We start from the raw sequence: 57,671 nt of genomic DNA, 5'->3' as shown, positions 1-57,671 counted from the left end.
GCCAGCGAGATGAGCACATATCCTTTATAGGTAACTGTCATATTTGACATATGTGTCCTCGACTTGATGAGTCCCTGTCGGATCTGGTCTGTGCCCGCGTGGATTGCATTCTGACCCGAAAGGCATGCCGACGCACCAACTTTATGCATCGATCCACCGCAGTTCGTCCTTTTGTTCGCCGTTACAATATTCCGGCATCCCCGCCTCAGTGCAACGATCAACAAACAATCGTTTCGACTCGCAGCGCCGGGCGTCCGAGAAAAGAGCTGACTCTTTTTCCTCACGAATTACTTCGAAAATGACCGCACTTTCGGAGACTTTATGAAACAGCGATTGATAAAGCCCCTAGAGTTGACCAGCCTGTTCTGCTTAGCTTTCACGGTGAGCGCAAGGTGCAAGCGAAGTTGAGAGCGATCGGCTCATTTGAAAGGTCCTTGGTGTTTGCGGGAGTCCAGGGATAGCGAAGACGCCGGCCAACGCGAAAGGAGCGACGCCCCGTCGCTTCGCTACGTCAGCAGCAGCAAACCCACCAGGCTCGAAGCTGTATTCATTATAGATCACGCTGTGATATATAATGAATACTGTTGAGACGTTGCAGTTTTCGATCCATCCTACAACGGAATGCAGGACTTACCAATTGGCGGCATTGGCCGGTAGTCGTTGGCACAAACGTGGGTCTTTCACGACACATTTTGGTATTGGTCGACACCAACGCTCTTGTCCACGCGGTTCATGCGGGTAACATAGGAGTCGCTCATGTTCTGGCAAGATAAACTTGAGTCGTGGCTTGCTGACGTAAGCAAACTCGTTCCGGTTCCAGCGCGACTTGTTTTGTGGAATGGGCGAGCATTCAATGTAGGTCATTCCGGCGAGCCCCAGGTCACCCTGAACATCAGGCAAGCGTCCGCACTGCGGCGCTTGCGCCGCCCGACGCTAGACGGGCTTGCGCAAGCCTACGTGAACAACGAGATAGACATCGATGGACGTTTGCCGGATGTCATTGCAGTTGCCTATGCCTTGGCACGAAAGCAAGCCGCGCCTGCGAGTCGCCTCGCGAACTTCAAGCAGTTCAACCGTACGAGGAAATCCGATAAGCAGGCGATTCAGTTTCACTATGACGTGTCGGATGCCTTCTATCGCCTGTGGCTTGGTCGCACGATGGTGTATTCATGCGCGTATTTCGAAAACGGCGCCGAAGATCTCGACACGGCTCAAGAGAAGAAGATAGATCACATTCTCAGAAAGATCGCATTGCAACCCGGACAAACGCTGCTCGATATCGGATGCGGTTGGGGGACACTAGTAATACGTGCTGCGGAAAAGTTTGGCGCGCGATGCGTCGGCATTACGCTGTCCGAGAAGCAGTACGCTTTCGCCACTGAGCAGGTAAAACAAGCAGGCCTTGCCACTCAGGTGGAAATTCGACTCCAGGATTATCGCGATATTGACGGCCAGTTTGATCGCGTCACGAGCGTAGGAATGTTCGAACACGTGGGCCGTGCCAATCTTCCCGTGTACTTTGCACGAATCGCCGCGTTGCTGACAGTAGAGGGAATCGCCATGAATCACGGCATTACGTCGACCGACCCTGATATCGCCTGGTCACCGGCCGTCGATGGCAGTGGGTTTATGGACAAGTACGTCTTTCCAAACGGAGAACTATCGCATATCGGCCAAGTACTCGAAGCAATGCAGCGAGGCGGCCTGGAAACGCTCGACGTGGAAAACCTGCGACGACACTATGCACGCACTTTAGGCGCATGGACGGATGCGTTTGAACGAAGCACGCCATCGATTAAGGATCTCGCAGGAGAAGCAACGTTCCGAGTCTGGCGCATCTACCTCGCCGGATGCGCACACGCTTTTCAGCAGGATCGACTCTCGATCTATCAGGTCGTATGTCAGAAAGCCGGACGGCGGGACGATTCGCTCGCATGGTCGCGAAGGTACATGTATCGCTAGGCACAAAGATCGCCGACGACATCCCGGTTCTGGCTCGTTGGCCAAGTGAGATAGAGGCAGGTACCGGCAATTCCTGTTCGGCTTTGCCGATGGCTGGGGCACCTATGTCCAGACGGCACACCTTGATGCGTCCTGTTGCACGTCGCGACCAGTGCAGAGATATTTGTACGGCATGGCGTCGAGGCGCTTGGGCGAATCCTTAGTACACGCGGCCGCATCGCACTGCTGCCCAGCTCGGTGCGTAAATCCCGCACGTCGCGGTCGACAACAACCCATTGAACGGCCAGCGTGTTAGTGAACGTTGCATACGGCTCAGCAGGGACGTTTCTACAGACCCCAGATAATGTCTGCGTCCTGCTTTTGAGCTTCACGAAGCATGTCCAAAAAAGGATAAGCGCGTTGTGCCAGTCCTGCGCTGCGCTCGTGTACACCCGCTTGTGTTCCATAGTGCATCTCATCGTGTGCATCAGAAGTTCTCTGGTCTTCCGCGATGGCATCTTCCATCCGGCCAATGACATCTGGTAGCTCATCGCGCGCGATAACCCCACGCGGACCAAGTCGTTTCCCAACGATACCAAGAAGGTAATTTGCAAGATCGGCAAGCATCAAAACATCGGGTGATGCGCGCGATTTGAATGTGATCAACATGGCAGGCCACCTCCTGAAGTGAAGTCATTCGTGTGAAATAACGCGATGCGGATATTATATCACTATGTGATATAGAATGAACCAAGCCAGGAGATAGTGGTGAGGCATTGGTCAAGCATTCAGCAGCCGGGAAATCGGCAACGCACACAGCATGGCGTCGTCCACGAACGGCCGAGTTCCTACGCGGGAAATAATCCCGTCGACAAATAGCGGTCACCGCGATCGCACACGACGAAAACGATCGTCGCATCGTCAACCTGACGGGCGATCCGCAAAGCAACTTCGCATGCACCCGCTGCCGAGACGCCGCAAAAGATGCCTTCTTCGGCAGCCAGGCGTTGCACCATCGCTTCTGAGGCCGCCTGGCTCACGGTCTCGATCCGATCTAGGCGGCTTCGCTCGAAAATCCTTGGCGTATGCGATTCCGGCCACCTACGGATGCCGGGAATGCGGGAACCATCCTCCGGCTGCACGCCGACAATTTCCACGCTCCTGCTCTGTTCCTTCAGAAATCGCGATACACCCATGATCGTGCCGGTGGTCCCCATCGCGGAGACGAAATGGGTGATGCGTCCCGCCGTGTCCCGCCAGATCTCGGGTCCGGTGGTCTCGTAGTGAGCCAACGGATTGTCGGGATTGGCGAACTGGTCGAGGATCACGCCCTGGCCCTCCCGTTGCTTTTTTTCGGCCAGATCGCGAGCGTATTCCATTCCGCCGGTTGCCGGCGTCAGGATTATTTGCGCGCCGAAGGCCGCCATGCTTTGGCGGCGTTCCACCGAGATATCTTCCGGCGTGATCAGGACCATCTTGTAGCCGCGGATTGCCGCCACCATGGCGAGCGCGATACCCGTATTGCCGCTCGTGGATTCGATCAATGTGTCGCCCGGCTTGATGTGCCCACGGGCTTCCGCGTGCTTGATCATCGACAGTGCGGGTCGGTCCTTCACCGAGCCGGCGGGGTTGTGTCCCTCGAGCTTGCCGAGGATCACGGTGCCCCGCCTGGCTATGTCGTCATCAGGGATGCGCTGGAGTTGGACCAGCGGCGTGTTGCCGATGGTGTCTTCGATGGTTTTGTAAGACATGACGTTTTCCAATCGGTCGACGCGATGAGCCGCCAGGCGTCGGATGGTACAGCCTTGGGAGCGGCCTACGGGCGCTCGCGGGTTGCTTCATCTTGATGCCTGGGCACCGGTGCAAACCGTTTTTTCAGATGGTGCAGGGGAGAGCGCCGGAACATCTCGCGATGTTCCTCTTCTTCGAAGAAAGCGAGCGACGGTTTCACCAGATCGCTACGGCTTATCAAGCCCACGAGATGACGCGACTGCGGATCCGACACCACGGGCAAGCGCTCGAGTCCATGCACGGCCAGTCGGTTGGACGCGATCCTGCAGGTTTCCCCGGGCAACGCCATGATGGGTGTGTTTGCGCCGAACAGGTCGCTCATGACATGGATGGCTGGATTGCCGGTTCGCGCGATAAATCCGTCACGCTCGATCATTCCTACCAACGCGCCGTCTCGTGTCACCGGAAACGCGCGATGGATTTGCTTCTCACCAAAGTATTTTGCGAGCACCTCGGCGACCGGCATATCCGCATCAATCGTCTCGACTTTGCGCGTCATCACCTCTTCAACGAAATGGCGTTCAAGAGGATCGATGCCGTATTCCCGATAGATGTGATAACCGCGGCGCGCGATCTTCTCGGTCAGGATGGAGCGCCGCATCAGCAGCACGGTGAACCCGTATGCGACAGCCGACGCCATGAGCAGGGGCAACAGTACGTTGGCGTCATGGGTAAGTTCGAACGCGAACACGGTTGCCATGATCGGGGCGCGCATCATCCCGCCGAGCGTCGCCGCCATGAATACCAGCGGCCATACTGCGGGTTCCCCGCCAGGCAAGAACGGTCCAAAGATGGTTCCCATGGCCGCGCCCATCATCAGCAGCGGAGCGAGTACGCCTCCCGATGTGCCGGAACCGAGGGCGATGACCCACATGATCGCCTTCACCAGTATCAAACCGACCACGACGCTTACTGCAAGATGGTTATGCAGCAGATCGCCGATGACGTCATAGCCTACGCCGAGCGCACGCGGCTCAAAATATCCGCCTATGCCGACAGCAATGCCGCCCAGCGCCGGCCACCACATCCAGTGAATCGGCAATTTGCCGAAGAGGTCCTCGACCTTGTATAGCGCCGACGACAAACCCCAGGACATGGCCCCGGCCACGAGCCCTGCGACCACGCATGAAATCAGGCCGAGCGGACCCAGTGGGAGGGTTTGCAACGGGAAGAGGGCGCCGCTGCCGATCAGCAGGGGGCGCGTGAACCCAGCCACCGCGCATGCCACCGCAACGGGCAACAGGCTACGCGGGCGCAGTTCGAACAGCAGCAGTTCGACCGCGAGCAGGACCGCCGCGACAGGCGTACCGAACACCGCCGTCATTCCGGCTACGGCGCCGGCGACGAGCAGCGTCTTGCGTTCACCGGCGGTCAGGTGGAAATACTGTGCGAGCAGCGAGCCGATTGCGCCGCCCGTCATGATGATCGGCCCTTCCGCACCGAACGGGCCGCCGCTGCCGATGGCGATCGCGGAGGAAAGCGGTTTGAGCACCGCGACCTTCGGCGACATCTTGCTCTTGCCGAACAGGATGGCTTCGATCGCTTCAGGAATGCCGTGTCCGCGGATGGCTTCGCTGCCATAGCGCGCGATCAGTCCGATCACCAGGCCACCGATCACGGGAATCACGATCACCCAAAGACCGAGGGTATTTTCCGCGGGCGAGTGATTCTCGAACGACAGGGACTGGAAGAAGAAAAGGTTGGTGAAGAAATTGATCAGGTGGAGCAGGACATAGGCCGTCACCGTGCTCAACGCGCCGATTACTACCGCAATGGCCGTGATGCGCGGCAGATGAGCATTCGCTGCAAAATCACCTCGTGAAGCGTTTTCGTGCACATTAACTCCTGATCAATTCAGATTTGTTTGTTGCATCGGCACGCACCGATTTAAAGATCGACCTGCGGAACGCGGAAGGTCCCTGCGAGCGACTTCAGTTCTGCCCGATGCAATTCGGCTAGCCGCGAGAGGATGTTCTCTCCGGGTTTCAGCAGATGAACCTCGACCTGGCGGCGATCAATTTCACTAGGCTTTCTCTTAACCAGATCCAGCGCTTCACACCGCGACACGAGCGCAACGACGCCGTGGTGATGTGCCTGAAGGCGCTCAGCCAGTTCGCCTACCGTTGCCCAATCGCGGTCCGGATAACCCTTGATATGCAACAACAGCAAATACTGCAGCGGAGTAATGCCTTCGTCCTGAGCAGCTTGCTCGGAGAACCGCTCGAATCGCCGCATCTGGTAGCGAAACTCGGACAGTTGGGCAAAGTCTTCCTTGCTCAGCGAGCGAATAGCTTCTTTCACGGGCGATAGTCCAGTCAGGAAGTTGGGTCGAGATTGTATCATGGAGTGATATATCAGGAAAAATCTTGAACGCGCAGAATCGATAGCCGGTACCTTGATGGGCATTGCGATATGGGAGACAGCTTACGTAGGGCAGAGGGCCGCGCCCCGCAGTGATGGCATCTACGTGCACTGCGGTTCGCTTGTTCAAAATGAAAAATGAAGAACGGGAAAGAGCGGTTTGATAGGACGCTGACGAACCACTAATAATGTTCTCTGGCAACGTCCGCAGACGTCCGCGGAGAAAGTATTTCGTGATCCTGTTCAGGATCAGCGCTTTTGAACAGGACATCACACGACACCTGTTCAAGCAGCCGCGCCTGATTCTCTCCACCCCACCAGCGGGCGAGAAAATTTTCGTGGTGGTGACCAATGACGATCAAATCCACCTTAAGGTTATTCGCCAGGCGGGGAATTTCATCGGAAGGGTTTCCCGTCACCAGATGCTGAGTCGCGGTAATGTCCCATTCCCGAAGTCTATCGACTCCTTTTTGCAGAATGGCGCGGGCCGATTTTTCGTCGACGTCGAAACCGACCGAAGACAAAACGTCGAATCCGCGTGTCCAACGTGCGCAATTGAAAATTGCGACCAGGTGCGTGTCCGCTCGCAGTTGCTTCGCGAGCGTCGCACCGCACCGCAAGGCGGCTTGCCCCTCAGGTGTAGCGTCATAGCAAAGCAGGATTCGGTCAAATGAAGGCATCGGTAACCCCTAGTCGCAATAGCTCACGTGCCGAAGCGCACCCTGCGACGTGGGTTGTGCGTCGTTACAGGCGCAGACGGCCTCAGGCTAGACGAAGAGCGGAACTGCTTCGAATAACGCGAAACCAAGCGAGACGCCAATCGCCGCACCCACCAATTTCGGATGCCATCGATTCAGATGCGCCGCGGTGAGAAGGCTACCGATCAGAATGGCTCCGAGCATCGCAAAGACAGCCAGGAAGTACCCAATTTCGAAGTCGCTGCTAATGATCATGACTCTTCCTCCCGCCGCGTGATCTCGCTCCAATGCAGCCCAAACCCGCCAAAATAAATGCACGATTAAATCATACATCATGTTGTGATATAACAAAAGTGCGGATCACACTTTGGTGAAACAGCGGGATGACAGGCGAATTAAGGTATTCAATGCTCCGTTGCTGGTTCGTGCGAGAACGGGCTACGTGCTGGTGCCGCCGACTGAGATACTGGCTGCGAGCGTGGAACCGGCTTTGGCTGCAGATGAGGTGCATCTCGCGATGCCAATCCCTCTTGGCGTTCGTATGCAACTGTGCGACCGGGAACAGGACTCAGGCACGTGACATCTAAGTACATAAGCACGTTCGATACAAACCGACGCGCAATGGCCAGCCGGCCCTGTCAATGTCACTGTCACTGTCAAGAGAGATCATATGAAAGCCATTCATGCAGCATTGTTCAGCGCACTGGCGCTCGCCAGTTTCCCGGGCTGGGCGCAGAGCACTGGACCCACGGATCCGCAAATCGCGGCAATTGTCGTAACCGCCAATCAGGTCGATATCGATGCCGGCAAGCTTGCGGAATCGAAGACGAAGTCGGCCGACGTCAAGGCGTTCGCGCAGCGAATGGTCACCGACCATAGCGGCGTCAACCGGGCGGCTGTCGACCTGGTGCACAAGCTAGGTGTGACGCCACAGGAAAATCCGACCAGCCAGAGCCTCAAACAAGGCGGCGATGACAATCTGACCAAGCTCAAGGGACTTGGCGGCAAGAACTTCGATCGGGCGTACGTTGACCATGAGGTGACCTACCACGAAAACGTTCTGGACGCGCTCGACAAGACGCTGATCCCAAGCGCCCAGAACGAAGAGCTAAAAGCGCTTCTCGTCAAGGTACGGCCGGCTTTTGTCGCGCACCTCGAGCACGCAAAGCACTTGCAAGCGGAACTGGGGAAAAGCGGTGCATGATTTCTTGCTGGATGCCGCCGGCCGCCGCCGTGTCCACTTCGGCGGCAACCCCCGGCGGGGCACATCTGCGCTTAACCTGGGTGTGGTGGCTTCGCTCGTTCTGGCATTCTCCGGCGGGGCGGACGCTTCACCGACGACATACACGGTCGTGATCGAACAGATGCGTTTCAATCCTCCGGCGCTGACGGTACGGCGCGGCGATCACGTGACATGGGTTAACAAGGATCTGTTTCCCCACACCGCGAGCGCAAGCTCGAAGGCATTCGATTCGCGCAGCATCGCGCCGGATGCTGCGTGGACTTATGTTGCCGGCCAGCCAGGCACTTATCCGTACCGCTGCGACCTTCACCCCGCGATGGCCGGAATATTGACCGTCCGATGAACCAGGATAACGAGAGTTCCATGACGCAAACAGCTGAAACTTATCCGGTCGCGATTGCAAGCGGCGAACTGACTCTTGCACTCCGTATTGCCGTAGGGGACCGCGCCGCGTTCGAATTGCTGATGCGCACGCACAACCGGCGCCTGTATCGGCTCGCGCGTGCCACGTTGGGCAACGACGCCGAGGCGGAGGACGCGCTGCAAGAGGCCTATCTGTCGGCCTACAAAAGGATTGGTCAGTTCCGCGGCGACTCCGCTCTCCTGACGTGGTTGTCGCGGCTGGTCCTCAATGAATGCTTCGGCCGCTTGCGAAAGGAGGTCCGCCGCCAGAACGTGATCCCGATGGTCAACGCAAACACTCTCGCTGAAGCTGACATCGATGCCATGAGCACAATCGAGTCCGACCCACCAGATAAGGCCGCGGCGCGCACCGAGATGCGTGCGCTGATCGAGCGCAAACTGGACGAACTACCCGAAGTCTTTCGCACTGTATTCGTGATGCGTTCAGTCGAGGAACTCAGCATCGAGGAAACAGCGCAGTGCCTGAATATTTCCGAAGCAACCGTTCGCACTCGACATTTCCGCGCCAGGAGTTTGCTGCGTGAATCGTTGGCACAAGCGATCGATCTTGCCGAACGCGATGTATTCGAGTTCGGCGGCACTCACTGTAACCGCGTCGTTGCAAATGTACTGGCGCGTTTGTCCGATGAAGATCGCTCGGTCGGCAACGAGTATGAATCGCCTTGATTGGATGTTGCCTTCACGGGAAATCGAGCGTTATTGCGTTGCACCGCAAGCCTGTGAACAGACTACCCTGGGTCCGACTGGAAAGCGGGCGATCGTAATCCACCTCATCTGGATAATCTTCGGGATCGCGGCGCTGCTGGCGAGTTCAAGTGCGCAGGCAATCGCGATCAAGGTGGTATCCGGTACCTACGGGCAGAACTGCGGAGCGCAACGCGGCAACGCAACATCCGATCTCGCGACTCGGTGCGACGGGAAAGCCACGTGCGAATATCGCATTGACCAGAGAAGGATTCTTGACCCCGTCGCGGGATGCCCAAAGGATTTTCTCGCGGAGTGGCGCTGCGGCAAAACCGAGTTTCATACCGCCACGCTCAGCCCGAAGGCCGGGGCAGGCAGCACGCTGGTGCTGAGCTGCGTCCGACAAACGGGCGCTGGAAAATAGAGGTAGATGTTATAGTCGGCCCGCCGGTGCGCATTCGGTCGCACACGCCGAACTCTTCACGCACACTGACTGATTAACGCATATCGACCCGGCCAAATAAGAAAGTCTCGACCTGAACTCTGCTGTTCAAGAGGCACTTATCTACGGTACGAGCGTCGCGTTTACTACCAGCCCGTGGGTATGCGTAGGGAATCCAGCGCCTGCGACAAAATGCGCGTCGACGGCGTATCGGAACCATCTATCCTCTATACATCAGTGACGCGAAAGGAACACGCTTTAGCGATCTCCGTCACAGGGTGCACGATCGCCCCCAAACCAATTGCGACGATTAGGCTGTTGACTACTTGTCGGATGGGTGAGAACGCTCAATCGTCGAGGAGACGAAAATGCTCAGTCCGCATGAATTCGCGACCTTAATGCTTGTGAGGGAGATGCCGGATCGAGACGATCTGAATCCCGCCGATCTGGATGCGCTATTGGAGTATCAGCTCGTTGCGCCCGAGAAGCTGACGTCGGGGTGCAGGTACCTTAATCTCACAGATCAGGGATATCTTTTCCTAAGCGCGGCGGCCGGTAGTACTAAATCCACCGTCGCCTTGGTCGTCACGCATTCAACTGAACTTCAAGCGGCTAGCCGAGGTTCCTGCGCATCAGGTTTTCATGAATCGAACGTAGATCGTGATTAACAACTGAAGTTAAAAACCATCTGCAGAGAGTGCTCGGATGCCCATCTCCACTCGAATGAAATTTTGCCGTCACAATCTGGCGGGGGACGTGTGACGTTGGAACTTGATGAACGCAATGCCGCGACCAACATATGATTGGCCAAGGGGAGTTCGGGCATATTCGCCCAAGAACGCGGGCGACGCACCGCATCGTCTCCGTGTTCAGGGTGCGCGCTGCACCATCTTTGCATACCGGCCGGTATCGACCGGGCTGATTTTGACAAGCTCGGCCCCGCGATCCGGCGCTTCCGCTCAGTCAGGCGCGGCCAGCCCTTGTATCGTATGGGTGACATCTTCAGGAGCCTCTATTCAGTTCGGGCCGGCTCGTTCAAGTCTATGGTTGCGCATCGGGATGGTCGGGATCACGTCACCGCCTTCCATCTCGTCGGCGAGACACTCGGAGCTGACGGAATATGTGCGGACCAGTATGCTTGTGACGTAATCGCACTGGAAGACAGCCTCGTCTGTATCATGCCGTTCGAGTTGATCGAACTGCTGTGCAGGGAAGTCGCTTCCGTACAGCGTCACGTGCATAGAATCATGAGTGCGGAGATCGTTCGGGAGGCGGGTCTGCTGATGATGCTTGCCACCATGAATGCCGACGAACGGCTCGCGGCATTTCTGCTGAACATCTCTGCGCGGCTGCAGCGCGCCGGCTATTCGCCGGCGGAATTCCACCTTCGTATGACACGTGACGAAATGGGCAGCTACCTAGGCTTACAGCTTGAAACGGTTAGCCGCTCCTTTTCAAATTTCCAGAAGGCCAGCTTGATCGAGGTGCGCGGCAAGCAGATAAACATTGTCGACCGGGGCGGACTCGAGCACATCTGAACCTGTCAAAACGGACGTGCGCGGTAACGTAACATGTGACTGGGGGGCGCCAAAATTGGCAAATATCGCGGCTTCTTGAGAATGCTCATAAAGGGTCGGCTACCGCTTGATATAGCGACCGCATCCGAAGTGACCGGCGCGATGAAGTCATGCCGTACTACATTACGCCGTTGTTGCTAGAGACAGATTTTTCATGTTCAACACGCGCGGTGACGTCCCGGGCGATTGCAACCGAGCCAAGCACTTCACCCTCCTGATTGTTCACCATCGCGAACGTCATTTCGACGTAAAGCTTCTGACCTGTCTTGCTGATCGCACGGGTCAACGTCGCGCGACCATGCAGCCTTGTATGGCCACTTGTCATCGCCGCTTCGAAGCCGCGCCAGTGTGCGGCCCGCAGATGTTCCGGGATGATCAGATTGAGGTTCTGGCCAAGCGCCTCCGCGGCACTGTAGCCGAACAGCGCCGTGGCAGCACGGTTCCAGCGCACGATGGTACCGGCACGGTCGGCATAGATAACGGCGTCAGCCGTCTGTTCGATTATCCATTCAGCAAGCGCGGGCGTTTCTTCCATGATGTCACTCCTGATCGTTTCAAGGGGGCGATGGGACTTTGAGTGCGCGCGTGGTCGAGCAATAGCGTACTCACTCGATGCGCAATGGCAATGCAGAAAAACCAGCAGCCGGATACACGGCTTTCGTGAGGGGGCTGCCCGGCGCGAGCGCAATCCAGTTGGTGCGCTCAAGGAGTTCTTCCATGGCAACACGCAGTTCTAGCCGCGCGAGCAGCGCACCCGGGCAAACATGAATGCCGGACCCGTATAGGAGGTTACTGGCCGGATCGCGGTCAAGCCGGAACTCGTCGGGGTTACCAAAAACCGTCTCGTCCCGGTTCGCTGATGCCCAGATGAGCGTGATTCGCTGGCCGACGGGTACTTCGCGACCGCCGATTTTCACCGACTTGGTACTGATGCGGCGGTTGGCGATGAGCGGTGCCCGGATCCGGAGTATTTCGTCGATGGCCTTTGGCAATACCGATGGCTGCTCCCGCAACCGCTGCTGGACATCGGGACGTTCGGCAAGGTAATGAGCGAGAATTCCGATGCACGCCGCAATTGTCCCAAGTTCACCGACGGTCCAGTTGCGCAGGATACTGACAATTTCGTCGTCGTGCAGCAGCCGGTCCCCGATCCGCTCACGTAGCAGGCTGGTCGTGATGTCGTCAGGTGCTTCCGCGCCCGATTGCCGCCGTTGCGCAAGCAAACCCTTGATGTAGGTGTCAAATTCGACGGCCACCCGGTCGAGGGCGATTCTGTCACCCGTTAGTGTGGCCCCGTGATTTTTGCGAATCCAGCGAAGGAGTGGCGCGCGCAATTCCAGTGGCCAGCCCAGAAAAGCGCACTGGATGTTCATCGCAAAGTCTTGTGCAAACTGAGCATTAAATTCGACCTCGCCGCCTCTCGAAAGTCCATTTACCAGAGTGGCGGCAATCTCCCGGCACAGCGGCTCAAAGACCGCCATCCGCTGCGGGCTGAAATAAGGCTCGATAATGGTTCTGTACTGGGTGTGCTCAGGAGGATCCATGCCATTGGGCACGGAGAGATAGCTCGAGACCGCACTACTGAACGTTTCATGATCGTTGAGCACGCGCATGACATCGTCATGGCGGAACAGGGATAAGTTCAGATAGTCACTGTGCGCGACGGGACAACGGTGCCGCATTTCATCATACGCCGCAACCTGATCGTGCGTGACGGCCTCGGACCTCGGGTCCCAATCGTTAGTCGGCTTCTCGTTCATGCTTATTCCTTACCTTGCTCCTGGCATCGAATGCCGGTTGTTTCGTGACTTCTCGGGCACGGCTTGATGCCTGTCAGCTTGCGGGGTGTCGCGCGATTCCGTCACCGCGTAGCTCAAGCAATCGTTTCGTTGCGCTCTGATCCTCTTCATGGGGAACGTGTCATCGTCGAGCCCATTGCAGTCAATGAGAGATCTGTTCAGGGTGGAGCAAGTAGCACTGCCTGACCATGTGTATCGAATGGAATAAACATGCCGACAGTTCCCGCTTTGATAGATTCCACCATCCTGTTCAACGGCGCTTCGGCGTCCTCAGCCAGCGGCACACGCCCGTTTTTACCCGAGAGAGCGGCGACGAAGACGATTGCCCATTCCTGGAGAACCTGTCGCGATTCTTCGACCAGATCGCTAAACGTGCCGAGTTCTTCGAGCGTTTTGTCCACGCACATCAGTGGCGTCAACGCGCCCCCCTCACCAGCTTCGAAGCGGGCCCGCTGTTCGGGCGTGGAGTCCCCAGGTAACTCAGCTGTGGTAAATACGAATAGCAAACGCTGAGGTTCAGGTTGTTGCCGCGCGACGCGAATCAGCTCATCAAAACTTGAAATACTCATCATCAATGATCCATGTGGTGTCGTGTCGGTAGGGCGCAGTACGTTGGGTCTTTTGCCGTCACTGCGGAACTGTTCCGTCGATGCGGACCTGTCGGACGCTGGATTGATACAGCAGAATCAGCGACACCCAGACGATGCCGTACAGAAACATGAAGCAACTCGAGCGTACGCCGAGCCAATCAAGAATCACACCGAAAAGGATCGGCAGCCGGAAGCCACCCAATCCACCAGCCAGTCCAACGATGCCGGTGACGACGCCCATTTGCTCCGGAAAGTCGTCGGCGACGTACTTGAACGTCGAGGCCATACCGAACGCGAAGACCGCGCCAAGAATGAAAAGAAGTCCGATGAAGACCGGGACACCCAGATGGATATGAAAGCTGCGCGTGCCGCCGATCGTGCTCACCACGAAAGAGGTATCCGGGTATGACAACAGGAATAGACATACCCACGCGACCCACAAGCCCCACCACGTCACCTTATGCGCACCGAAGCGGTCGGACAAGGTGCCACCGAGCGCGCGCAATACCGATCCCGGCAGCGAAAAGCCGGCGGCTAACGCCGCGGCGGTGACGACCGAAAAGCCGAATTCACCCTTCAGATATTGCGGGACCCACAGTGACAGCGCGGTGAACCCACCGAAGCAGATCGAGTAGTACTGGCAGTACTTCCATATCTTTGGATTCTTCAGAACCTCGAACTGCTTGTACCATGGCCCGGACGATTTCCCTGCGCCCGGGTCGGTCGCGGAGCCCAACCAGAAGATCAGCGCCGTGACGAGCAGCGCGAGCGCATAGATCTTCGGGACAGCGCGCCAGCCGTAGGCCGCCTGCAGCGAAGGCGTGATGAATAAATTTACCGCGGCGCCGGCTGTGCCGGCGCCAAAGAATCCCATCGCAAAGCCTCGTTTTTCGGGCGGGAAGAACCGCGCGACATAGGGCGTCCCTACCGCAAACGATGCGCCGACCGCGCCAAGACACAGGCCGATTGCAAGGAATTGCCAGAACGCGGTCGCGTATGCGATCAGGAACACAGGGACGGCGCAGAGGACCAGCAATAGCGTCATCACCACGCGACCGCCAAAACGATCCGTCCAAATCCCCAACGGCACGCGCAATAGTGCGCCGGTCAGAACCGGCGTGGCCGTGAGCAATCCAAACTCCGTGCTGTTCAGTTCAAGCTCGGTTCGTAGCTCGATGCCGAGCACGCCGAACATCATCCAGACGACGAAGCAGACCAAAAATGCCAAAGTCGTGACACTTAACACCAACATTGGACTTTTTCGTGAACTCATAACTGCTCCAGAGCAGGACGATAGCGATGATGGCGACAAGTGGACGTCATCGATCAAGTTAGGGGCGATGGGCGCGTTTCAAATGCGAATGCTGATTCGCTGTAAACCCCACTGCAAATCACTATTGCAACAACAAACCGGGGCGTACATCCAATGTGATGCCACGCAGATCGGCGTTTGCGGCCAGCAGCGTCAAATATTGTTGAATCGACTTATGCCGAACATGCTCAAGAAGATAGCGTCCGATGGTTTCTCGTACTGCTTCGTACGGCAGCGCGAGCCCCTCGATCCGGCGCTCCACCAACACGATATGAAAGCCATAGCGCGTGTTGACGAGCCCCGTCAGCAGGCCGACCTGTTTGCTGTCGAAAATTGCCCTCTCGAATTCGGGTACGCTTTCGCCGCGGGTCAACTGGCCGAGATTTCCGCCGACCTGACCGGATGGGCAGTTTGACAGGGTGTTGGCGAGCGCCTCGAACCGATCTGGGTGCTGAACGAGTTCTCGATGCGCCTCTTCCGCCCGGGCGCGAACCTGGGTCATGGCGGCCTTGTCTGTCAGCGCAAAGAGGATGTGGCGCGCAAAGACCAGGTCCGGACTGCGAAACTTCTGCGAATTTGCCGCGTAGTAGCGCTGACATTCCCCATCGGATGGCACGGGAGTCGCACATTCCAGTTCCAGCAGGCGGTCAGTGACCTGATCATCGAGTTCGGCGTGTGCCACAAGCAAACCCATCGTCACGGCTCGCTGTGTGAGCAACTCACGCACCACCAATGCCAGACGTGCGGCCCTGTCTGGATCGGCTTCATTCAGGTGGGACGCAGATTCGGTATCAATTGCGGCTGCATCGATCAGGACGCCGTTGACACTGAGCTCAACCAGGTCTGATACCGCCGATGTGTCAATCGTGTTTGAAGACATGTGATTTTCCTCGCGTTAGCGCTTACGCACGATCTGGTGCGGCCGAAACAAATAGGCTACGGTTGCCATGCCACTCCAGATATGAACAAGACGCGTGAAGGGAGAAATGAGGAAGATCGTAAAGCCCAGCACGATATGGATTTTGTAGACGAGCGGCACCGGAGCAATGAGATTGGCGACGGATTGGAACGTGACGATTCCCTTGACATAGGTGCTCAGCGTTTCGAACATGAGCCCATCCATGTGAGCCAATGAAAGCGGGACGGTGGACAGTCCGAGCGCAAGCTGCAACCACAATATGACCAGGACCAGAATATCCGCATGCGCGCTGTTGATGCGAATTCGCGGGTCCGACAGCCGTCGATACAGCAGAATGGATAACCCGATAATTGCAACGATGCCAGCACTCCCGCCTGCAGCCATCGCAATGAATTGATGCTGCGAGGCGTTCAGAAACGGCGACACCATCCAATGCGGCGCCAGAAAACCAGCAAAATGGCCACCAATGACGATCAGTACACCGATGTGAAACAGATTGCTCCCCAGGCGTAGTTGCCGCCGTCTGAGCAGTTGCGAGGAATCGCTCTTCCAGGTGTACTGTTCCCGATCGAAACGGATCAGGCTGCCAAGCAGCCAGATCGCGAGGCAGATATAGGGATAAATGCCAAACAAAAGCGAATTGATGAAGTGCTGACTCATGAGGCATCTCCAACGAGAATCATGCTTTTGAACACGGTGTCCCGCTTTGCGGGACTATCGCGGTGGTCGTTTTTCATGAAACTGGATAGGCTGAGGCTGCGTTGAAACAGGGGCTTGCGCGCCCAGGAAACTGACGGGTGTGTCCTGCCACTCGCGATCGAGCGCTTCGCCATCGATCTCCGAGTCCGCTACGTGCGCGGGCGCCGTGACGTCCAGCGGCGCCTCGCCTGCGAGCGGCAGCAAGGCGGCCACCACCGCGAAGTAAGCGCTACCGCGCTCGGCGAGCTTCGTCGCAATTTGCCGGTTGATGTCGGCGATTTCAGCCAGCAGCGACCGCGCCTTTGCGGGTGTTTCGTGTGCGAGAAATTCCAGGAAGACGGGCAGATAGTCAGGCAACTCGCCTCCGCCGAGAAACAGCTCTTTTGCTTCGTACATCGCAAGTAAATCGACCATGGCTTGTCCCCGCTCGCGTGACTCGCCATGGACGTGTTCGAACAGGTAAAGGGACATTGCCCGGCCTCGATCAAACGTTTCAACATAGTCTTCCTGCAGGTCCAGCAGGGGTCGCGACGCCAACTGGTCCACCAGCGCGATCAACGCGTCACGTGTGGCGGGTGTAAAGGCTCGATGCCGTGCCATTGACGTACGAATCTCGGCCAGTCCCTCAACGAGAGATTCATCCGGATAGTCGAGCAGCGCGCTCAACATGCTGAAAATCGGTCCGTTGTTGTCCATTACTCACCCGCCGCACGAATTGGAATTGTCTTTCGATCCTTGCCGATGCCCTTGCGGCCGCCAAACAAGCTGGTTTCAGTCGTACCATCTGAACATCCATTGCCGAACGAGAAGCCACACGATGCGCGCAGGTCGAAAGCATCCTCGGCATATTCGCGATGCGCCGTCGGGATGACAAAGCGGTCCTCGTAATTGGCGATCGCAAGATAGCGATACATCTCGTCAACTTGCGCGGTGCTCAGATCGACCTCAGCGAGCAGTTCCGGACTTTCACGACGCTCTACGTGGCGCTCGCGCATGAATGCGCGCATGGCGAGCATTCGCTTGAGTGCGAGGCGCACGGGCGCTTCGCGTCCCGCCGTCAGCAAGTTGGCCAGGTAACGCAGGGGGATGCGCAACGAATCGACATCGGGGAGCAGTCCCTTCATGCCGAGGCGGCCGTCGTTGGTCGCTGAGTTGATGGGCGACAGGGGAGGGACATACCAGACCATCGGCAAGGTCCGGTATTCGGGGTGCAGCGGGAAGGCGATCTTCCACTCCATCGCCATTTTGTACACCGGTGAATGACGCGCTGCTTCAAGCCAGTTGTCCGGCACGCCATCGCGAGTGGCCTGCTCACGCACGGCCGGATCGTTTGGATCGAGGAAGATGGAAAGCTGTGCTTCGTACAGATCCTGTGGATCTTCAACCGACGCAGCTTCCTGGATGCGGTCGGCGTCATACAGCAGGACGCCGAGGTAGCGGATTCGCCCGACGCAGGTTTCCGAGCATACCGTTGGCTGGCCCGCCTCAATGCGCGGATAGCAGAAGATGCACTTCTCTGACTTGCCGCTTTGCCAGTTGTAGTAGATTTTCTTGTATGGACATCCCGACACGCACATGCGCCAGCCTCGGCACTTGTCCTGATCGATCAGGACGATGCCGTCTTCCTCGCGCTTGTAAATCGCGCCGGAAGGACAGGACGCGACGCAGGCAGGGTTAAGGCAATGTTCGCAGAGTCGCGGCAGATACATCATGAAGGTGTTCTCGAACTCCCCATAGATGTCCGTTTGCACCTGGTCAAAGTTGTAGTCCTGCTTACGCTTTTCGAATTCGCCGCCGAGAATTTCCTCCCAGTTCGGGCCCCACTCGATTTTCTCCATCCGCTCGCCGGTGATCAGCGATCGGGGCCGGGCAACCGGTCCAACCTTGACGTCCGGCGCGTCGTGCAAATGCGCGTAGTCGAAGGTGAACGGCTCATAGTAGTCGTCGATTTCCGGCAGGTTCGGGTTGCCGAAAATAGTCGCGAGCACACGCCACTTGCTACCGGCGCGAAGCTCGATCTTGCCGTTTGTCTTGCGCTTCCACCCACCGTTCCAGCGATCCTGGTTTTCCCAGTCCTTCGGATAACCAATGCCGGGCTTGGTCTCGACATTGTTGAACCACGCGTATTCCATCCCTTCGCGCGAGGTCCAGACGTTTTTGCAAGTGACCGAACACGTATGGCAGCCGATGCATTTATCCAGATTCATGACCATGCCGATCTGAGCGCGGATTTTCATTTTTTATCTCCTGACTCATCGTCGACCGTCGCGTTGGCCATCGCAAGCGTGGGGGCGCCATGGGCGAGGGTGTGTTGGTGACGGGCGGCCTCTGCTGACGACAGCACCGACGACGGCGTCGACTCATCCTTCCAATCGACTGTGTTCATTTTGCGTACGATCACAAATTCGTCGCGATTGGAGCCGACCGTGCCGTAATAATTGAAGCCGTAGGAGAGCTGCGCGTAGCCGCCGATCATATGGGTCGGCTTCGGCATGATGCGCGTGACCGAATTGTGAATTCCGCGTACGCCGGTGACTTCGGACCCGGGCGTGTTAATGATCTTTTCCTGCGCGTGATACATCATGACGGCGCCCACGGGAATACGCTGGCTCACGACTGCGCGGGCTGTCAGCGCTCCGTTCACATTGAAGGCTTCGATCCAGTCGTTATCAACCACGCCAATTTTTCTCGCATCGATCTCGGAGATCCAGACGATGGGGCCGCCGCGCGAGAGCGTCAGCATCAGCAGATTGTCGGTGTAGGTGCTATGAATGCCCCATTTCTGATGCGGCGTCAGAAAATTCAATGCTATTTCGAGGTTGCCATTCGAGCGGCTACCTTCCATGCCCACCGTACTGCGTGTATCAATCGGTGGTTTGTAGACGCAGAGCGACTCGCCAAAATCACGCATCCACGCGTGATCCTGATAGAGCTGTTGACGTCCCGAAAGGGTGCGCCATGGAATCAGTTCATGCACGTTCGTATAGCTTGCGCTGTATGAGACATGCTCGGATTCAATCCCACTCCATGTTGGCGACGAAATAATCTTGCGCGGCTGCGCCTGAATATCGCGAAAGCGGATTTTCTCGTCTTCACGTGCGCGCGCGAGATGAGTGTGGTCGGTGCCGGTGAGTGCCGACAGAGCTTGCCAGGCCTTGACCGCGACCGCGCCGTTGGTTTCGGGAGCCAGCGACAGAATCACTTCGGCAGCATTGATTGCCGAAAGAATCTGGGGACGTCCGTGCGACACGCCTTCATCAGTGACGGCATAATTCAGTGCGCGAAGTTGATCGATTTCTTCGCCGGTTTGCCATGTGATGCCCTTGCCGCCGTTGCCGAGTGAATCCAGAAGCGGCCCCACAGACGTAAATTTTCGATAGGTATTGGGATAATCCCGCTCGACGGTCACGACGCTCGCCATGGTCTTGCCTGGAATGGGCTCGCATTCATTGTGGCCCCAGTCGGCGACCCCATCGGTTTGTGCGATTTCCCCGGGGCTGTCATGCTGAAGCGGCGAGAGCACCACATCGTGTTCTATGCCCAGATGACCAACGGTTAATTCAGAGAATTTCTGCGCGATGCCCTTGTAGATTTCCCAATCGCTCTTGGACTGCCACGCAGGATCGACGGCGGCCGACAGCGGATGGATGAACGGATGCATGTCGGACGTGTTCATGTCGTCCTTTTCGTACCAGGTCGCAGTCGGCAGAACGATGTCCGAATAGAGGCACGTGGTCGACATTCTGAAGTCGAGTGTCACGACCAGGTCGAGCTTGCCCTGCGGCGCTTGATCGTGCCATTTTACTTCTTTGGGCAAGATCCCGGCGCTTGCGCCCAGGTCTTTTCCCTGCACGCCGTGCTCGGCACCGAGCAAATGCTTAAGGAAATACTCGTGTCCTTTGCCCGACGAGCCGAGCAGGTTCGAGCGCCAGACAAACAGGTTCCTCGGGAAGTTTTCCGGTGCGTCGGGGTCCACGCATGACATTTCAAGCGAGCCGTCCTTGAGTCCCTTCGCGACGTAGGCGGCGGCATCCGACCCGGCTGCCGCCCGGCCGAGCTCAAGCGGATTGGTCTTGAACTGCGGTGCGGAGGGCAACCAGCCCATGCGCTCGGCCCGGACGTTGTAATCGATCGGGCTCTCGGGAAACTGGCTGCCATCGACCAGCGGCGACAGCAACTCGGTAACCTTCATGGTTTCATAGCGCCACTGATCCGTATGCGCGTAGAAAAATGAGGTCCCGTTCATGAAGCGCGGCGGCCTGTGCCAGTCGGTTGCGAACGCAAGCGGCAACCATCCCGTTTGCGGACGAAGCTTTTCCTGGCCAACATAGTGAGACCAGCCGCCACCCGATTTGCCGACGCACCCGCACATGACAAGCAGGTTGATGATCGAACGATAGCTCATGTCCATGTTGAACCAGTGGTTCAAGCCAGCGCCGAGGATCACCATCGATTTGCCCTCGGTCTTGTGGGCGTTGTCGGCGAATTCGCGCGCAACGGCGATGACCTCATTGCGCTTGACGCCCGTAATTTTCTCCTGCCAGGCTGGGGTATAGGGTACGTCGTCGTCGAAGCTGGCCGCCACATTGGCGCCGCCCAGGCCCTGGTCCACACCATAGTTGGCGATGAACAGGTCATATACCGTGGCGACGAGCACGTCGCCGTCGCGGGTCGCAACCTTACGTACACCGACGCGGCGCGGCAATACGCTGGCATGGCCTGTATGCGTAAAGTGCGTATGTTCTACATTGCCGAAATACGGGAAGGTGACCTCGATCACCGCATGGTGATCCTCGACAAACGACATCACCGGGCGAATTGGTGCGCCTTGTGCGTCCTCTTCTTTCAGATTCCATTTGCCGGCATCGCCACCTTCCTTTTGGCCCCAGCGAAACCCGATCGATCCCACTGGTGTCACGAGCTTTCCGCTCAATTCGTCGATGGCCACTGTTTTCCATGCGGCGTTGCTATCTTGACCCAATGCGTCTTCGAACTCGTCCGATCTCAGCAGGCGCTCCGGCACAAAGTGCTCGCCCTGTTTGACGATGCGCACGAGGAGCGGCATGTCGGTAAAGCGTCGGCAGTAGTCCGCGAAATACGCGCTCTTGCCGGCAACGTGGAACTCCGTGAGCACGACATGGCCCATGGCAAGACCAAGCGCAGCATCGGTGCCTTGCTTCGGGTGCAGCCAGATGTCGCCGAACTTGGCGCCTTCGGCATAGTCCGGGAAGATCGACACGACTTTGGTGCCGCGATACCGAACTTCGGTCATGAAGTGCGCGTCGGGGGTACGCGTTTGCGGTACGTTGGACCCCCACATCATGATGAAGGTCGAGTTGTACCAGTCGGCCGATTCGGGAACGTCGGTCTGCTCGCCCCAGGTTTGCGGCGAGGCGGGCGGCAAGTCGCAGTACCAATCGTAGAAGCTCAGGTTTACGCCCCCGATCAATGAGAGATAGCGGCTGCCGGCGGCGTAGGACACCATCGACATGGCCGGTATCGGCGAAAAGCCAACTATCCGGTCCGGACCATGCCGTTTAATCGTGTGGATGTTCGCCGCCGCGATGATCTCGTTGACTTCGTCCCAGTTTGAGCGAACGAAGCCACCCAGGCCACGGCGACGCGTGTACGAGGCACGGGCCTCCTGGTCATCGACGATAGCGCTCCATGCTTGCACCGGTTCTAGCGTCAGTCGTTTTTCGCGCCACTGCCTAAGCAGTGCGCTGCGTATCAGCGGATATTTAAGGCGGTTCGCGCTGTAGAGGTACCACGAATACGACGCACCCCGCGCACAGCCACGCGGTTCGTGATTCGGCATATCAGGGCGGGTGCGCGGATAATCGGTTTGCTGGGTTTCCCAGGTGACGATCCCGCTTTTGACGTAGATCTTCCAGGAACACGAACCGGTGCAATTAACGCCGTGAGTGGAGCGCACGATCTTGTCATGCTGCCAGCGCTGCCGGTAGGCATCTTCCCACCCGCGATCTTCATCGGTCGTCATTCCATGACCTTCCGAGAAGGTCGGCCTCGACGTGGAGAAGTATTTCAGGCGATCAACAAAATGGCTCATCCGATCTACTCCTAACGTTCGATTTGCGTGACGTTTATGCAGAAAATATGCATTTATTGTGAATCTTTATGGTGCCAATAGCCCCGTTTGAAGGGACTACGGAAAAACGTGCCTAAAAAGGAGGGTGACGTTTTGTCCTTCTTCAGTAATGCATTTTTGGTTCGTATTGCGAAAAGGATCCTGCTTCAGTTCACGCACGCTCCAGATTCGGGCGCTTTGCCAGGCAGGTCACCTGCGCATATTTCGACAAGTTCGCTGTAACCAAAACCTCGCGCGTAGTCGATCACACTGACGACGATTGGCACGAGCTTGACGAAGACAACTTGGCCTGGCTCGGCGGGAGGTGACATGTCCCATGCTGTTGGGAAACGCGCGAGGAGCCGGTCCGTCGCACGCGCACGTTCTGGCGAATCATCTGCCAGTATGTGCGCAGTCGCAGCCATGGAAAGACCTCTGATCTGTTCCCAATCGTTGTATTCCATGTTGATGGTCAGCGATACTTTGCTGCATCGCAGAATATTTTTGATTTTTTGACTGGTGCGCGCCGTGCCGAAGAAGAGAGTCAGGCTATCGTTGGCGTAACCGATCGCATTGGCTTGAGGATAGCCGTCCTCGCGCAGCGTTGCCAGAGACAGATCACGTCCTGTTTCGATGATCTCCAATATGAGCTGTTTCAGCTTCGCATCCGTGGATGTGTCTCCTTGCCGCGCGAAGCCGGTTGTGTCTCATCAATGGTCGTAGCTTCGCTCCGTACCGGGTACCTTCGTTTGACCTATGTCAAGTCGGTATCGATCCGTTATCAACAGCGTCTCACTACTGCAGGCGCGTCTATGTATCACAACGTGATTTAATATGAAGTATTGTTTCGGTGGGTGTTAGCCAGGCTTTCCGTCAGCTCGTGGCGCAGTCAGATAGGGCACGTATTTCAGCAAATAAATAACCAATGCCGCGAACCAGCATAGCCCCGCTGCGTCGATCCAGAGTTGTGCCGTGCCGCCTCCTAGCCACGGTCCGAAGACGCGCAGAAGCCCTGCCGCGATGATCAATGCGTAGCTCGCGATCTCCACCCAGCCCGCAACAAGCGGGCGGCCGGTATGTCCGAGCGCGGTGCGGGTGATCATCGCGATGATGGCGCAGCCAATCGCACCGACGCTGAACGCGTGGAGCGCAAGCGTGTGCGGCACGGCGCCAAAGGCTGCCAGCTCGAGCATGACGAATCCTGTGGGGATCCACACATAGGCGACATGCAGGATCAAGAGAATGGGCCGCATTCCGAGTCTCCACGAGCGCCATCCCACGACCCTGACGCCATGAACTATTGCCGCCGCGCACGCGCATGCCGCGATCAGCAAGGGCGGTGTTGGGAGCGCATCGGCGAGAAAGGTGAGTATGACGACCGGCGCGGCGAGGCTCTCGATCAGTTTCCAGCGTTTTATTGAAAAACCAGGAATGGCATTCGCCGTGAACATCGGTACCACTCGCCCCGCGATTACAGTGACAAACATAACTACGAGTCCAACCGCGGCGTATGCGTCGCGCAATGCGAGGTCGCCACGGCCTTGCCACGCCCACCAATGGAAAAGTGCGTTTAATACCCCGAAGAGCGCCAACGCAACAGGCAGGAATAAGTTGCGACGATTATTTGCGGCGATCAACACCCGCAACAACACGACGGCAACGATCGGCAGGAAGGCGCAATCCACGACTGCTGCGACGGGCTCCGGGCCGGTCCAGACCAGTACACGCCCAGCCGCCCAAAGGAGCCAGAGCCACGCGAGCGATGAGCCTCGTGGAGTGTCGAGCGAGGTCCACGCGCGCACGGCTGTCAGCAGAAAGCCCACCACGATTGCGGCAACAAAGCCGAAGATCATTTCGTGAGCATGCCAGAGGAGGCCACTCAGCGCTTCAGGGCGACCTGCGACGGGATAGCCGTGAAGGGCGAACACCCAGAACGCGATGGCAAGCGCGCCGAAGAAGGTCCCGCCAAGGTAGAACGGTCGAAATCCGAGCCGAAGGACTGCCAAGTCTGATGCTTCTTGGTGTGGTGGGTCGGCGACTCTCATTCCAGCTCCTACAAAGCATGCATTCGAAATATATCTTAATGTGTATTTGACTGCGAAGGGGAAAGATCTTCGCGCTTCAAGTTCGATTGCTGGCAGATGGTTCGGCGGCACTTGGCAACGGTCGTCAATGGTGTTCGCTTGTCGAGCGACAAAGCAAGCGGAAACCGAGGACAAAATATTGAAGGTTGTTCACTCGTTAGCCGTTGCATCAAATCAAGCGTTTCAGCAGTCTGGGATCGGAAGCAATCTGTCTGATGGAGAGGTCGCAGCAGCCCGCTTTCACGGCCGACGGCCGGGCCATCATCGACAACTCCATGCAGCAACTCAATCACGCGACCAAGTTCATTCCGACGTGGGTCAAGGTCGCGGTTGCCATTGCGCTGGGACTTGGCACAATGGTCGGCTGGGAGCGGATTGTCGTGACGGTCGGGGAAAAAAGTCGGCAGGCAGCACCTGACCTACGGCCAGGGTGCGTCGGCGGAGGTGGTCGAGATGCTGACCATTGGGGCCGCGGATGCATATGGGCTCCCGATGTCGACCATGCACGTGCTGACCTCAGGCGTTGCCGGCACGATGGCGGCAAATGGATCGGAGCTTCAATGGAGCACCGTGCGAAACCTAGTGCTTGCCTGGGTGCTCACACTGCGGGCGTCGATTGCATTGTGCGCAGCGCTCTACTGGCTGTTTCAAATGATCTCCTGAAGGTTACTTGCCAGTCGATATGCCTCGGATACAACGATGTCTGCTGCCTGTCCCTGACGCATGGGCACTCGCGGTTGAGATAGATCCGTCCAGTCGTTAGAAACGGAGCGTTAGATATCCGAATCAACGCGTTCGATTGACCGAAGTGGGTCGACTACGGCTGATTGCCGGCTTGCAGAAACCGGCCCAACAAGAGCTGGTGACGAACTGGCGTCGAGCGTCGGAAATCAGTTTGATACCGGCCGCTCGGCGATGAGTGCCGAGGAAGCCGTGCGCAGCCGCTTCCGCATGCGGGAGGCCGTCGAAGGACACAGCGCTGCGAATTGCCTGCATAACCGCACTTCGCCGGGGACGCCTTCGCGGCTCAACCGCTCGTAACCGGCTCGCTCGAAGAATCGCTCTGCTGTCGTTGTCCGGATCTGCCAATGAGGAGCACGCGATAAAGGTCGGCGCCGATGCGTAGATCTCGAAGTTCGTTGCGCAGGAGCTAGCCACGGTGTTGCGCGAAACTCTGGGGCAAGCCATGGCGGCCTGATTCGCTGGACGGTTGCGACCTATGAGGAGGTGCGGAGATCATCGGCTCCGTAGCTTTAACTACACGTGCGTGTTTGGCCTGTACCGGGCAAGGGTTTGTTCCTCTAAAGGGGAAGACTCCGCTGCCGTAAAGCAGGGGCAGACGTACCGCCTACCGTTTGCCGCAAAGAGCGCTGTCATGTCAGATGTACCACGCATTCTGACACGACAAAAGTGCGTTCCCGGCCATTGGGGCGTTCTCATTTTATGTAGACGGGAGCAAAAGCAAATGAATCTTAATCAGATGACCGTTAAGGCGAAGTTGAGCGCGGGCTTTGGCGTGCTTGCCACGATCGTGCTGGTTGTATCGGGCCTGTCGGTGAAGGCATTGAACGACTCGAATGAGCGATTTTCCAGCTACGTCGCGGGCATCAGCGCACGCGCTGACATAGCGGAGCGTGTTCGGACCGCCGTCGATCGGCGCGTCATCGCCACTAATAATCTCGTATTGTTGACCAAACCCGCCGACCTCGAAACCGAGAAGGCCGCGGTCATCCAGGCGCGGGATGACGTCCAGTCTCGCCTTCGAAAGCTGAATGAAATGATAGCCAGCGCGACTGACACGAGCGAGAAAGCCCGCAGTCTCGTGGCTGAGATCAACCGTATCGAAACGGCCTATGGGCCGGTAGCGCAGGCCATTGTCGATCTCGCTCTCGACAACAAGCGTGACGAAGCCGTGACGAAGATAAACGAGGAAGGAAGACCACTGCTTGCGGCATTGATCAAGGCGACCAACGACTATTCGACGTTCACCGCCGGCCGTGCGGCGCAGATGGTGGAAGAGGCAGCTCAGCACGGCGCGAGCCAGCGCAATCTGCTGATCTCGATCTGCCTGGCCGCGCTTGGGGTGGCTGCGTTGGCTGGCGTGCTGATCACTCGCGGTTTGACGCGTGCCTTGGGTGCTGAGCCTACTGCCTTGGGCGAGGTCGCTGAACGCATCGCCGGTGGCGACTTGAGTCCCGTGGCTGGCGCGCAGCACGCACCTGCCGGTAGCGTGCTCGCTTCCATGGGCGAGATGCAAGGCAGCCTGGTCAAGCTGATCGGTCAGGTTCGAAGTGCGGCGGAGAGCATCGCTAGCGGGTCGAGCCAGATCGCGGCGGGCAACGTGGACTTGTCTTCGCGCACCGAAGAACAAGCAGCATCGCTGGAAGAAACGGCAGCCAGCATGGAAGAGCTGACATCGACGGTGAAGCAGAACGCCGAGAGCGCGCAGCAAGCGAGCTCACTTTCCGCCAACGCATCCGAAGTAGCGCAAAAGGGCAATGTGGTGGTGAGCCGGGTCGTCGACACGATGGGTGAAATCAGCCAAAGCTCGACGAAGATCGCGGATATCACAGGGATCATCGAAGGGATTGCCTTCCAGACCAATATCCTCGCACTGAACGCGGCGGTCGAAGCCGCCCGTGCCGGCGAGCAGGGGCGTGGCTTCGCGGTTGTCGCCAGCGAAGTGCGCAGCCTCGCGCAACGTTCGTCGAGCGCGGCGAAGGAGATCAAGGATTTGATCGCGACCTCGGTGCAAAAGGTTCAGGATGGTTCGGCGCTGGCCGCAGACGCGGGCAAGACAATGTCGGACGTCACGCAGGCAATCTCGCGCGTAACCGACATCATGGGCGAGATCGCTGCTGCCTCCGGGGAGCAGAGCCGCGGAATTGAGCAGGTCAATCAGGCGGTCACGCAGATGGACGAAGTCACGCAGCAAAACGCCGCGTTGGTGGAAGAAGCAGCGGCGGCCTCTCAATCGCTGGAAGAACAGGGACGGCATTTGACGGAGGCAGTGGCTTTTTTCCGCCTTGGTGCGGCGACTCCCGAACACGCAGCCGATCGAGCAACGGTGGCACCGCACCGCCTGGCGCCGGCTAAACGCCAAGCGGCGCCGACCACCAGGACAGCGGCGCCGCTCGCCAAGCGGTCGACCGCGCGAGCCGTACTCGCCCCCGCAGGTGCCACTACCTCCGCCAGCGCGGCGTGGGAAACGTTTTGAACTCGGCGTACATTGCGCACACGGGGGGTTTGATCATGGAAGCGAATCAAGAGGGCGCTCGCGCCGCAACGGTCTTGGCAGCGTCCTCCGCGCAAGCGGGGGATCCACCCCAGGTGGCTGCGTCCCAAGCCGGTGGCGAGTTCCTGACTTTTAACCTGGGGGCCGAAGAGTACGGCATTGATATCCAGCACGTTCAGGAAATTCGCTCGTATGATCCCCCGACGAACATCGCAAACGCCCCTGCGTTCATCAAAGGGGTAATCAATCTACGGGGCACCATTACACCGATCCTGGATCTGAGGATCAAATTTAGGCTCAAGTCGGTGAAATACGATGAACTAACCGTCGTCATTGTGGTGAATGTCGGCAAGCGTGTCGTTGGCGTCGTGGTGGATTCGGTCAGCGACGTACTGGCTCTGGATAGCGCTCAGATCAGCCCCGTACCGGAACTTAGCTCCGCAGCCGATGTTAGCTTCATCACGCGTATCGGTTCGGTACCCGGTGACGGGCATGAACGGATGCTCATTCTCGTGGACATCGACAACTTGATTTCCTCGGTAGAGGTTGGCTTACCCAAGATGGAATTGCATTGAGCGTTTAGGTCTGGACTCGCTTGGGGACGAAGCGTCCCTGTAGGGCCAGGAGCGCGAGCCGTCCGGGATCACATCGAGCAAGAGACGCTGATAAGCTTCCATCCGGTCCTGCTTGAAGAATTGATCGAAGGCCAGATCGAGGTGCACGCCTTGCAGGGTCATCCCCATGCCCGGCGGCTTGGCGAGCGCACTGAGCCGGATCGACTCGTTCGGCTGCAAACGGATCGTCAGCCGGTTCGAACCCGGACGCAAGGCCATCGCTTCCAACGCGGAGTGCTGCACCGGCCAGAAGTTGACGACAATCTCGGCGATGCGGCCCGCGAGCCGCTTGCCGGTGCGCAGAAAAAGCGGCACACCCTCCCAACGCCAGATTTCCACCTCGACTTTCAACGCGACGAAAGTCTCGGTCGCACTACCTTGCCTGACACCGGGCTCCGTGTGATACGCAGATACTGTCGTGTCCTTAATGGCACGCCGTCTCCCTGGAGGGGCGGATCTCGCGTGGTCCAATCACCATTGTTGATTCCCTCGCTTACGAGGCACCTCAAACGAACGCTCGTGGAGCACTCTTGGCTGCTGAAAATGCTAACGTGAGCATATTAGGATTTCTATCCCATTTGACGTCTTAGAACGGGGCTGGTATTGTTGTGCTAACGTTAGCTTAGATATGTATGGGTCGGATTGTATTTTGCGGTTGCGGTGAGGGGGTGATGACCAAAGCAGCTTATGTAGGGTGCCTAAGGACCTCGTGCGGCAGGCCAGAATTCGAGCGGGCTAGCATGGGGAAACGCAAGAACGGAAACCCCTCGCGAAGACGCCATCGCGCAATCACGCTAAAAGTCCGGCGGCGGGACAAGGTACGTGTCTCAAAAACCAAAAAACACGCAGGAGATAAGAGTGTGCACAACAGGAATCAAAATGGCGGCTGTCATTCCACCAGACAATTTCGACCGACGCATTTGACCGAAATTGCGTGTGCGGTGAAAGAATAACGTATTCGGTCAAATATCACTCCCCCGCGAGTACGGCGTTCTTGCCAGTTAAGACACTTCCGACTTCCTGTGTTGTCCGGCGGAGGGGACGCCGTGTCCAGTACTGGGAGGACTCCCTTGCTTACGTGTGACCAGCGGTGTTATTCCATTAAAAACGGGAGTTCTCCATGTCGACGTCGTCAGTGCGTCTCAAGACGCGGCTCGGTTTAGGCTTCGCCGCACTTGCTTTGCTATGTGTGATAGTCGCTGTGTTCGGACTAAAGAGCATCGCCGACGCGAATGCCCGGGCCAAGGTTTTCTATCAGCAGGGAGTTCTGCCCGCACAATATCTCCAGAATGCTTTCCGTCTGCAATGCGTCCGGGCAATCCAGCTTCTTGAGGCGATGTCCATCGACGACGCTCAAGCGAGAAAGGAACGCTTTGATCTTATTGAAATCCTGAAACAGCCGGCGGATCGACAGTTCGAACTGTTTCGGCTCAGCGACAAGCCTGCCTCAACGCAGGCGCTTGCTAGGAAATTCATTGAAAACAGGGTACGGCTCGAGGAAGGCTTTACTGAAGCGGTGAGATTAGGACGCAATGGCGATATGGCATCCGCGGCTGCCGTGATGGCACAAAAGGTACGTCCATATGCAATATCGATGGGACGAGAAATCGATCAACTCTCTGACGCTCTAAGTGAGGAGGCCGATGATTCGCACCGTCGCGACGACGTCGCCTACAGGCGGATCCTGGCGATCATGGCCGTTTTGATCACGCTTGGCGGTTCGATGGCTTGTGCCTACGTATGGCATCAGATGAGACTGCTAGGGCGCAGTCTCGACAGGATTCAGGCTGCACTCAACAAAACGAGCCGCACGCTCGATCTGACATGTCGGGCTCCTGTGGAACGGATGGATGAAATTGGCTCTACCGCCGCCGCTTTCAACGAGCTGATCGGGCGCTTTTCGGAGGCAATCGGCGCTGTCTTGGTGGCAGCTGCAACCGTTGAGACTGCAACAAGACAGATCGCAGCAGGCAATGCGGACCTTTCCTGGCGAACCGATGAGCAGGCTGCGTCTCTGGAAAAGGCTGCGGCCAGCATGACGCAACTGACGGAGACGGTCAAACAGGGTGCTGACAATGCCCAGCACGCAAAGCTCCTGGCGGCCAACGCTGCCATCATGGCTGAAACAGGAGACGAGGCAGTTCAAAGTATGGTTGAAACGATCACGGCAATAAGCCACAGCTCAATCAGAATTTCCGAGATCACTGGCCTGATTGAAGGCATTGCCTTTCAAACCAATATTCTCGCGCTTAACGCTGCAGTCGAAGCGGCGCGGGCCGGCGAACAAGGCCGAGGTTTCGCTGTGGTCGCCAGTGAGGTCCGGGCACTTGCACATCGTTCCTCTTCAGCGGCTAAGGAAATCAAAGACCTCATCGAGTCATCTACCATCCTTGTGCAAGGAGGGACGCAGCAGGCCTCAGAAGTCGGCGGCACTATCGCGCAGGTCAAACATGCCATTAGTCAGGTTTCGCAAATCGTCGGTGAAATTGCTGATGCCTCGGCCGAACAGAGTCTCGGGATCGAGCAGATCAATCAGGCGGTCGAACATATGGATATTCTGACGCAGCGCAATGGAGCGCTCGTCGAGGAGGCCGCCGCAGCAGCGCAGTCGCTCGAGGAGCAGACTGGGAAGTTAAATCTGGCAGTTTGTGTGTTTGCAGTAGCGGACCAGAGCACCCCGCTGGAGGGGCGAGTTTCACGGGAGTGACGTCTGTGCGTGACACCGGACGAGCGGTTCAACAAGCCCGACCAACCCAGGTTCAAGATGGTTGAAATCGGCGTCCGCCTATTTGCAAACGATGACCTTGAAGCGGACAAGCCAGCCTCGTGGAAGGTTGTTCGTGCCCCCGTGCCCGGCGCTGACACTGCCCTCTTCGTCACACGGGAATATAACCGATCGGTGCCCGCAGTATTGAGGAACGCTGTAGACGTGCTATCACGTCCTTACGACAACGGCGCTCTGACCCGAAAGCCTGCTCCCGTTTGCCACCGTTTTGCCGGGACGCCTATGGGGTTTTGGCGCTAGTTATCACGTGCGTCAAACCCCCGCCTGTTTCGGTGTGAATCTTATGCGCACCCCGGACATTTACCTTGCGGCATCACCTCCGTCTTCGTCGACCATGGAGCGGTCATAAGTCCGAAAACGGTCGAGTTCATCAACAGGTTTCTGGACGAATCTTGCCATTGGACGGTGCTTTTTCGAAGGCATAGAAATTGTCCGCCACGGCGGTGATCTGTTCCCTGCTATTCCAGCTGGCACCGGCATGTCCGCATGCGCCGGCGTGCGAACGAACGCGCCGCGAGATGATGCGGTGAACGCTCAAACTTGATCGTTGCAGCCGCGTACAAGCTGTAAGTGAGCCTTAGAAGTGACCCCTTAGTGCAGGTCTAATTGACATGAATACGCTCCAATGCATGCGAATCTTCTCGCAGATTGCGGTCTCAGGCGGGTATGCCGCCGCGTCCCGTAAGCTCAATCTCAACACAGCGCTTCTGTCTCGGTCTGTCGTCCAGCTTGAGGAGCATATGGGCGTCCGGTTGCTCAATCGGACGACAAGAAATGTGTCATTGACTGAGGCGGGAGAAAGGTATTTGCGCCGATGCCTGAAAATACTTGCCTCCATTGAGGAAGCCGAAGCTGAAGCGAGTGCCGCGACTCGGGAGATATCGGGGTGTCTGCGGGTCCATGCGATGTCGAGCTTTGGTCACGATCTCGTGCTGCCAGCATCACTGCGGTATCAACGGCAATTCCCGAAGGTACGCGTTGAGCTCACACTCTCTGGCGATGTGCCCGACATGATTGAGGGCGGGTACGACACTTCGATCGTTTTGGCACCGGAGCTCCCCAGTTCGGGACTGGTGAGCGTGAGGCTCGGAACCATAAACGGGGTTATCTGCGCATCTCCCTCCTACATCCGTGAGAATGGCCAGCCGAAAAGTCCAGAAGACCTGGTTTCACATTCATGCCTGTTGCTCACTACGCCCGTATTTCCCACTGATCGGTGGGTCTTTGAAGGTCCGGACAGCTCTTATGCCGTTGACATTGGAGAACTACGCTTCACGGCGAACACTCCGGAAGCGCTCGCGCCCGCAGTCGCCAGTGGTCTCGGTATTGGTCTGCTGCCGGTGAGCGCCGCGCTGCCGAAGCTGATATCGGGTGAGCTCGTCAGAGTTCTACCCGAGCACGCTGTGCAACCGGTCAACGTTTATGTCCTGTATCAGTCCCGTCGCTTCCTCGACGCGAAGATTCGGGCATGGGTCGATCTTCTGCGGGAGGAACTGCCGACGGTCCTTGCCGGCTACGATGAGGCGATGCTGAAGTTGAACGTGGGAGCGACAAGCTAGTTCGGGCTGGCTGCCATAGATCTCAGCCGACTATGTAAGTGCCCATGCCGCGCCTTTGGCGCCCGCGCGGGGTTGTGAGGGCGCCGTCACACATGCAGCGCGCGCCTCAATCGCCACAGTATCGGCAGTCTAAAATTTCCTTCTTTCTTTGCGCACGCCTCTGAGCGAGGTGGTGGTGCGCTCGACGTACGAAGTTGATCGTGTCCATTTGACTCTTCGCCCCCTCGGGTTTCAACGGCCACGGCCACCGGTAGCGAAGATCCCAGCAACTCGGCGATTGGCACCCATTGTTCACGTTGCATCATTGTCTCCGCGTCGCCGTTCCGGCCGTCACACAGCAGCGTGCGCGCCTATCGTTGCGGCGAATTTTCAATTGAAGTAAAGTTGGAGCCACGCAACCGTAGATCCGGGCCGCCGGGTCCCGGCGTTCGTCAAATGAGTCGCGGGCGAATCAGTCCACGGGGTCTTCACTGATGACGTTATTACGAAGCGTGCCGATTCCTTCGATCTCGACTTCGATTGAGTCACCCGGTTTAATTGGACCGACGCCGGCAGGCGTTCCGGTCATGATGTGATCGCCGGGCAGCAGGGTCATATATTTGCTGAGATAAGCGATGAGCGTGGGAACGTCGAAGACTAGGTCAGCGGTGGTGCCGTCCTGACGGATTTCGCCGTTGACCCTTGTCACCAGATGAAGATTGGACGGATCCAGTTCGGTTTCGACCACTGGGCCTAGCGGCGCGAACGTATCATATCCTTTACCGACAAGCAGGCAGCCGAACTCGCTTTCCTTGCGTTGCAATACGCGATCGCTGACGTCGTTCCCGCATGTATAGCCAAACACATAGTCCAAAGCGTCGGCTTGACTAACGTGTCGCGCCTCTTTGCCAATGATGACGGTCAGTTCTCCTTCGAAGTGCACGTTCTCACAGTGAGACGGATACACGATCGACTCGTCCGGCCCGATTACAGTCGTGCTCGGCTTCATGAAAAGGCAAGGCACGGTAGGGCTTTGCTTGCCGACTTCTTTTGAGTGCGCGCGATAGTTATAGCCAAGTCCAAAAATGCGTGGGTAATTGAACGGGCTGAGCAGCCGGGCCGCGTCGAGACTATCGACGATATCCGTACGCTTTATCTCGACGAGAGGGGATCTGGTGAGTCTCGAGATGGATTGGTCTTCGAGGACGCCGTAATGCGAATTTCCATCAATTATGTAACGAACGATCTTCATGCTTTCTCGCGCGGTTGAGTGTCATGCTAACGTTAGCGCATCTCTTCGTGACGTGTCAAGCTGGGTCTTCGATCGGGCGTGGGGCTTCTTTGCTTGTCGCCCGACTATGGGCTGCCGGGTACGAGGGTTGGTCGTGACCTTTTCGACATCCGCGACAGCTCAATCGCAGGAAGCAAAGCATATGTTATGCAAACGTTTGAGCGCAAAAAGCTGAGGACTGCTGCGACAGCGACTATCGCAACGGGCCGAGGAATACAGGATTTGAACGGTGACTGGCCGGTGTGGACCGGCCAACCAGAGATGCTCTTGGAAAATCGTGTCAGCGGACGAGTGTCTGCTAGGCGAGTGCCGGTAGGGCGTTAGTGACCACCAACGGCAGACGTACCGTTCGCTTCGCCGCCGTACGCTGATGCGGTGGAGTCGGCACGCTCAGCGGCGACGCGGGCTTCAGCTGCCTTCAGACTGTCCGGGTAATCCAGATCACTTCCGTAGGTCGAGTAGCCGGCTTTTTCAAGTTGCGCAAGTTGAGATTTCACTTCCGCGCGGGTCAGCGGCGCCTGTGCCTGAGCGAAGGAAACAAGCGGCAGAGCCGCAATGGCGGTACCGAGAATAATCTTATTGAAGCGCTTCATAGGTAGAAACCTCGAATTCTTTGGACGTTGAAGACGTAATTTCGGTGTGACAGTGCCTAGAAAGAATTATAAGAAGGAACCCTTCTAGGGGAAACCCCTTGTATGTACAACGCACTATTGTTCCTTAGTCAACACTGGACTCGCGGAGCACCTGGGAAAGCATCGGCCTCCGGTCAGTTTTAACCGGTGTGAACGGAACGAGTCGCGAAAACGGGACGCGCTGAGGATGGGCGAAAAGGTAGGGACGGAAGCTTGCGCAATGAAGGCGTGTGAATGCTGGCTACCTGAGGTGCCGGGTGCATTCGTGCGCCGCAAGACGGGCGCGGCGACGCTCGACTACAGCGTCATATCGGGGCCTACGGTGGAATGAAGAGTCGCCGGATGAGGCGTGAGGGATGCTCGCAACGGCGCACCGTTCAGATGCGCCGTTGCGGCTTACTGCATATCAGGGCAGCACGACATAATTGCTAAATCCGCCGTCGCGATCCTTAAGGCCCGAGATCGCTTCGTTCACCCGTTCGAGCGGGAATTTACGATGTTCAAGGTAGGACAGATCGAGCGTGCCGGTCGCTACCATATCAGCCATTTCCTGACCTTGGGCTGTCGTGAACCAGTTCGAGCCGATGATCTGGATCTGTTCGTCCATGAGCCATTTGACATCGACGGGCAGGTCTTCCGCGACGCCGCCGACGTTCACAACCTTGCCGCCGCGCCGGACACCCTTCATGGAATCAACCATGGTTGCCACCGGTGCCTTGGCGCCGAGCGCGCTGATCACGAAGTCGGCACCGTCGCCGTCGGTGAGCGTTTTGGCCCACTGCCCGGTAGAGCCCTCACCGAGTGCCATCACTTCGACGCGCTTTGGATCAAGTGCCTTGACACGCTGGAGCAACGCTTCGTCCCGGCCGGTACCTAGCACACGAGACACGCCCATCGCCAGCGCGAGGACCGTTGCTGCGACGCCCAGAGTTCCAGTAATGCCGTCGATCAGTGCAACCTGGCCGGGCCCGGCGCCCGCGTTCTTGAGCGCGCCATACGAGGTGCCCATGTACCCGAAACGACCGGCCTGTTCGAACGTCATGTTGTCCGGAAGGTTAACCAGTGCGTATTCGGGGGCTGTCATGTACTCGCTGAAGCCGCCGTACGGATAAAGGTCGAAAATGCGCTGGCCTTCGAGGCTCGTACTAAAGTACCCGTTCAGCGTATAGAGCCGGCACTCGCTGCGTCGGCCAGCGCGGCAGGCCTTGCAGGAACCACACGAGCGCAGGGGACTGACGTAGACTCGGTCGCCGGGTTTGACGTTGAGCACGGCTTCGCCAACCTCTTCCACGACGCCTGCGGGATCAAGTCCGAAGATTGCAGGAAATTTTGCCAGCGGCTGGTGCGGGAACCAGGTTGGCCAGTTGTTGATGACATTCGCCATATTGGGCACGATACCGCATGCCTTTACACGAACGAGGACATCTGTCGGCCGGGGCTTCGGCACGGGGACGGTGTCAAGTGTCATTGGCGTGTGCAGGGCGTGCAGCCGTGCTGCAACCATCGTACGTTCCATAAGTTCCTCTTCAACGGTGAATCTTTCGTCCAGCCCGGCATGCGAAAACGAAAGTGAATAATTTCAGGTTAGTGTGTCTTAGGGATGCATCAATCCCGCCCGGCGGCCGAGAGGTAGCTGGTTGACGCAGCAGTGCGCGCGCTTTGAGCCCCGAATGTAGGCAAGCGTTTTGCGCCAGCCCGTCGGGCTCAGCGATAGCCTTCCTCCAGTTCGATATTGAGCGCACCCATAATTCGTACACCGGAGTTATACCAAGCGACGTTAAGCGCGAGCTCGACCTGCTGCTGTTCATTCAGAAATTGAGCGGCTGCCTGCCATGTTTTGTCGCTCACATTTACCTTCAGGGTGGACTCCTTTGCCACAGTCATGACAGCCCGTTCGAGCTCGTCGAAAAGCGGCGAGGTCTCGAAGTCGGGGATGGCCTGGAGCTGTTGTTCGCTGATTCCCGCCTTCAATCCATGGGACTGGTGGTGCGCAATTTCATATTCCGACGCGGTGCAGTGGCCGACGGTGAGAATGGCCAGTTCGCGAAGCTTTGGGCTGAGTGTCGACGCCCGAATCGCGTTTGCATAGGTCAGAAACGCGTCGAGGATCCCGGGCGCATTCGCAAGCGCACGAAAGATGTTGGCGGTGGGGACTTTGCGTTCACGCTCAAGCCTGTCGAACAGAGCGTCGTTGACGCCGGTGACATCAGAGCGCTGGAGATATTTAACACGTGCCATTTGACTTTCCTTCTGCGGATTTAGTTTTTTGCGGGACGATTCTGGATGTAGGTTTCCAGTGTTGTGGGATTGGGCTTGTTCGGCGTTTCGATCATCCCGGCGCCTTCGAAGCGAGATGCTTCGAAGTACCAGCGGTGTTCCGCAGGCAGACCCCAGCGAACACTTGTGTTCAGCGACGCAGCGTCCCAGCGCACGGGCTCGACTTCAATGTCGATCGTCTGATAGTGGCCGTCGCACAACTCGACACGGTGACCATCGGGATCGCGAAGATAGACGAAGAGCATGCCACCGGGGCCATGTCGACCGGGGCCGCGTTCTACCTCGTGGGCATACCCGTAGATGCCAGCCAGATCGCATGCGGTGAAGATGTTGTGCGATTCAGGAACAATATAGGCGAAGTGGTGCATGCAGGGCCCATCATTTTGAACGATGGCGAGATCGAGACACGTTCCTTTGCGGTACATGAATGCGCCAAGGATCGTGTCGCCGTGGGCCAAATACTCCGAGTTACGGAAGCCAAGTCTGCTGTAGAAAGCACAGGAATCGTGGGTGTTCGGCGAGAATAACTGGAAGTGATCGATCCGCTGAGCGTGTGCGCCTTTGAACTTCTCGATATCCAGATAAAGGCGGGCACGGGTTTCCATCTGTGCGCACAGTTCGATCTTGGTGCCAAACGGATCTTCCACATGCAATGTTCTGCCCTGGTGAGCGACTTCTACCCACTGCGCCGGCAGTTCTTCTTTCTTGAAAAATTCATATGCGGCGTCCAGATCTTCCTCGAGAAAAACCCGGAATCCGATACGCTTGCACGTGTGCTTTTCATTTGACTGCACGAGAACCAGACTATGATGGCAAGCTTCCGAAAGACCGCGCAGATAGCACGTGCTGGCGTCTTCCTCGGTCACGACGAGACCGAGGATGTTCACGTAGAAATCCCGGCTTCGTGCCAGATCGGCTACGTTGAGAATGATATGGCTCGCACGCGTGATGTTGAACGGCGGCTTAAGATTGACAGCGGGCAGCATGATGACCTCTCAATCGATGGTGGTAAGAAAGCGGACCGGAAAACTATCCGATGCGTGTGCCGCTAACTCACAGTTATGGTTCAGAAAGCGAACGGTCGACGCAACCAGGGCTCCAGGCACCGTAAAACGAAGGCCTATTTCGACGCGGGCGTGAATGGCAACGCCGACCATCCGCTGAATTGCGCTCGCGCTCCAAGGCTTTCCTCGATGCGCAGGACTTCGTTCCACTTCGCCATGCGCTCCGAGCGGGAAAACGATCCCACTTTGAGCTGTCCAGCATCCCAGCCAATTGAAAGATGGGCGATGCTCACGTCTTCCGACTCTCCCGATCGGGCCGATACAATTGTGCCGAATCCTGCAGCCTTGCCGGCCTTCAGCGCATTGAGCGTTTCGGTCACGGTTCCCGCCTGGTTGGGTTTGATTAGAACCGCGTTGAGCGAACCGTTTGCAGCCGCCGCCTGCACTCGAGCAGCATCGGTGACCAGGAAATCGTCGCCGATGATCTGGCAGCGCGATCCGTAGGCCTGCGTGAAGTTCCTGAAACCCTCCGGGTCGTCTTCGGCGACAGGATCCTCAATGGAGTAAATCGGATAGGTCTCAAGCCAGCGCCCGAGCATGCTGATCATCTGGTCGGTGTCGAGGGTGCGGCTATCCAGTGCGAGTGTGTACTGTCCGTCGCGCCCGAACTCGGAGGCCGCGATGTCGAGCGAGATTCCTACGTGCTTTCCAGGCTGAAGACCCGTTTCCGCAATGGCCTCCATCAGCGTGTCCAGTGCGTCTTCGTTGCAATCGAAGGCAGGCCAGTAACCGCCTTCGTCGGCGACACCTTGCAGCTTGCCCGCTCTCTTCATCAACGCTCCAGCAGCGCGATAGACCTCGGCGGTCCACTCTAGAGCCTCGGTGAAACTGGATGCGGCCGGGCACATCACCATAAAGTCCTGGACATCGACACGGCGCGCGGCATGTGCGCCGCCGCCGAAAATCTGGATTTCTGGAAGCGGCAGGCGGACCGGACGACCTTCGGACAGATAGCTCCACAGCGGCTGACGGCTGGCGGCCGCTGCGGCATGCAAAACGGCCAGCGAGGTCGCGACAATGGCGTTGCCTCCGAGGCGGCCGCGGTTAGGTGTGCCATCGAGTTCCACCAACGTCGCATCAATCGCTGTCTGATCAGACGCGTCAAGCCCTTCCAGCGCTTTGGCGATTTCGCCATTGACCTTTGCGAGGGAATTCTTGACGTCGAGACCGCCAAATGCCGTGCCACCGTCGCGCAGATCCAGGGCTTCGCCGCTTCCTGTGGAAGCTCCCGCAGGTGCAATGGCTCGGCCGCCGGCACCATTGCTCAGTTTCACTTCCACCTCGACAGTCGGTCGGCCGCGAGAATCCCAGACGCGGCGTCCATGTACCTCGATTATTGATGCATCACTCATGTGTTATCTACCAGATAGAAGTTGGAAGGGGTCGGCGCCGTTCACACCGCACTCACAAAGGATGGCGTGCGCAGCCAGATAAAACCTGTACCCGACTACGTGAGATTCGCCCCGATCAGTACGAACGCGAGCGTCGCCGGCTGATCGCTTTTGTTTCTCCATGCGTGACGCGTGCCGTTCTGTACGACAACATCGTGTTTGCGCATGAGTCGGGAGCGTCCCTCATCGAGTTCGAGCCAGATCTCGCCTTCAAGGACGATGCCGTAATCAATCGTCGGGGTGGTATGCATCCCGTCGGGCTCGAAGAGTTCCGCGAGCCCCGGGCTGATCGCGAGGTTTTCCGCCGCAGCGGCTTGGGGATCGAAACCTTGGGAGGCGAATACGCTGTCGGGCGGGAATGTCACAACGAGGAAGCGTGTGCCGCCGATAGGCGGCACGATGCTTCGTACATCCGGAGTCGGGTCAGCACCATCGAAAGGCAGATGTTGTGCGGGTTCGGTCGACCAGATGAGCCGCGACGCCATACCGGGTATTTGCTGATATGCGTCTGAGCGCGGCGTCGCACAATCCATAGCGACCATCGAAGCGCCGCGCGCGTCGTGACCGGTCACGACGCGGCTAAGGGCCAAGGGGATATGACCCGTGAGAGGTTCGGTTGACACGGTTTGTCTCCTAATATCGTGTTCGAAGCAGAGGCCGACTGACGGGGCCATGCAACCACGCCTGTGACACGGACTTGCCGCTACAGCCGCAATTGCCAGGAAGCCGTGAGTCGTTCCCCTGGGTGATCCCTGGCGCAGTAGATGGTGGCGCCTTTCTGATCGCAATTCTTTGCTAACGTTTGCATAGATTCTGGCAGGCTCAATTCCACCGTGTCAAGAGTTTTCAGGGGAAAGGGTGCGTCCTGGCTGGCGATTTTCACTGATGTGCAAATGAGTATTGCGAACGTTAGCATTAATGTCTCACATTTCGAGACGTGAGCGGTGTCTGCGCTTCAGTCTGTGTTCCACAACCGCTTCTCCAATCGGCTCGGTCGTGCACGGCGCTCGTTCGACGCGGCAACTTTGCGAGATGGCGCTTTGTCCACCGCCGGGGAACGGTGCCCGGCAGTGCAGCATGGGCGGTTCCGGGCTAGGCGACGTAAGCCGAGTAGGGGACGGCAGTTCAACGTTTCCGGGCGTCACGCTGTCGAGCCGATCCACGGCCGGATGCGGCCCAATAGCTCCCCTCCGGAAAGACGTGAAACAAGCAACCGTGTTGAAGGCGTTACAGCGCGGGCTGGTGTCGGCCGATGCGATCCTGCCAGGCGTCCGCAACCTGATAGAGAAATTCGACAGGCTGCCGTATCAGCGGGATGGCGGTTGCGCGAACGTGCTCGCGCTGACTGTCCTGGGTCAGGTATTCCACGGGCGACTTGCCGTCGACGCGGGCCAGCATCAACGCGGGCAACAGTTCTGCCGACCGCGCTTCGAGTGAAGCCCGCAGTTCCCAGTCCGCTTCGTCGAAATACGCTTCCGTGAGTGCCTTAAAGGAGGCGATCAGCGCGTCCCGCGCTTCGGGGCGCACCAGGCACTTGAGCAGCAGGTGGTTCAGACAGAATGCGAGATCGAAGGCAGGGTCGCCGAACCAGGCGCATTCCGCATCGAGGAGTACAGGTCCCTTCGGACCAACCAGGATATTCTTTGGACTCACATCGCCATGAACGAGCGCTGTCCGTATGCTCGCGGTGCGCTTTGCCAGATACTCAAGTCGCGATGCGATCTGCGGATGCCGCTCTGCTGTGGCGATCAGATACGGGTCGAGCCGAATGGCCTGGAAGGTCTCGGACGTATCGAATCTCGCCAGAAGGTCCGTGCGGCCGGCGCTGACGGAGTGAAGGTGGCCGACCAGACGCCCGACGTCCCTGGCGGTGTGCGAATCGACCTGTCCAGACATGAGCTGGGCTTTCCACACAGGATGCCGCAACGGCTCAAGAAAAGACATTGCGAACACGCCGAGTGTCGGGTCATGCGCGAGAGGCGCGGGAACGTTGTCCGGGCAATGCTGTGCTGCAAACTGCATCCAGGACCATTCGTCCGCGTTCCGTGAGATAGGGGCTTCCCAGTTTGCTGCAACCTTCAAGGTTGGAAGCGCCCGTTTGACGCATAGCGATCGGTCTGACAAATCGACGCGCCAGATATCGGACGACACGCCGCCGGTCAGCGGATGCCACCAGGCTTTCTCTTCCGGGCCCACGAGCTTGCTTGAGACGAGAAACGCATCGAGCTGCGGATCGGGACTGTTGGGTTGGATCATCATGATTCTGCAATCTTAAGGGTTGGCACGGGGCGGGTTGCAGGCGTTGCGGGGGGCGTCGCCCCGCAGCACCCGGACAACTTCCTCGGCGGCTCGGCGGCGCAGCTCGACCAGAGACGCGTCGGATGAAAACGCAACGTGAGGCGTCAACATGGCGTTTGGGTGAGAAAGAAGTTCTGCCGGGACCGACGGTTCGGACTCGAGCACGTCCAGAGCGGCGCCAGACAGATGTTTGGTCTGCAGAGCGTCGATGACGGCGTCGGTGTCAACGATGCCTCCACGGCTTACGTTGATGAGCAGACTGTCCGGTCGCATTTTTGCGATTGCATCGCGGTTGATGAGATGTCGGGTGCCATCTGTAAGCGGTGCGTGCACGATCACGATGTCGCTTTGCGCAAGCAGGTCGTCAAGCAGGACCCGCTCAACACCTTCGGCGTCCTCTTGCAGATAGGGATCACTGACCAGTAACCGACATCCGAACACGCCGAGCTTGCGTGCCGTGGCGCGCGCAATCCGGCCAAATCCAACGAGCCCGCAAGTCAGGGAGGCCAGCCGGCGAAGACGGGCGCTTGAAGGATCCCAACGGCCGGCGCGGACTTCGCGGTCAAAAGACACGAGACCGCGCGTCCATGCGAGCGCGAAACCGACGGCGTGATCAGACACTTCTTCGACGCAATAGTCGGGGACGTTTGTCACGATCACCCCATATTTGGTCGCCTCTTCCACCGCGATATTGTCCAGCCCCACCCCCAGTCTCGCGACAACCTTCAGCGCCGGCGCACTTGCAATCGCAATGGCTGACACCGGAGCCCAGCACGTAAGGATGGCCGCGGGAGCGTGCTCGCGGACCAGTTCTTCGATTCCGGCAGCGGGCAGCGGGACGGCCGGTCCGCTCACAAGGCGCATGCCGGCGGATTCGACGATCTCTCGTTCTACGCTGTCGTCTGGCCAGGCGTAGTCAGTCAGTAACACGGTATGAGTCATGGAATGGAGTCCGATGTCGGGTGAGGGCTGATTGCGCTTCGAGAGCCCAACGGCACAGCGGCTGGCGAATAGTGACCTTCGTCAGTCACTGTTCCTGTGAAAGCATGTTTTTCCGCAGTTTGCACGAACGTTAGCACGACGTCGGAGCGTATGCCAAGTCGGAAAATTCCCGTAGAGAAAATCACCGAAGTCGCAAAAGCGTCTGCTTACGGGCCAATAAAGCCGTCTGGGCCGGGATGAAAACCTGATTGACACATTTAGCGACAATGACTAAACTTAATTTCAAATGCTAACGTTAGCGCAAAGAAGGCAGACTCAGACTGGTTCTGGCCGTCGCAACGAATGGTGCAACAGCGGGTCGCCTGTCATTGGTGCGATGCAATTGCACAACTGTAAGGATGACTAAAGAACGGAGGAAGCCAAATGCGTGAGCATGACTGTACATGGCGTGGAACTCGCATTAGCAATCGAGTCAGGCAGAAGCCGGACCGGTGCGATCAGCGATGCCTAGCCGCATCGATGCGGTTCGTGGTTTTATGCGCATGCGAGAAAAAGCGTTCGCGCATCGCTTGCCTATCCGAAATGCGTTATCGCGCACGTTGGAGCGTTTCCAGCTCCAGGCACCTTCCTGGTCAGCGCACGTCCGGGGGCTATCACGCCCGTTCTGTAAGCGCATGATCGCGAGCTTTTTGCCGTGTCGGCAAACTGCGATGCGGTGGGCGGACCTGTCTGACAGGTCGGGTTGGATCGAGCAATACCCGTGAATCAAGCCTGCATTAAAAATTCGTTGCAACAATAACTAAACCTTAGAACTGGTTGGAGACAAACAATGAAACGGCTTCTCGTACCCGTATTTTTAGGTTGTATCAGTGTAGCTGCACATGCCCAAAGTACGGTTACGCTCTACGGGCTCATTGACAATGGCGTGTCCTATGTGAACGATCAGCGGACCGCAAGTGGCACCGGGAAAAGCAACTTCTTCGCTTCCACGGGAAATATAGTTGGTGACCGATTTGGTGTGACTGGAAACGAGGACCTTGGCGGCGGACTGCAGGCGTTGTTCAAGCTTGAGAACGGTTTTACCGGTACGACCGGGGGGCTGCAGCAGGGCGGCCGGCTGTTCGGAAGGCAGGCGTTTGTGGGCTTGTCGGCCCCTTACGCGACCGTCACACTCGGTCGACAGTATGACTCGGTTGTCGACTACCTGGCCGCGAGAAGTCTGGCACAAAGTTTCGTCGGTGGACTGGAGTTTATGCACCCGATGGACAATGACAACTTCGGCGATTTTTTCCGGCTCGATAATACTGTGAAGTTTGCGAGCGCTGACTTTAGCGGGCTAAAGTTCGGCGGCCTCTACGCATTCTCTAACACGGCCGGCGCCTTCACGGAGAACCGTGCTTTTAGCACCGGTGCAACATATAGTCGCGGTCCGATTACTCTCAGCGCCGCATACATGCGCATCGATAACGGAGGAAATGGTAGCGCCGGCGCGCTGGATGGCTCGTCGACTTCGGGAGACGCGACCTTCCATGCCGCCCGGCAACAGGTGTGGGGTGTTGGCGGAGCATATGTGATCGGTGGGGCGACGTTGGGCCTCGTCTGGAGCCACTCGGCGTATAACAATGCGACCGCGGTCTATCGAGGCAGCACGCTCAGTCCCGTGTCGACAGGCAAGCCGACAGATTTGACGTTCAATAACTACGAAGCCAATATCCGCTACCTGATTACCCCGGCATGGACGGTGGCGGGGTCATACACATTTACGGACAGCAACTATTCAAATGCTGCTGTGTCTGCCAAGCCGCGCTGGAACCAGTTCAACCTGATGACTACCTACGCACTTTCGAAGCGCACGGACGTCTACCTGATGGCTGAATATCAACACGTGACCGGTGCAAGCGGGACGATCTTTAGCGGCGCATTCATTGGCGGCAGCGGCGGGCCGTCGTACACCAACAAGCAGTTCCTGACGAGCGCCGGGTTGCGCGTGCGCTTCTGAAAGTGTCGTGGTGAAGGGGAACCTGAGTATTGCGTACCAGTTTCCTCTTCACCTGCCCGTCGCCGATGGCCGTGTGCGGTGCCACTGACACATGCGCTTTTCGCACAGGTCAATGAAAATAGATCGGTTGTGGTGTCACATGACCGCCCTTGAATCAGTCACGCGACAACCTTCACAGAGTACAACATGAGTAGCCAGCACGAGTCCGTATCGTTTGAATGGGAAGATCCGCTGCTGTTGGACCGGCAGTTGACGGAAGAAGAACGCATGGTCCGTGAGTCCGCACGCGTGTACTCGCAGGACCTTCTCGCACCGCGTGTGCTGGATGCATTTCGGCGTGAGCAGACTGACCCGCGTATTTTCCGTGAGATGGGTGATCTCGGTTTGCTGGGAGCCACGATTCCGGAGCAGTACGGTGGCGCAGGTCTGAACTACGTATGCTACGGTTTGGTCGCGAGGGAGGTGGAGCGGGTGGATTCGGGTTACCGCTCCATGATGAGTGTACAGTCCTCTCTTGTCATGGTGCCGATCAACGCGTTCGGCAACGCAGAGACCAAGCAAAAGTACTTGCCCGGCCTGGCAGCGGGTGAACTGATCGGTTGCTTCGGCCTGACTGAACCCAATCACGGCTCGGATCCTGGCAGCATGATCACGCGGGCAAAAAAAGTCGCCGGTGGCTACCAGATAACCGGCAACAAGATGTGGATTACTAATAGCCCGATTGCGGATGTCTTCGTCGTTTGGGGCAAAGATGAAGAAGGCGCGATCCGTGGTTTCGTGCTCGAAAAAGGCTGGAAAGGACTTTCGGCACCAGCCATCCACGGCAAGGTCGGCCTCCGGGCGTCCATCACAGGAGAGATCGTGATGGACGAGGTGTTCTGCCCTGACGAGAACGCCTTCCCAGAAGTCCGCGGTCTGAAGGGCCCCTTTACCTGTCTGAACAGTGCGCGCTACGGAATTGCTTGGGGCGCTCTGGGAGCGGCTGAGGACTGCTGGCATCGCGCGCGGCAGTATGTGCTCGACCGCAAGCAGTTTGGCAAGCCGCTTGCGGCAAACCAGCTCATTCAAAAGAAACTGGCCGACATGCAAACGGAGATCGCACTTGGTTTGCAGGGGTGTCTGCGGCTGGGCCGCATGAAGGACGAAGGAACCGCCGCTGTCGAGATCACTTCAATCATGAAACGCAATTCGTGCGGCAAGGCGCTCGACATCGCGCGTCTTGCACGTGACATGTTGGGCGGTAACGGGATCAGCGACGAGTTCGGCGTTGCACGACACCTCGTGAACCTTGAAGTGGTCAATACGTACGAAGGTACGCACGACGTCCACGCGCTTATTCTTGGCCGTGCTATCACCGGCATTGCGGCGTTCTGACACCATGAATGACATTCTCAATCAAGGTGCGCTTGCGGGGTTGCGCGTGCTTGACCTATCACGTGTGCTGGCAGGTCCATGGTCAGGGCAGTTGCTCGCAGACCTGGGTGCGGACGTCGTGAAAGTCGAACGCCCAGGCGCGGGAGACGATACCCGCGCCTGGGGGCCGCCATGGCTGTGCGATGAGGACGGTGCGTCGACTGGTGAGTCTGCCTACTATCTTAGCGCCAACCGCAACAAGAGATCAGTCACCATAGACATCAGCCAGCCCGAAGGCCAAAGTCTGGTCAAACAGCTGGCTCGCAAGGCGGACGTCGTAATCGAGAACTTCAAGGTTGGAGGGCTCGCTCAGTATGGTCTGGACTACGCAAGCCTTAAAGCGCTGAATTCAAGATTGGTTTACTGCTCGATAACCGGATTTGGCCAGACGGGACCGTATGCGCCGCGCGCCGGATACGACTTCCTCATTCAGGGCATGGGCGGACTGATGAGTCTGACCGGGCGCGAAGACGGCGCAGAAGGTGAGGGACCGCTCAAAGTTGGCGTCGCACTCACGGACGTAATGACCGGCCTTTATGCGACTGTCGCAATCCTCGCTGCATTGGCCCGACGTGAGCGCACCGGCGAAGGACAGAACATCGATCTTGCATTGCTGGACGTGCAGATTGCCTGCCTTGCAAATCAGGCGGCGAACTATCTTGTCGGAGGCCTGTTACCACGACGCATGGGAAATGCGCATCCTAACATCGTGCCTTATCAGGACTTTCCGACGGCCGACGGCTACATGATCATCGCCGTTGGCAACGATGGCCAGTTCGCTAACCTATGCTCCGCACTCGGCAGCCCGCAATGGGCAACGGACGAGCGGTTTGCGACGAACTCCCAACGGGTGAAGCACAGACAGGAGCTCATCGATCTGATTCGGGTCGTCACGAAGCGTCGTCATACCAACGAATGGATCTCTATCATGGAGACCGTCGGGGTGCCATGTGGTCCGATCAATAGCCTGGATAAGGTATTTTCCGATCCACATGTGCAGTCGCGAGAGATGCGCATTGAGATGGATCATCCGCTCTCGAAAGTTGTACCGCTTGTCGCGAACCCAATCCATATGTCCGAGTCGCCCGTCAGTTATCGCCAAGCACCGCCGACGCTCGGACAGCATACACGCGAGGTCCTGAGTTCATGGCTCGCTCTCAGCGACGCGGACGTCGAACAGCTTCGTAGAGGGAGCATTGTTTGACGGAGCGTGCGGCCACTCGGGTGTCACTGCTGAAGGGGACATGTGCATTGACTGGCATCGGGATGCTGAGGTCCGGAGGTAACGCAGGCGACACACTTTCTCCCGGCGGCGCTTTTTGTAGTTGACTGAATCTTGGAATACGTCCGTATGAACAATACCGGTCATAGCGGCTCGCGTGAGTCGATGGAGTACGACGTGGTGATCGTCGGCGGTGGCCCTGCGGGCCTGTCGGCTGCGATTCGCCTTAAGCAGCGCGCAGAGCAAAAAGGCGTCGAGATAGGCGTCTGTGTGCTCGAAAAGGGAGCGGAAATAGGAGCGCATATTCTGTCGGGCGCCGTGATGGACCCGCGTGCGCTCAATGAACTCATTGCCGACTGGAAAGAACAAGGCGCGCCCCTAGATGTCGAGGTTAGGGAGGATCGGTTCCTGTTTCTATCGGAAACGGGCGCCAAGGCTGTGCCGAACTGGGCGCTGCCCGATAACTTCAAGAATCACGGTAACTATGTGATCAGCCTTGCCAATCTCACGCGTTGGCTCGGTAAGCAGGCGGAAGCACTGGGCGTCGAGATTTTCCCCGGTTTTCCGGCCGCAGAAGTTCTCTATCACGACGACGGCTCGGTAAAAGGGGTTGCCACCGGCAACCTGGGCGTCGGCAAGGATGGCGAACCTACCGAGCACTTCCAGCTCGGCATGGAACTGCACGCGAAGTACACGCTCTTCTGCGAAGGCACGCGTGGGCACCTGGGCCGTCAACTGACCGACAAGTTCAAGCTGCGCGAAGGCGTCGATCCGCAGGTCTACGGTATCGGCCTCAAGGAATTGTGGGAAATCGATCCGTCCAAGCACAAGCCGGGTCTAGTGATGCACACGGCCGGTTGGCCGCTGGAGAACGACACGTACGGTGGCTCGTTCCTATATCACATGGAAAATAACCAGGTGGTGGTGGGCTTCGTGGTCGGCCTCGGCTATACGAACCCCTATCTGTCACCATTCGAGGAATTCCAGCGCTACAAGACGCATCCCGCGATCCGCGCGGTACTGGAAGGCGGCAAGCGGGTCTCGTACGGCGCGCGGGCGATCACCGCGGGCGGCCTGCTGTCGCTGCCCAAGCTGGTGTTCCCGGGTGGCGCGCTGGTGGGCGACGAGGCGGGCTTCCTAAACGCATCGCGTATCAAAGGCAGTCATGCGGCAATCAAGACCGGCATGCTGGCTGCTAACGCGACATTCGACGCTGTGCAGGCTGGACGTCAGGCTGACGAACTGAGCGCGTATCCGGCATCGTTCAAGGCGTCATGGCTGCACACGGAATTGCATCGTGCGCGCAACTTCAAGCAGTGGATGGGCAGGGGCCTATACCTGGGCACGCTGATGGTCGGTATCGAGCAGAAGCTGCTGGGTGGCAATGTGCCGTGGACGTTGCATCACAAGCACTGGGACCACGAGATGCTGAAACCGGCTTCACAGTGTAAGCCGATTGTGTATCCGAAGCCGGACGGGAAGCTGACATTCGATCGTCTTTCATCGGTGTTCATCTCGAATACAAATCACGAGGAAAATCAGCCGCTGCATTTGACGCTGAAAGATCCGTCGGTGCCGGTGAAGGTGAACTGGCAGACGTATGCGGGCCCGGAGTCGCGTTATTGCCCGGCCGCAGTGTACGAATTCGTAGAGAACGACGACGGCAACGAGCGCCTTGTGATCAATGCGCAGAACTGCGTGCACTGCAAGACGTGCGATATCAAGGATCCAGCGCAGAACATCGTCTGGATCACGCCCGAAGGCGGTGGTGGTCCAAACTATCCAAACATGTAATGGTGATATGAAATGCAAACTGTTGGAATCGTAGGCGCGGGCCAAATGGGCTGTGGCATCGCTGAGGTGTGCGTAGCATCAGGCCTGGACGTGATCCTCAGCGACGTCTCGGCGAATTCGCTGGAACGTGGTCTTGAGAAAGTTCACGCAGGCATTGAGCGCCAGGTGAGTAAGGGGAAAATCAGCTCGACCGATGCTAAATCCGCATCGGCTCATCTCTGGGGAAGCATAACGTTCGATGACTTCGTGGCGTGCGATATGGTGATCGAAGCGGCTACTGAAGACGTCGAGATAAAAGAGCGAATCATTCGCGAATTAGACAAGGTGGTCAAAGCGGGAGCGTTGATAGCTTCGAATACGTCGTCCGTATCTATCACGGCTTTGGCGACAAAAATGTCAAACCCGGGCCGCTTTATTGGAATGCATTTTTTCAATCCGGTCCCAGTGATGTCACTCGTGGAGATCATTCGTGGCATCGAGACGACCGATGCAACTTACGAGGCAACGATGGCACTGGCAACACGCGTTGGCAAGACGCCGATCAGCGTGAAGAATTCACCCGGATTTGCGGTGAATCGTATCTTGATACCCATGATCAACGAGGCGATCTTCGTATTGCAGGAAGGGCTGGCTAGTGCGCCGGAGATTGATGCGGGCATGCAGCTCGGCGCAAATCATCCTGTCGGTCCGCTGGCGCTCGCTGACCTCATCGGGCTGGACACGACACTCGCCATCATGGAGGTGCTCTATCGTGACTTCAACGACTCGAAGTATCGTCCCGCACCGCTACTGAGAGAAATGGTGGACGCCGGACGGCTCGGCCGAAAGACTGGCACTGGGTTCCACTCGTATTGATCGTCGGCTTGCGGTTGACAGTTCCTCCGGATATGCCGTACTCGACCTGGTAAGCCTCAATCTGTTCTTGCCGTGAATTATTAAGGGAACAAGCACCGTGAAGGTTATCGTAGCAGTGAAAAGAGTGGTCGATTACAACGTGAAGGTCCGGGTGAAATCGGACGGCACGGGCGTCGACATTGCGAACGTGAAGATGTCGATGAATCCGTTCGACGAGATTGCCGTGGAAGAAGCGGTGCGTCTGAAGGAAGCCGGTGTGGCGACGGAGGTGATCGTAGTGTCGGCGGGTGTCGCGCAATGTCAGGAAACGCTGCGCACGGCGCTGGCGATCGGCGCGGACCGCGCGATCCTGATTGAATCGACCGAGCAATTGCAGCCGCTGGCGGTGGCCAAGCTGCTGAAGGCACTGGTCGAGCGCGAACAGCCACAACTGATCATCCTGGGCAAACAGGCAATCGACGACGACTCGAACCAGACCGGCCAGATGCTGGCTGCTTTGGCTAACCTGCCGCAGGCGACGTTCGCCTCGAAGGTGACGCTCGCCGACGGCAAAGCCACCGTCTCGCGCGAAGTGGACGGCGGTGCTGAAACGCTGTCGCTGACGCTGCCGGCCGTGGTCACCACCGACCTGCGCCTGAACGAGCCGCGTTACGTGACGCTGCCGAGCATCATGAAGGCGAAGAAAAAGCCGTTGGAAATCCTGAAGCCGGAAGACTTGGGCGTCGATGTCGTGCCGCGTCTGAAGACGCTCAAAGTCAGTGAGCCGCCTGAGCGCTCCGCTGGCGTGAAAGTGCCGGATGTGAAAGCGCTGGTCGAGAAGCTTAAGACCGAAGCCAAGGTCCTTTGATCCAACGCGAACCACGTAAAGAGGAGACGAAAGAAATGACGATTCTGGTAATTGCTGAACACGATAACGTATTGCTCAAGGCAGCGACGTTGAACACGGTGGCGGCCGCTCAGGAGATCGGCGCCGAGATTCATGTGCTCGTTGCCGGTCACGACGCGCAGCCTGTAGCGGATGCCGCTGCGAAGGTCGAAGGCGTCGCAAAGGTACTTCTGGCGGATGCACGCCAACTGGCCGAAGGCCTCGCGGAAATCGTCGAAGCGACGGTGCTGAAAATCGCGAGAAACTATTCGCACATCCTTGCGCCAGCGACAGCGTACGGAAAGAACATCGCGCCGCGTATCGCGGCGAGGCTCGATGTTGCGCAGATCAGCGACATCACGGCCGTCGCTAGCCCCGACACGTTCGAGTGTCCGATCTATGCAGGCAACGCCATTGCGGTCGTGCAATCCGCTGATCCGATCAAGGTCATCACGGTTCGTGCAACCGGTTTCGATCCGGTCTCAGCGCAAAGCGGCAGCGCAGCGGTTGAAAAAATCGAAGCAGCCGCAGACGCAGGTATTTCGCAGTTTGTGAGTCGCAATGTGACGAAGCTGGACCGTCCAGAACTGACGTCGGCGAACGTCATCGTGTCGGGCGGCCGTGGCCTCGGAAGCGGCGAAAACTACACGAAGGTGCTCGAGCCCTTGGCTGACAAGCTCGGCGCGGCAATGGGCGCGTCGCGCGCAGCAGTGGATGCGGGCTATGTGCCGAACGACTATCAGGTCGGCCAGACGGGCAAGATCGTCGCGCCCCAGTTGTACATCGCGGTTGGCATCTCCGGCGCGATCCAGCACCTCGCCGGCATGAAGGACTCGAAGGTCATTGTCGCGATCAACAAGGACGAAGAGGCGCCGATCTTCAACGTCGCCGATTACGGCCTGGTGGGTGATCTGTTCACAGTCGTGCCCGAACTAACGAGCGCTTTATAAGTGCCTTCACTCTTGCGCGCGACCTCTTCGGACGCTCGGCGAGCTATGGGGTTCGTTCGATGGTTGGGGGATACGGTGCAGGGCAGGGCGCGCTTGCCTCATTCCAGTCATCACACCGTCAGCCCGTGCGTGGCAGACCGGGCCGACGATTTTGCAGGCGCGCCATGTCTGCGCGTGCTACCACGTACGATAAGGGTCGCCTGCGAGACTGAAGTATAGTTAGTCGATTGAACAGCGTTCCGTTTGATCTGATGGATGAACCAGAGTCCACAGGCGGTGGCCAGGTCACTGACGGGAAGGCCGATGCTTGTCAGGCCCGGTCCCCACCAGCTGAAACCGGGTTCGTCACCAAAGCCCACGACCGACAGTTCGTCGGGTACACGTACGCCTTGTGTCGTGAGTTCTTGAAGAATACCGTGGGTCACTTGCACGGAGCCCGCGATGATAGCTGTTGGACGCTTGGCGAGCGACAACAGCCGACGTGTCGCGTCGCGACCAAATTCTATTGCCCCTGGAGCGCCCAGATGCACCAAAGCAGCATCTTCGGGCTCGCCAGAGGGCAATGCTTCGCGGTATCCCTTCAACCGCGCTGCACCCGTTGGCAGCTCGTCGGTACCGCCGATGTATGCGATACGGCGGTGTCCGAGCTGAGCCAGATGAGCCGTCGCTTCGGACAATGCTTGCGTATCATCAATTCCGAACCATTGATCGCCAATCATTGCGTGCCTGCGCAGCAATTGAACATGCGGGGAAAGCTTGAGCAAGCGCACCGTTTCGCGATGAGGTTTTGCCGTCGGAACAATAATGATGCCAGCGACATTCGCGCTGGCCAATTCGCGCACGCTCTGAAGCTCGGCCATGCGGTCGTCTTCAGTTTCCGACAGAGCGAGCTGAAAGCCTGCGCTCTGGAGACACTTCGATAGTGCATGAGCAATTGTCGCGTAGAAGCCGTTTCGGATATCTGGGATGACGAACCCGACGAGGTTACTCGATGCGCCACGCATCATCCGGGCAGCCAGGTTAGCCACGTAGCCCATTTCTTTCGCAACTTCAGCGACTTTCTTTTTCGTGGCCGCACTGATTCTCGGGTCGTCTGACAGGGCGCGCCCCACCGTCGACGGCGAAACCTGCAAGCGGGCAGCGATGTCTTTGATCGTAACCATATATGGCCTCGGAAATTTTTTATGACGATAGCACAGCGCGAGCGTCTCGAAATCACCCAGTGCGCAGCCGGGGGCTAGCAGTCAATTACACCGCTAAACGGCCTCCCGAAGAGCTGCGACGCGTGTTAACACTCGAAATACCCTGATTGGGTTTTGCACACATAATGCTAACGTAAGCGCATTTGAATAGCCAATTTCTTTTTGACGGGCTGCTTGGTTGCGACTAATATTATGCTAACGTTAGCGCATTGAATCACACCCGTTCGCTAGCGCTGAAGCCATTCAGCCGTGCGGATTTGCAGCGGCCGCAAGTCGCGACACCGATTGCCAATCGTTCGAAGAAACGCGGCAACCTCGCTTGTCTGTGGCCAAGCCGCGGCTTGCAGCGTGGGCCCGGCAGCTGGCGTGGCTCGGCAGACGACTGGCCGGCGGAAAAAACGAAATCAAATTGAAATTGGAGACAACTGATGACCGTACCCCCGCATGATCTGCGCTACGAGCGCCGTACGCTTGCCCTTCTCGGCTTCGGTTTTGGACTTGTTGGGTTCGACAGATGGCTCATGGCGCCGCTCTTTCCGCACATGATGCGGGATCTAAATCTGAACTATTCGCAGTTGGGCACCCTGATTGGCGTTTTGGGCGTCGCTTGGGGATTATGGTCGATCGCCATGGGGCCGCTAGCGGACCGTATCGGAAGAAAGAAGATTCTCGTGACGACGATGGTCACCTTCTCCGTTCTGTCCAGTCTTTCTGGCTTTGCCACGGGATTCATCAGTTTGTTGCTCTTGCGGGCGGCCATGGGCGTGGCAGAAGGAGCGTTTACGCCGGCAAGCATTGCCGCGAACAGTGAGGCATCACTGCCAGCCCGGCGGGGGTTGAACCAAGGCATCCAGATCAGCATGATCCCCTTGATGGGCCTTGGTTTCGCGCCGATTCTCGCCACACAATTGTTGCAGGTAGTGCCGAACTGGCACTGGGTTTTCGCCATCTCGGCAATTCCCGGCATGATCGTGGCCGCATTGATCTGGCGTTACGTGCACGACAAGCCCGCGTCTGCCACGGAAACCGGCCACGTACATGCGGTACGGCCGGCCTGGACTGAGATCTTTGCCAGCCGCAATGTCGCAGTCGCGACGGTATCGATTTTGTGCGCGATGAGTGGGATCTTTGTCATCGGTGCAATGGTGCCGATTTATCTGGTTTCGGTAGTACACCTTGACATGCGCAGCATGGGAATCGTCGCTTCGGCGGTCGGTTTCGGTGGCTTCGTAGGTTGCTTCGCCGTGGCAGGAATATCGGACTTCATTGGTCGTCGACCTACCGCGGTAATCGGCTTCGTCTGTGCAGCTATGCTTCTGTACCTGTTTTCCAATACCGGCCCCAACACGACGCTACTGTTCATCTTGCTGTTTGGTGTAGCCATGTTCGCCATGGGACTCTTGAGCCTGCTTAGCGGTCCTGTCGCAACCGAAGCCGCCCCTATTGGATTGGTAGCGTCAACGATCGGCTTTGTTTCTGGGGTGGGGGAGACCTTCGGAGGCGGAGTCGCACCGGTGGTGGCCGGGTTTATCGCCCAGCACTACGGTCTCGCTCGCACCCTTGACTTCGCGTTCTGCAGCCTTGCCATAGGTGCAATCGTTGCCCTGTTCCTGGTTGAGACCGCGCCACGCCGCAGGCGCGGAGAAAGCGGAAAGTCAACGCCCGCAAAAATGACCGTTGCGGCCCGGAACGGCGACGCATAGTGTCACGACTTATAAATTCGCATACAAATCTATGCCCTGGTAACCACAGGTACGTTGCCGCGGTAGCACCTTGTGAATAGTACGAAGGGACTGAGCTCCTTAGGTACAACATGCGGGGTGAAAAAGGGAACGTCGTCCGAGCGCATCAGCGGAAACGAGATTGAAGGAGAAACCAATGGGAAAGACTGAAAGGTCCTTGCGTTCCATGGTCGAAAAGTGGCTTGTGATAGCTCCCGCACTGTCGGTTCGGGTAACACGAGGAATTCGTGCACGCTCGGATCAGAGGCCCTATGTATGCGTCGAGGCATCGCTATCGACAGGCGCGTTCGCACTCTATCTCTTCCGCCAAGACGACGGTACCTGGGACGTATTCCCGCCTGATGCCGATCGCCCGGCGATGAGTGTTTTTTGACGTGCGGCGCGATTGGGATATCTGTAGATGTGATCGAACGCCGGTCGCGTCCACGACCGAGAGGGGCTCCTATGTTTGACGAATTGAACCATCTACCGCGCGATTACGTGCGCGATCTGGACGCGTGGACATGTGCTTGGTACGACGCAGCCGTCGCAAGGGGCTTTATCGGATCGCCGTACGAACCCGACGCCGCGACCGTAAAACTTCTTCAAGGCTACTTCCACGCCAGGCTGACGCCCGTTGAAGCCGCTGAAGCATGCTTCGCGCGAAAACACTGAAGAGGCGCTGTGTTGTCGTATCGACGTTCGAGTAGGACCCAATATAGGAAAGACAAACAAGGGGATAAATAATGTAATGAATTTGAAACTCATGACACTGGCCCCTGTTAAATATAAACCTCATAAAAATTAACGTACTTCGCAGTGCAAATAAATAAAACGTGTGCTGTTGCCGAAATTCAGATACGTGATGGAGTGGATATAAAGATGTCTACTGTACTTGTTAACGTTTCAGCGGCTCACTGTGCACCATTTCCCGCGCTGCTATTCGACACGCGCGTGCTAGCGCTGTCCTATTGGGAGTCAAGTGGCTTACATGGCATTCGGTCCATGGAGGCTTTCTTTGACGAGTGGGCCGCGAATGCGCCGTTGCTGAAAAAACTGTTCGACGACCCTGCGACTGTCGACGCTATCACCAACCGAGGAATGCCGATAGCAGACGTCCGAGTGCATGCACCTGTTTCGCCCGGACAGGTTTTCTGCACGATCGGGAACTATCGTAGCCAGCTTCTCCAGGCTGCTGAAGACGCGGAAGAAGGGGCGAACTGCGACAGTGCGTCAACGCGCCGGCAAGCAGTACAAGCCGCCATCGAAGACCGGCGACGCAGCGGAGTTCCATATGTAGGCTTCAAGGGTACTGCAAGCGTAGCAGGACCCTACGACGTGCTTGAGGTCCCCGAGCACCTTAAGACACTTGATTGGGAAGTTGAGGTGGGTGCGGTCATCGGCAGGAGTATTTCTAACGTGAGCCCTGAACGTGCAATGGACTGTATAGCGGGATACTGCGTGGTCAACGACATTACCCTGCGGGATCGCATCTTTCGCAAAGACCTTCCGAATTTCGGTACTGACTGGTTGCAGTCGAAGTCGACACGCGGGTGGCTGCCGACCGGCCCATGGTTTGTCCCAGCCTGGAGCATATGTGATGTAGCGGCGCTGCGGCCATGGCTCCGTTTGAACGGTTCTCTGATGCAGGAGGGGATTGTTAGCGACATGCTCTTTGATATTGGAGAGCAGGTCGCATACCTATCCAGGTTCACGACGCTTGAGCCTGGCGACCTTATCTGCACCGGCACCCCGCCAGGCATAGGTAGCCACTACGGCAGGTATTTGAAACCCGGGGATGTGATGGAAGCAGGCATTGAAGGATTGGGGATGCAACGAGTCACGTGCGTGTGATGACAGCGGTGGGGCCTTCGAAGAGAGAAACGTAAAGTGTGCGTCATCCAAAGCGAGTGCTTTGTCAGACAGAAATGTTTTATCAGTAATACTTATTCTGGAGACCATGGTGAAAAAATTTAACGCACGATCGGCTGGAGTTATTTTGATCGCGACGCTTCCGTACTTGGCGTTTGCTCAGCAACATGCTGCGAGCGCGCCAAGTCAGTCCGGCACGATTGACCATCCAGCCTCAATGAGTAAGCCTGAGCTCAGGGCTCAACAAAAGGCCGATCGAAAAGCAGCACGCAAACAGGCCCGTCAGGCGAAAAACGCTCAACTGAAGAGCCTCGAACAGCAGGGGTACGGGCCGTCGGCCGATCCGAACCAGTATCCTGAGAATTTCCGTAACGCTGAGAAAAATGCGAGACAACAGAAGCAAGCTCCCTCCCCACCAGCGTCTGGAAATTGACTCGCGAAGATTCACTTCAATACAAATGGAACCGACCTCCGTCACGTAGAACGGAGACATTTTCGCCCCTCAACTAGCGCCGAAGTGTATCCAGAGATACCGTGCGGAGCGCAGCTTACCCGGAGCAAGAGATGGAACGGAGACAATATTCTTCTACTGCCAAGGTCCTTCACTGGACCATGGCGGTTGTGATCATCTGTTCATGGGCAGTTGGTTACTATTCGAGCACGCTGACGGTACCGCAGAAGATTCAGGCCGACAGCATCATGCTGCACAAGTCAATAGCGACCGTCACCCTGTTTCTTGTCGCCGCGAGGATCGCGTGGCGTCTTGTGCATGGAGCACCTCAGCCATCGTGTGATCTGCCGGTTTTCGAACACAAAGCTTCGCTGCTGGGACATACGGCTCTCTATTTATGTATGGTTGCGCTGCCGATGTCCGGTTGGTTGTGGAGCTCGGCTGCGGGATATCCGATTCCGGTTGCAAAGCTATTCTTTCTACCACCCCTGATGGCCAAGACACCGGCGCTGGCGCCCTTCTTTAAGCAGACGCACATTGTACTCGCGTACACCATCGCGGTCCTTGTGGTTGGGCATGTGCTGATGGCGCTAAAACACCATTTTATTG

50 protein-coding genes and 2 pseudogenes (1 of these 52 only partly in view) are annotated in these 57,671 nt (G+C 57.6%); 24 read left to right on the top strand and 28 right to left on the bottom strand.

The features are described 5' to 3' along the window. The first annotated feature begins 756 nt into the window (after positions 1–756). Positions 757–1,962, top strand: coding sequence for an SAM-dependent methyltransferase (locus FH08_RS0145330; RefSeq protein ID WP_031364711.1), 1,206 nt, complete (start codon positions 757–759; stop codon positions 1,960–1,962). A gap of 327 nt (positions 1,963–2,289) precedes the next feature. On the opposite strand, the gene FH08_RS0145325 is transcribed toward FH08_RS0145330, so the two are convergent. The 6 genes from FH08_RS0145325 to FH08_RS0145300 all read right to left on the bottom strand — a co-directional run bounded on the left by FH08_RS0145325 (position 2,290) and on the right by FH08_RS0145300 (position 7,046). After that, positions 2,290–2,610, bottom strand: a complete 321-nt coding sequence (locus FH08_RS0145325; protein ID WP_031364710.1) for a DUF1840 domain-containing protein — start codon at positions 2,608–2,610, stop codon at positions 2,290–2,292. Between the two features lie 179 nt (positions 2,611–2,789). Continuing rightward, positions 2,790–3,692 carry a cysteine synthase CysM gene (gene cysM, locus FH08_RS0145320; protein ID WP_031364709.1) on the bottom strand — a complete coding sequence of 301 codons (903 nt, stop codon included), beginning with the start codon at positions 3,690–3,692 and terminating at the stop codon, positions 2,790–2,792. Between the two features lie 65 nt (positions 3,693–3,757). Continuing rightward, on the bottom strand, positions 3,758–5,569 hold the full coding sequence (locus tag FH08_RS0145315) for a chloride channel protein (RefSeq protein WP_035568895.1): 1,812 nt from the start codon (positions 5,567–5,569) through the stop codon (positions 3,758–3,760). 50 nt (positions 5,570–5,619) lie between these two features. Beyond that, positions 5,620–6,075 carry a MarR family winged helix-turn-helix transcriptional regulator gene (locus FH08_RS0145310; RefSeq protein WP_152603096.1) on the bottom strand — a complete coding sequence of 152 codons (456 nt, stop codon included), beginning with the start codon at positions 6,073–6,075 and terminating at the stop codon, positions 5,620–5,622. A 200-nt stretch (positions 6,076–6,275) separates the two neighbouring features. Next, on the bottom strand, positions 6,276–6,773 hold the full coding sequence (locus tag FH08_RS0145305) for a universal stress protein (RefSeq protein WP_063771281.1): 498 nt from the start codon (positions 6,771–6,773) through the stop codon (positions 6,276–6,278). Between the two features lie 87 nt (positions 6,774–6,860). Then, positions 6,861–7,046 (bottom strand): hypothetical protein, encoded by a 186-nt coding sequence (locus FH08_RS0145300; protein ID WP_031364705.1) that lies wholly within the window; start codon positions 7,044–7,046, stop codon positions 6,861–6,863. Positions 7,047–7,461: 415 nt separating this feature from the next. Between FH08_RS0145300 and FH08_RS0145295 the strand changes: the two genes are divergently transcribed. The 6 genes from FH08_RS0145295 to FH08_RS0145270 all read left to right on the top strand — a co-directional run bounded on the left by FH08_RS0145295 (position 7,462) and on the right by FH08_RS0145270 (position 11,121). Further along, the gene (locus tag FH08_RS0145295) at positions 7,462–7,995 is read left to right on the top strand and encodes a DUF4142 domain-containing protein (protein WP_031364704.1); all 534 of its coding nucleotides are present in this window, start codon (positions 7,462–7,464) and stop codon (positions 7,993–7,995) included. A gap of 85 nt (positions 7,996–8,080) precedes the next feature. Next, on the top strand, positions 8,081–8,377 hold the full coding sequence (locus FH08_RS0145290; protein ID WP_419178065.1) for a cupredoxin domain-containing protein: 297 nt from the start codon (positions 8,081–8,083) through the stop codon (positions 8,375–8,377). A 20-nt stretch (positions 8,378–8,397) separates the two neighbouring features. Beyond that, a complete protein-coding gene (locus tag FH08_RS0145285; protein WP_031364702.1) occupies positions 8,398–9,123 on the top strand; it encodes an RNA polymerase sigma factor in 726 nt (241 codons plus the stop codon). Continuing rightward, a complete protein-coding gene (locus FH08_RS0145280; protein ID WP_235210712.1) occupies positions 9,110–9,565 on the top strand; it encodes a hypothetical protein in 456 nt (151 codons plus the stop codon). Before FH08_RS0145285 ends, FH08_RS0145280 begins: the two co-directional genes overlap by 14 nt. A 386-nt stretch (positions 9,566–9,951) precedes the next feature. Further along, a complete protein-coding gene (locus tag FH08_RS52340) occupies positions 9,952–10,251 on the top strand; it encodes a hypothetical protein (RefSeq protein ID WP_035568891.1) in 300 nt (99 codons plus the stop codon). 156 nt (positions 10,252–10,407) lie between these two features. Further along, entirely contained in the window at positions 10,408–11,121 is a 714-nt protein-coding gene (locus FH08_RS0145270; RefSeq protein WP_419178064.1) for a helix-turn-helix domain-containing protein, read from the top strand. A gap of 157 nt (positions 11,122–11,278) precedes the next feature. Here the strand turns inward: FH08_RS0145270 and FH08_RS0145265 are convergent, their stop codons facing one another. From FH08_RS0145265 to FH08_RS0145215, 11 genes are all read right to left on the bottom strand, one after another. Next, positions 11,279–11,695, bottom strand: a complete 417-nt coding sequence (locus FH08_RS0145265) for a PAS domain S-box protein (RefSeq protein WP_031364699.1) — start codon at positions 11,693–11,695, stop codon at positions 11,279–11,281. A 70-nt stretch (positions 11,696–11,765) separates the two neighbouring features. Beyond that, a complete protein-coding gene (locus FH08_RS0145260; RefSeq protein WP_031364698.1) occupies positions 11,766–12,920 on the bottom strand; it encodes a cytochrome P450 in 1,155 nt (384 codons plus the stop codon). 197 nt (positions 12,921–13,117) lie between these two features. Further along, positions 13,118–13,528 carry a hypothetical protein gene (locus tag FH08_RS0145255; RefSeq protein WP_031364697.1) on the bottom strand — a complete coding sequence of 137 codons (411 nt, stop codon included), beginning with the start codon at positions 13,526–13,528 and terminating at the stop codon, positions 13,118–13,120. 58 nt (positions 13,529–13,586) lie between these two features. After that, positions 13,587–14,801 carry an MFS transporter gene (locus FH08_RS0145250; RefSeq protein WP_081889820.1) on the bottom strand — a complete coding sequence of 405 codons (1,215 nt, stop codon included), beginning with the start codon at positions 14,799–14,801 and terminating at the stop codon, positions 13,587–13,589. A 142-nt stretch (positions 14,802–14,943) separates the two neighbouring features. Next, positions 14,944–15,741 carry a peptidylprolyl isomerase gene (locus tag FH08_RS0145245; protein ID WP_031364695.1) on the bottom strand — a complete coding sequence of 266 codons (798 nt, stop codon included), beginning with the start codon at positions 15,739–15,741 and terminating at the stop codon, positions 14,944–14,946. A 15-nt stretch (positions 15,742–15,756) separates the two neighbouring features. After that, entirely contained in the window at positions 15,757–16,440 is a 684-nt protein-coding gene (gene narI, locus FH08_RS0145240) for a respiratory nitrate reductase subunit gamma (protein ID WP_031364694.1), read from the bottom strand. Between the two features lie 54 nt (positions 16,441–16,494). Next, entirely contained in the window at positions 16,495–17,175 is a 681-nt protein-coding gene (narJ, locus tag FH08_RS0145235; protein ID WP_031364693.1) for a nitrate reductase molybdenum cofactor assembly chaperone, read from the bottom strand. Continuing rightward, positions 17,175–18,716, bottom strand: a complete 1,542-nt coding sequence (gene narH / locus FH08_RS0145230) for a nitrate reductase subunit beta (RefSeq protein ID WP_031364692.1) — start codon at positions 18,714–18,716, stop codon at positions 17,175–17,177. Before narH ends, narJ begins: the two co-directional genes overlap by 1 nt. Then, entirely contained in the window at positions 18,713–22,549 is a 3,837-nt protein-coding gene (locus FH08_RS0145225; RefSeq protein WP_075583466.1) for a nitrate reductase subunit alpha, read from the bottom strand. Before FH08_RS0145225 ends, narH begins: the two co-directional genes overlap by 4 nt. 185 nt (positions 22,550–22,734) lie before the next feature. Next, the gene (locus FH08_RS0145220) at positions 22,735–23,211 is read right to left on the bottom strand and encodes a pyridoxamine 5'-phosphate oxidase family protein (protein ID WP_051889017.1); all 477 of its coding nucleotides are present in this window, start codon (positions 23,209–23,211) and stop codon (positions 22,735–22,737) included. A gap of 213 nt (positions 23,212–23,424) precedes the next feature. Beyond that, positions 23,425–24,612, bottom strand: a complete 1,188-nt coding sequence (locus FH08_RS0145215; protein WP_031364689.1) for an NnrS family protein — start codon at positions 24,610–24,612, stop codon at positions 23,425–23,427. Between the two features lie 230 nt (positions 24,613–24,842). Here FH08_RS0145215 and FH08_RS51075 point away from each other — a divergent pair. The 3 genes and pseudogenes from FH08_RS51075 to FH08_RS0145190 form a co-directional block, all read left to right on the top strand. Beyond that, positions 24,843–25,314, top strand: a pseudogene (locus tag FH08_RS51075) (inorganic phosphate transporter); the annotation flags it as partial. 802 nt (positions 25,315–26,116) lie between these two features. Next, entirely contained in the window at positions 26,117–27,868 is a 1,752-nt protein-coding gene (locus FH08_RS0145195; RefSeq protein WP_031364687.1) for a methyl-accepting chemotaxis protein, read from the top strand. A 35-nt stretch (positions 27,869–27,903) separates the two neighbouring features. Beyond that, positions 27,904–28,461 carry a chemotaxis protein CheW gene (locus tag FH08_RS0145190; RefSeq protein ID WP_081889862.1) on the top strand — a complete coding sequence of 186 codons (558 nt, stop codon included), beginning with the start codon at positions 27,904–27,906 and terminating at the stop codon, positions 28,459–28,461. A 33-nt stretch (positions 28,462–28,494) separates the two neighbouring features. Here the strand turns inward: FH08_RS0145190 and FH08_RS0145185 are convergent. After that, positions 28,495–28,929, bottom strand: a pseudogene (locus FH08_RS0145185) (glucose-6-phosphate dehydrogenase); the annotation flags it as partial. Positions 28,930–29,620: 691 nt separating this feature from the next. Between FH08_RS0145185 and FH08_RS49105 the strand changes: the two are divergent. The 3 genes from FH08_RS49105 (at position 29,621) to FH08_RS0145175 (ending at position 32,844) form a co-directional block, all read left to right on the top strand. Continuing rightward, positions 29,621–31,207 carry a methyl-accepting chemotaxis protein gene (locus FH08_RS49105; protein WP_035568887.1) on the top strand — a complete coding sequence of 529 codons (1,587 nt, stop codon included), beginning with the start codon at positions 29,621–29,623 and terminating at the stop codon, positions 31,205–31,207. A gap of 57 nt (positions 31,208–31,264) precedes the next feature. Continuing rightward, positions 31,265–31,525, top strand: coding sequence for an NAD(P)H-dependent oxidoreductase (locus FH08_RS54590; RefSeq protein WP_419178063.1), 261 nt, complete (start codon positions 31,265–31,267; stop codon positions 31,523–31,525). 371 nt (positions 31,526–31,896) lie between these two features. Continuing rightward, complete coding sequence (locus FH08_RS0145175) at positions 31,897–32,844, top strand: LysR family transcriptional regulator (protein WP_031364683.1); 948 nt, start codon at positions 31,897–31,899, stop codon at positions 32,842–32,844. Between the two features lie 451 nt (positions 32,845–33,295). On the opposite strand, the gene FH08_RS0145170 is transcribed toward FH08_RS0145175, so the two are convergent. The 9 genes from FH08_RS0145170 to FH08_RS0145125 form a co-directional block, all read right to left on the bottom strand. Then, positions 33,296–34,075: a fumarylacetoacetate hydrolase family protein gene (locus tag FH08_RS0145170; protein WP_031364682.1), complete on the bottom strand. Its 780-nt coding sequence runs from the start codon at positions 34,073–34,075 to the stop codon at positions 33,296–33,298. Positions 34,076–34,434: 359 nt separating this feature from the next. After that, on the bottom strand, positions 34,435–34,707 hold the full coding sequence (locus FH08_RS49100) for a DUF4148 domain-containing protein (protein WP_031364681.1): 273 nt from the start codon (positions 34,705–34,707) through the stop codon (positions 34,435–34,437). A 445-nt stretch (positions 34,708–35,152) separates the two neighbouring features. Further along, positions 35,153–36,262 (bottom strand): alcohol dehydrogenase catalytic domain-containing protein, encoded by a 1,110-nt coding sequence (locus FH08_RS0145155; RefSeq protein WP_031364680.1) that lies wholly within the window; start codon positions 36,260–36,262, stop codon positions 35,153–35,155. 188 nt (positions 36,263–36,450) lie between these two features. Further along, entirely contained in the window at positions 36,451–36,984 is a 534-nt protein-coding gene (locus FH08_RS0145150; RefSeq protein WP_031364679.1) for a carboxymuconolactone decarboxylase family protein, read from the bottom strand. Positions 36,985–37,004: 20 nt separating this feature from the next. Further along, on the bottom strand, positions 37,005–38,009 hold the full coding sequence (locus FH08_RS0145145; protein WP_031364678.1) for a VOC family protein: 1,005 nt from the start codon (positions 38,007–38,009) through the stop codon (positions 37,005–37,007). Between the two features lie 134 nt (positions 38,010–38,143). Further along, complete coding sequence (gene eno / locus FH08_RS0145140) at positions 38,144–39,439, bottom strand: phosphopyruvate hydratase (RefSeq protein ID WP_031364677.1); 1,296 nt, start codon at positions 39,437–39,439, stop codon at positions 38,144–38,146. 95 nt (positions 39,440–39,534) lie between these two features. Beyond that, positions 39,535–40,101, bottom strand: a complete 567-nt coding sequence (locus FH08_RS0145135) for a cupin domain-containing protein (RefSeq protein WP_031364676.1) — start codon at positions 40,099–40,101, stop codon at positions 39,535–39,537. Positions 40,102–40,705: 604 nt separating this feature from the next. Next, the gene (locus FH08_RS0145130) at positions 40,706–41,737 is read right to left on the bottom strand and encodes a phosphotransferase family protein (protein ID WP_035568885.1); all 1,032 of its coding nucleotides are present in this window, start codon (positions 41,735–41,737) and stop codon (positions 40,706–40,708) included. Positions 41,738–41,749: 12 nt separating this feature from the next. Next, complete coding sequence (locus tag FH08_RS0145125) at positions 41,750–42,718, bottom strand: C-terminal binding protein (RefSeq protein ID WP_031364674.1); 969 nt, start codon at positions 42,716–42,718, stop codon at positions 41,750–41,752. 829 nt (positions 42,719–43,547) lie between these two features. Between FH08_RS0145125 and FH08_RS0145120 the strand changes: the two genes are divergently transcribed. From FH08_RS0145120 to FH08_RS0145090, 7 genes are all read left to right on the top strand, one after another. Next, positions 43,548–44,717 carry a porin gene (locus FH08_RS0145120; RefSeq protein WP_031364673.1) on the top strand — a complete coding sequence of 390 codons (1,170 nt, stop codon included), beginning with the start codon at positions 43,548–43,550 and terminating at the stop codon, positions 44,715–44,717. A 186-nt stretch (positions 44,718–44,903) separates the two neighbouring features. Then, on the top strand, positions 44,904–46,091 hold the full coding sequence (locus tag FH08_RS0145115; RefSeq protein ID WP_031364672.1) for an acyl-CoA dehydrogenase: 1,188 nt from the start codon (positions 44,904–44,906) through the stop codon (positions 46,089–46,091). Positions 46,092–46,095: 4 nt separating this feature from the next. After that, a complete protein-coding gene (locus FH08_RS0145110; RefSeq protein ID WP_031364671.1) occupies positions 46,096–47,334 on the top strand; it encodes a CaiB/BaiF CoA transferase family protein in 1,239 nt (412 codons plus the stop codon). Between the two features lie 147 nt (positions 47,335–47,481). Further along, positions 47,482–49,146 carry an electron transfer flavoprotein-ubiquinone oxidoreductase gene (locus FH08_RS0145105; protein ID WP_031364670.1) on the top strand — a complete coding sequence of 555 codons (1,665 nt, stop codon included), beginning with the start codon at positions 47,482–47,484 and terminating at the stop codon, positions 49,144–49,146. A gap of 12 nt (positions 49,147–49,158) precedes the next feature. After that, a complete protein-coding gene (locus tag FH08_RS0145100; RefSeq protein WP_031364669.1) occupies positions 49,159–50,001 on the top strand; it encodes a 3-hydroxybutyryl-CoA dehydrogenase in 843 nt (280 codons plus the stop codon). 97 nt (positions 50,002–50,098) lie between these two features. Then, the gene (locus FH08_RS0145095; protein ID WP_031364668.1) at positions 50,099–50,848 is read left to right on the top strand and encodes an electron transfer flavoprotein subunit beta/FixA family protein; all 750 of its coding nucleotides are present in this window, start codon (positions 50,099–50,101) and stop codon (positions 50,846–50,848) included. 35 nt (positions 50,849–50,883) lie between these two features. After that, a complete protein-coding gene (locus tag FH08_RS0145090; RefSeq protein WP_031364667.1) occupies positions 50,884–51,816 on the top strand; it encodes an electron transfer flavoprotein subunit alpha/FixB family protein in 933 nt (310 codons plus the stop codon). A 110-nt stretch (positions 51,817–51,926) separates the two neighbouring features. Here the strand turns inward: FH08_RS0145090 and FH08_RS0145085 are convergent, their stop codons facing one another. Continuing rightward, positions 51,927–52,979, bottom strand: coding sequence for a LacI family DNA-binding transcriptional regulator (locus FH08_RS0145085; RefSeq protein ID WP_031364666.1), 1,053 nt, complete (start codon positions 52,977–52,979; stop codon positions 51,927–51,929). A gap of 467 nt (positions 52,980–53,446) precedes the next feature. On the opposite strand from FH08_RS0145085, the gene FH08_RS0145075 reads away from it, so the two are divergent. The 4 genes from FH08_RS0145075 to FH08_RS0145055 all read left to right on the top strand — a co-directional run. Continuing rightward, positions 53,447–54,721, top strand: coding sequence for an MFS transporter (locus FH08_RS0145075; protein WP_031364664.1), 1,275 nt, complete (start codon positions 53,447–53,449; stop codon positions 54,719–54,721). A gap of 900 nt (positions 54,722–55,621) precedes the next feature. Then, positions 55,622–56,593, top strand: a complete 972-nt coding sequence (locus FH08_RS0145065) for a fumarylacetoacetate hydrolase family protein (RefSeq protein ID WP_051889016.1) — start codon at positions 55,622–55,624, stop codon at positions 56,591–56,593. A 106-nt stretch (positions 56,594–56,699) separates the two neighbouring features. Continuing rightward, positions 56,700–57,044 carry a hypothetical protein gene (locus tag FH08_RS0145060; RefSeq protein ID WP_051889015.1) on the top strand — a complete coding sequence of 115 codons (345 nt, stop codon included), beginning with the start codon at positions 56,700–56,702 and terminating at the stop codon, positions 57,042–57,044. A gap of 131 nt (positions 57,045–57,175) precedes the next feature. Continuing rightward, positions 57,176–57,671: the 5' portion of a cytochrome b gene (locus FH08_RS0145055; RefSeq protein ID WP_031364660.1), read on the top strand. The gene runs 86 nt beyond the window's last position; the window shows 496 of its 582 coding nt (coding positions 1–496); the start codon lies at positions 57,176–57,178; its stop codon lies beyond the right edge, outside the window.

The organism is Caballeronia sordidicola (genome assembly GCF_000729995.1).
Taxonomy (GTDB): domain Bacteria; phylum Pseudomonadota; class Gammaproteobacteria; order Burkholderiales; family Burkholderiaceae; genus Caballeronia; species Caballeronia sordidicola_A.
The sequence above is the reverse complement of the archived record's forward strand: the minus strand, read 5'-3'. Positions and strand labels throughout refer to the sequence as shown.

Bases quoted from the DNA above. Each gene is read 5' to 3' on its own strand.
- FH08_RS0145330 (WP_031364711.1), top strand. From the start codon at position 757: ATGTTCTGGCAAGATAAACTTGAGTCGTGGCTTGCTGACGTAAGCAAA.
- FH08_RS0145325 (WP_031364710.1), bottom strand. From the start codon at position 2,610: ATGTTGATCACATTCAAATCGCGCGCATCACCCGATGTTTTGATGCTT.
- cysM (WP_031364709.1), bottom strand. From the start codon at position 3,692: ATGTCTTACAAAACCATCGAAGACACCATCGGCAACACGCCGCTGGTC.
- FH08_RS0145310 (WP_152603096.1), bottom strand. From the start codon at position 6,075: ATGATACAATCTCGACCCAACTTCCTGACTGGACTATCGCCCGTGAAA.
- FH08_RS0145305 (WP_063771281.1), bottom strand. From the start codon at position 6,773: ATGCCTTCATTTGACCGAATCCTGCTTTGCTATGACGCTACACCTGAG.
- FH08_RS0145300 (WP_031364705.1), bottom strand. From the start codon at position 7,046: ATGATCATTAGCAGCGACTTCGAAATTGGGTACTTCCTGGCTGTCTTT.
- FH08_RS0145295 (WP_031364704.1), top strand. From the start codon at position 7,462: ATGAAAGCCATTCATGCAGCATTGTTCAGCGCACTGGCGCTCGCCAGT.
- FH08_RS0145285 (WP_031364702.1), top strand. From the start codon at position 8,398: ATGACGCAAACAGCTGAAACTTATCCGGTCGCGATTGCAAGCGGCGAA.
- FH08_RS0145280 (WP_235210712.1), top strand. From the start codon at position 9,110: ATGAATCGCCTTGATTGGATGTTGCCTTCACGGGAAATCGAGCGTTAT.
- FH08_RS52340 (WP_035568891.1), top strand. From the start codon at position 9,952: ATGCTCAGTCCGCATGAATTCGCGACCTTAATGCTTGTGAGGGAGATG.
- FH08_RS0145265 (WP_031364699.1), bottom strand. From the start codon at position 11,695: ATGGAAGAAACGCCCGCGCTTGCTGAATGGATAATCGAACAGACGGCT.
- FH08_RS0145260 (WP_031364698.1), bottom strand. From the start codon at position 12,920: ATGAACGAGAAGCCGACTAACGATTGGGACCCGAGGTCCGAGGCCGTC.
- FH08_RS0145255 (WP_031364697.1), bottom strand. From the start codon at position 13,528: ATGAGTATTTCAAGTTTTGATGAGCTGATTCGCGTCGCGCGGCAACAA.
- FH08_RS0145250 (WP_081889820.1), bottom strand. From the start codon at position 14,801: ATGTTGGTGTTAAGTGTCACGACTTTGGCATTTTTGGTCTGCTTCGTC.
- FH08_RS0145245 (WP_031364695.1), bottom strand. From the start codon at position 15,741: ATGTCTTCAAACACGATTGACACATCGGCGGTATCAGACCTGGTTGAG.
- narI (WP_031364694.1), bottom strand. From the start codon at position 16,440: ATGAGTCAGCACTTCATCAATTCGCTTTTGTTTGGCATTTATCCCTAT.
- narJ (WP_031364693.1), bottom strand. From the start codon at position 17,175: ATGGACAACAACGGACCGATTTTCAGCATGTTGAGCGCGCTGCTCGAC.
- narH (WP_031364692.1), bottom strand. From the start codon at position 18,716: ATGAAAATCCGCGCTCAGATCGGCATGGTCATGAATCTGGATAAATGC.
- FH08_RS0145225 (WP_075583466.1), bottom strand. From the start codon at position 22,549: ATGAGCCATTTTGTTGATCGCCTGAAATACTTCTCCACGTCGAGGCCG.
- FH08_RS0145215 (WP_031364689.1), bottom strand. From the start codon at position 24,612: ATGAGAGTCGCCGACCCACCACACCAAGAAGCATCAGACTTGGCAGTC.
- FH08_RS0145195 (WP_031364687.1), top strand. From the start codon at position 26,117: ATGAATCTTAATCAGATGACCGTTAAGGCGAAGTTGAGCGCGGGCTTT.
- FH08_RS0145190 (WP_081889862.1), top strand. From the start codon at position 27,904: ATGGAAGCGAATCAAGAGGGCGCTCGCGCCGCAACGGTCTTGGCAGCG.
- FH08_RS49105 (WP_035568887.1), top strand. From the start codon at position 29,621: ATGTCGACGTCGTCAGTGCGTCTCAAGACGCGGCTCGGTTTAGGCTTC.
- FH08_RS54590 (WP_419178063.1), top strand. From the start codon at position 31,265: ATGGTTGAAATCGGCGTCCGCCTATTTGCAAACGATGACCTTGAAGCG.
- FH08_RS0145175 (WP_031364683.1), top strand. From the start codon at position 31,897: ATGAATACGCTCCAATGCATGCGAATCTTCTCGCAGATTGCGGTCTCA.
- FH08_RS0145170 (WP_031364682.1), bottom strand. From the start codon at position 34,075: ATGAAGATCGTTCGTTACATAATTGATGGAAATTCGCATTACGGCGTC.
- FH08_RS49100 (WP_031364681.1), bottom strand. From the start codon at position 34,707: ATGAAGCGCTTCAATAAGATTATTCTCGGTACCGCCATTGCGGCTCTG.
- FH08_RS0145155 (WP_031364680.1), bottom strand. From the start codon at position 36,262: ATGGAACGTACGATGGTTGCAGCACGGCTGCACGCCCTGCACACGCCA.
- FH08_RS0145150 (WP_031364679.1), bottom strand. From the start codon at position 36,984: ATGGCACGTGTTAAATATCTCCAGCGCTCTGATGTCACCGGCGTCAAC.
- FH08_RS0145145 (WP_031364678.1), bottom strand. From the start codon at position 38,009: ATGCTGCCCGCTGTCAATCTTAAGCCGCCGTTCAACATCACGCGTGCG.
- eno (WP_031364677.1), bottom strand. From the start codon at position 39,439: ATGAGTGATGCATCAATAATCGAGGTACATGGACGCCGCGTCTGGGAT.
- FH08_RS0145130 (WP_035568885.1), bottom strand. From the start codon at position 41,737: ATGATGATCCAACCCAACAGTCCCGATCCGCAGCTCGATGCGTTTCTC.
- FH08_RS0145125 (WP_031364674.1), bottom strand. From the start codon at position 42,718: ATGACTCATACCGTGTTACTGACTGACTACGCCTGGCCAGACGACAGC.
- FH08_RS0145120 (WP_031364673.1), top strand. From the start codon at position 43,548: ATGAAACGGCTTCTCGTACCCGTATTTTTAGGTTGTATCAGTGTAGCT.
- FH08_RS0145115 (WP_031364672.1), top strand. From the start codon at position 44,904: ATGAGTAGCCAGCACGAGTCCGTATCGTTTGAATGGGAAGATCCGCTG.
- FH08_RS0145110 (WP_031364671.1), top strand. From the start codon at position 46,096: ATGAATGACATTCTCAATCAAGGTGCGCTTGCGGGGTTGCGCGTGCTT.
- FH08_RS0145105 (WP_031364670.1), top strand. From the start codon at position 47,482: ATGAACAATACCGGTCATAGCGGCTCGCGTGAGTCGATGGAGTACGAC.
- FH08_RS0145100 (WP_031364669.1), top strand. From the start codon at position 49,159: ATGCAAACTGTTGGAATCGTAGGCGCGGGCCAAATGGGCTGTGGCATC.
- FH08_RS0145090 (WP_031364667.1), top strand. From the start codon at position 50,884: ATGACGATTCTGGTAATTGCTGAACACGATAACGTATTGCTCAAGGCA.
- FH08_RS0145085 (WP_031364666.1), bottom strand. From the start codon at position 52,979: ATGGTTACGATCAAAGACATCGCTGCCCGCTTGCAGGTTTCGCCGTCG.
- FH08_RS0145075 (WP_031364664.1), top strand. From the start codon at position 53,447: ATGACCGTACCCCCGCATGATCTGCGCTACGAGCGCCGTACGCTTGCC.
- FH08_RS0145065 (WP_051889016.1), top strand. From the start codon at position 55,622: ATGTCTACTGTACTTGTTAACGTTTCAGCGGCTCACTGTGCACCATTT.
- FH08_RS0145060 (WP_051889015.1), top strand. From the start codon at position 56,700: ATGGTGAAAAAATTTAACGCACGATCGGCTGGAGTTATTTTGATCGCG.